At 36.6% G+C, this 57,671-nt stretch carries 61 protein-coding genes and 1 rRNA gene (1 of these 62 running past the window's edge); 21 read left to right on the forward strand and 41 right to left on the reverse strand.

The features are described from left to right. Both DS745_RS07820 and DS745_RS07825 read right to left on the reverse strand, forming a co-directional pair. A 16S ribosomal RNA gene (locus DS745_RS07820) occupies positions 1-118 on the reverse strand; the annotation flags it as partial. Between the two features lie 300 nt (positions 119-418). Then, positions 419-985, reverse strand: coding sequence for an LOG family protein (locus DS745_RS07825; protein ID WP_129077721.1), 567 nt, complete (start codon positions 983-985; stop codon positions 419-421). Positions 986-1,194: 209 nt separating this feature from the next. Here DS745_RS07825 and DS745_RS24540 point away from each other — a divergent pair, with 209 nt between their 5' ends. Then, positions 1,195-1,341: a hypothetical protein gene (locus DS745_RS24540; protein ID WP_161568210.1), complete on the forward strand. Its 147-nt coding sequence runs from the start codon at positions 1,195-1,197 to the stop codon at positions 1,339-1,341. A 34-nt stretch (positions 1,342-1,375) separates the two neighbouring features. Here the strand turns inward: DS745_RS24540 and DS745_RS07830 are convergent, their stop codons facing one another. The 5 genes from DS745_RS07830 to DS745_RS07850 all read right to left on the reverse strand — a co-directional run bounded on the left by DS745_RS07830 (position 1,376) and on the right by DS745_RS07850 (position 5,880). After that, positions 1,376-1,501: a DUF4023 domain-containing protein gene (locus DS745_RS07830; RefSeq protein WP_129077829.1), complete on the reverse strand. Its 126-nt coding sequence runs from the start codon at positions 1,499-1,501 to the stop codon at positions 1,376-1,378. Between the two features lie 70 nt (positions 1,502-1,571). After that, on the reverse strand, positions 1,572-2,519 hold the full coding sequence (locus tag DS745_RS07835) for a DMT family transporter (RefSeq protein WP_129077722.1): 948 nt from the start codon (positions 2,517-2,519) through the stop codon (positions 1,572-1,574). A gap of 101 nt (positions 2,520-2,620) precedes the next feature. Continuing rightward, positions 2,621-4,624, reverse strand: a complete 2,004-nt coding sequence (locus tag DS745_RS07840) for a multidrug ABC transporter permease (protein WP_129077723.1) — start codon at positions 4,622-4,624, stop codon at positions 2,621-2,623. Further along, on the reverse strand, positions 4,599-5,498 hold the full coding sequence (locus DS745_RS07845; RefSeq protein WP_129077724.1) for an ABC transporter ATP-binding protein: 900 nt from the start codon (positions 5,496-5,498) through the stop codon (positions 4,599-4,601). The genes DS745_RS07840 and DS745_RS07845 overlap by 26 nt, the downstream gene beginning before the upstream one ends. After that, complete coding sequence (locus DS745_RS07850; RefSeq protein ID WP_129077725.1) at positions 5,482-5,880, reverse strand: GntR family transcriptional regulator; 399 nt, start codon at positions 5,878-5,880, stop codon at positions 5,482-5,484. Before DS745_RS07850 ends, DS745_RS07845 begins: the two co-directional genes overlap by 17 nt. Positions 5,881-6,092: 212 nt before the next feature. Here DS745_RS07850 and DS745_RS07855 point away from each other — a divergent pair, with 212 nt between their 5' ends. Next, positions 6,093-6,515: a ferritin-like domain-containing protein gene (locus tag DS745_RS07855; RefSeq protein ID WP_129077726.1), complete on the forward strand. Its 423-nt coding sequence runs from the start codon at positions 6,093-6,095 to the stop codon at positions 6,513-6,515. 61 nt (positions 6,516-6,576) lie between these two features. Here the strand turns inward: DS745_RS07855 and abc-f are convergent, their stop codons facing one another. Further along, positions 6,577-8,280: a ribosomal protection-like ABC-F family protein gene (abc-f, locus tag DS745_RS07860; RefSeq protein ID WP_129077727.1), complete on the reverse strand. Its 1,704-nt coding sequence runs from the start codon at positions 8,278-8,280 to the stop codon at positions 6,577-6,579. Between the two features lie 514 nt (positions 8,281-8,794). Next, complete coding sequence (locus DS745_RS07865; protein ID WP_129077728.1) at positions 8,795-9,259, reverse strand: hypothetical protein; 465 nt, start codon at positions 9,257-9,259, stop codon at positions 8,795-8,797. Between the two features lie 364 nt (positions 9,260-9,623). On the opposite strand from DS745_RS07865, the gene DS745_RS07870 reads away from it, so the two are divergent. The 5 genes from DS745_RS07870 (at position 9,624) to DS745_RS07890 (ending at position 14,218) form a co-directional block, all read left to right on the forward strand. Further along, entirely contained in the window at positions 9,624-10,445 is an 822-nt protein-coding gene (locus DS745_RS07870) for an alpha/beta hydrolase family protein (protein ID WP_129077729.1), read from the forward strand. Between the two features lie 62 nt (positions 10,446-10,507). Continuing rightward, positions 10,508-11,338, forward strand: a complete 831-nt coding sequence (locus tag DS745_RS07875; RefSeq protein WP_129077730.1) for a hypothetical protein — start codon at positions 10,508-10,510, stop codon at positions 11,336-11,338. 277 nt (positions 11,339-11,615) lie between these two features. After that, a complete protein-coding gene (locus DS745_RS07880) occupies positions 11,616-12,608 on the forward strand; it encodes an ABC transporter ATP-binding protein (protein ID WP_129077731.1) in 993 nt (330 codons plus the stop codon). 1 nt (position 12,609) lies between these two features. Continuing rightward, a complete protein-coding gene (locus DS745_RS07885) occupies positions 12,610-13,398 on the forward strand; it encodes an ABC transporter permease (RefSeq protein ID WP_129077732.1) in 789 nt (262 codons plus the stop codon). 40 nt (positions 13,399-13,438) lie between these two features. Then, positions 13,439-14,218, forward strand: coding sequence for an ABC transporter permease (locus DS745_RS07890; RefSeq protein WP_129077830.1), 780 nt, complete (start codon positions 13,439-13,441; stop codon positions 14,216-14,218). A 13-nt stretch (positions 14,219-14,231) separates the two neighbouring features. On the opposite strand, the gene DS745_RS07895 is transcribed toward DS745_RS07890, so the two are convergent. After that, positions 14,232-14,504 (reverse strand): hypothetical protein, encoded by a 273-nt coding sequence (locus DS745_RS07895; protein ID WP_129077733.1) that lies wholly within the window; start codon positions 14,502-14,504, stop codon positions 14,232-14,234. Between the two features lie 130 nt (positions 14,505-14,634). Between DS745_RS07895 and DS745_RS07900 the strand changes: the two genes are divergently transcribed. Together DS745_RS07900 and DS745_RS07905 are read left to right on the forward strand one after the other, a co-directional pair. Then, entirely contained in the window at positions 14,635-15,096 is a 462-nt protein-coding gene (locus DS745_RS07900; protein ID WP_129077734.1) for a hypothetical protein, read from the forward strand. Between the two features lie 100 nt (positions 15,097-15,196). Then, a complete protein-coding gene (locus DS745_RS07905) occupies positions 15,197-15,721 on the forward strand; it encodes a CBO0543 family protein (RefSeq protein ID WP_129077735.1) in 525 nt (174 codons plus the stop codon). A 140-nt stretch (positions 15,722-15,861) separates the two neighbouring features. Here DS745_RS07905 and DS745_RS07910 read toward each other — a convergent pair whose 3' ends face one another. Further along, positions 15,862-16,725 carry a site-2 protease family protein gene (locus tag DS745_RS07910; RefSeq protein ID WP_129077736.1) on the reverse strand — a complete coding sequence of 288 codons (864 nt, stop codon included), beginning with the start codon at positions 16,723-16,725 and terminating at the stop codon, positions 15,862-15,864. 160 nt (positions 16,726-16,885) lie between these two features. Between DS745_RS07910 and DS745_RS07915 the strand changes: the two genes are divergently transcribed. Then, positions 16,886-16,993 carry a YjcZ family sporulation protein gene (locus DS745_RS07915; RefSeq protein ID WP_129077737.1) on the forward strand — a complete coding sequence of 36 codons (108 nt, stop codon included), beginning with the start codon at positions 16,886-16,888 and terminating at the stop codon, positions 16,991-16,993. 101 nt (positions 16,994-17,094) lie between these two features. Here DS745_RS07915 and DS745_RS07920 read toward each other — a convergent pair whose 3' ends face one another. Next, positions 17,095-17,394, reverse strand: a complete 300-nt coding sequence (locus tag DS745_RS07920) for a hypothetical protein (RefSeq protein WP_129077738.1) — start codon at positions 17,392-17,394, stop codon at positions 17,095-17,097. A 201-nt stretch (positions 17,395-17,595) separates the two neighbouring features. On the opposite strand from DS745_RS07920, the gene DS745_RS07925 reads away from it, so the two are divergent. After that, the gene (locus tag DS745_RS07925; RefSeq protein WP_129077739.1) at positions 17,596-17,955 is read left to right on the forward strand and encodes a YppG family protein; all 360 of its coding nucleotides are present in this window, start codon (positions 17,596-17,598) and stop codon (positions 17,953-17,955) included. A gap of 328 nt (positions 17,956-18,283) precedes the next feature. On the opposite strand, the gene cysC is transcribed toward DS745_RS07925, so the two are convergent. The 4 genes from cysC to DS745_RS07945 are packed head-to-tail and all read right to left on the reverse strand — an operon-like array spanning position 18,284 to position 21,944. Beyond that, positions 18,284-18,880, reverse strand: a complete 597-nt coding sequence (cysC, locus tag DS745_RS07930; RefSeq protein ID WP_129077740.1) for an adenylyl-sulfate kinase — start codon at positions 18,878-18,880, stop codon at positions 18,284-18,286. 31 nt (positions 18,881-18,911) lie between these two features. After that, the gene (locus DS745_RS07935; protein ID WP_129077741.1) at positions 18,912-19,991 is read right to left on the reverse strand and encodes an inorganic phosphate transporter; all 1,080 of its coding nucleotides are present in this window, start codon (positions 19,989-19,991) and stop codon (positions 18,912-18,914) included. 30 nt (positions 19,992-20,021) lie between these two features. Continuing rightward, complete coding sequence (gene sat / locus DS745_RS07940) at positions 20,022-21,179, reverse strand: sulfate adenylyltransferase (protein WP_129077742.1); 1,158 nt, start codon at positions 21,177-21,179, stop codon at positions 20,022-20,024. Between the two features lie 54 nt (positions 21,180-21,233). Continuing rightward, a complete protein-coding gene (locus DS745_RS07945; RefSeq protein WP_277750907.1) occupies positions 21,234-21,944 on the reverse strand; it encodes a phosphoadenylyl-sulfate reductase in 711 nt (236 codons plus the stop codon). 656 nt (positions 21,945-22,600) lie between these two features. On the opposite strand from DS745_RS07945, the gene DS745_RS07950 reads away from it, so the two are divergent. Next, positions 22,601-23,458, forward strand: coding sequence for a vanadium-dependent haloperoxidase (locus DS745_RS07950; protein WP_129077744.1), 858 nt, complete (start codon positions 22,601-22,603; stop codon positions 23,456-23,458). Positions 23,459-23,524: 66 nt separating this feature from the next. Here DS745_RS07950 and DS745_RS25500 read toward each other — a convergent pair whose 3' ends face one another. The 3 genes from DS745_RS25500 to DS745_RS07965 form a co-directional block, all read right to left on the reverse strand. Next, entirely contained in the window at positions 23,525-23,833 is a 309-nt protein-coding gene (locus DS745_RS25500) for a redoxin domain-containing protein (RefSeq protein WP_129077831.1), read from the reverse strand. Between the two features lie 9 nt (positions 23,834-23,842). Beyond that, positions 23,843-24,055 carry a hypothetical protein gene (locus tag DS745_RS07960; RefSeq protein ID WP_129077745.1) on the reverse strand — a complete coding sequence of 71 codons (213 nt, stop codon included), beginning with the start codon at positions 24,053-24,055 and terminating at the stop codon, positions 23,843-23,845. 108 nt (positions 24,056-24,163) lie between these two features. Beyond that, a complete protein-coding gene (locus tag DS745_RS07965; protein WP_129077746.1) occupies positions 24,164-24,691 on the reverse strand; it encodes a P-loop NTPase family protein in 528 nt (175 codons plus the stop codon). A 210-nt stretch (positions 24,692-24,901) separates the two neighbouring features. Here DS745_RS07965 and DS745_RS07970 point away from each other — a divergent pair, with 210 nt between their 5' ends. Continuing rightward, positions 24,902-25,885, forward strand: a complete 984-nt coding sequence (locus tag DS745_RS07970) for a Gfo/Idh/MocA family protein (RefSeq protein WP_129077747.1) — start codon at positions 24,902-24,904, stop codon at positions 25,883-25,885. Between the two features lie 40 nt (positions 25,886-25,925). Here the strand turns inward: DS745_RS07970 and DS745_RS07975 are convergent, their stop codons facing one another. Then, complete coding sequence (locus DS745_RS07975) at positions 25,926-26,702, reverse strand: Cof-type HAD-IIB family hydrolase (protein WP_129077748.1); 777 nt, start codon at positions 26,700-26,702, stop codon at positions 25,926-25,928. 143 nt (positions 26,703-26,845) lie between these two features. On the opposite strand from DS745_RS07975, the gene DS745_RS07980 reads away from it, so the two are divergent. Beyond that, complete coding sequence (locus DS745_RS07980; RefSeq protein WP_129077832.1) at positions 26,846-28,372, forward strand: FAD-dependent oxidoreductase; 1,527 nt, start codon at positions 26,846-26,848, stop codon at positions 28,370-28,372. Between the two features lie 96 nt (positions 28,373-28,468). On the opposite strand, the gene DS745_RS07985 is transcribed toward DS745_RS07980, so the two are convergent. Then, a complete protein-coding gene (locus tag DS745_RS07985) occupies positions 28,469-29,698 on the reverse strand; it encodes a cell wall-binding repeat-containing protein (RefSeq protein WP_129077749.1) in 1,230 nt (409 codons plus the stop codon). A 189-nt stretch (positions 29,699-29,887) separates the two neighbouring features. On the opposite strand from DS745_RS07985, the gene DS745_RS07990 reads away from it, so the two are divergent. Then, on the forward strand, positions 29,888-31,246 hold the full coding sequence (locus tag DS745_RS07990) for a sodium-dependent transporter (protein ID WP_129077750.1): 1,359 nt from the start codon (positions 29,888-29,890) through the stop codon (positions 31,244-31,246). Between the two features lie 31 nt (positions 31,247-31,277). Here the strand turns inward: DS745_RS07990 and DS745_RS07995 are convergent, their stop codons facing one another. The 8 genes from DS745_RS07995 to gnd form a co-directional block, all read right to left on the reverse strand. Then, positions 31,278-32,234 (reverse strand): isopenicillin N synthase family dioxygenase, encoded by a 957-nt coding sequence (locus DS745_RS07995; RefSeq protein ID WP_129077751.1) that lies wholly within the window; start codon positions 32,232-32,234, stop codon positions 31,278-31,280. Between the two features lie 136 nt (positions 32,235-32,370). After that, entirely contained in the window at positions 32,371-33,354 is a 984-nt protein-coding gene (locus DS745_RS08000; RefSeq protein WP_129077752.1) for a C-terminal binding protein, read from the reverse strand. Between the two features lie 12 nt (positions 33,355-33,366). After that, positions 33,367-34,263 (reverse strand): AEC family transporter, encoded by an 897-nt coding sequence (locus DS745_RS08005; RefSeq protein WP_129077753.1) that lies wholly within the window; start codon positions 34,261-34,263, stop codon positions 33,367-33,369. Between the two features lie 159 nt (positions 34,264-34,422). Then, positions 34,423-34,683 carry an HPr family phosphocarrier protein gene (locus DS745_RS08010; RefSeq protein ID WP_129077754.1) on the reverse strand — a complete coding sequence of 87 codons (261 nt, stop codon included), beginning with the start codon at positions 34,681-34,683 and terminating at the stop codon, positions 34,423-34,425. 30 nt (positions 34,684-34,713) lie between these two features. Further along, positions 34,714-35,982 (reverse strand): TRAP transporter large permease, encoded by a 1,269-nt coding sequence (locus tag DS745_RS08015; protein WP_129077755.1) that lies wholly within the window; start codon positions 35,980-35,982, stop codon positions 34,714-34,716. Positions 35,983-35,993: 11 nt separating this feature from the next. Beyond that, positions 35,994-36,518 (reverse strand): TRAP transporter small permease, encoded by a 525-nt coding sequence (locus DS745_RS08020; RefSeq protein ID WP_129077756.1) that lies wholly within the window; start codon positions 36,516-36,518, stop codon positions 35,994-35,996. Positions 36,519-36,671: 153 nt separating this feature from the next. Then, complete coding sequence (locus DS745_RS08025; RefSeq protein ID WP_129077757.1) at positions 36,672-37,733, reverse strand: TRAP transporter substrate-binding protein; 1,062 nt, start codon at positions 37,731-37,733, stop codon at positions 36,672-36,674. A 100-nt stretch (positions 37,734-37,833) separates the two neighbouring features. Further along, on the reverse strand, positions 37,834-38,730 hold the full coding sequence (gene gnd, locus DS745_RS08030; protein WP_129077758.1) for a phosphogluconate dehydrogenase (NAD(+)-dependent, decarboxylating): 897 nt from the start codon (positions 38,728-38,730) through the stop codon (positions 37,834-37,836). 259 nt (positions 38,731-38,989) lie between these two features. Here gnd and DS745_RS08035 point away from each other — a divergent pair, with 259 nt between their 5' ends. Together DS745_RS08035 and DS745_RS08040 are read left to right on the forward strand one after the other, a co-directional pair. Next, a complete protein-coding gene (locus tag DS745_RS08035; protein WP_196121224.1) occupies positions 38,990-39,841 on the forward strand; it encodes a MurR/RpiR family transcriptional regulator in 852 nt (283 codons plus the stop codon). A gap of 18 nt (positions 39,842-39,859) precedes the next feature. Further along, positions 39,860-41,386, forward strand: a complete 1,527-nt coding sequence (locus DS745_RS08040) for a gluconokinase (protein WP_129077759.1) — start codon at positions 39,860-39,862, stop codon at positions 41,384-41,386. A 304-nt stretch (positions 41,387-41,690) separates the two neighbouring features. On the opposite strand, the gene DS745_RS08045 is transcribed toward DS745_RS08040, so the two are convergent. From DS745_RS08045 to DS745_RS08055, 3 genes are all read right to left on the reverse strand, one after another. Further along, the gene (locus DS745_RS08045; RefSeq protein ID WP_196121225.1) at positions 41,691-42,167 is read right to left on the reverse strand and encodes a GNAT family N-acetyltransferase; all 477 of its coding nucleotides are present in this window, start codon (positions 42,165-42,167) and stop codon (positions 41,691-41,693) included. A 97-nt stretch (positions 42,168-42,264) separates the two neighbouring features. After that, positions 42,265-43,899: a dihydroxy-acid dehydratase gene (ilvD, locus tag DS745_RS08050; protein ID WP_129077760.1), complete on the reverse strand. Its 1,635-nt coding sequence runs from the start codon at positions 43,897-43,899 to the stop codon at positions 42,265-42,267. Between the two features lie 17 nt (positions 43,900-43,916). Next, entirely contained in the window at positions 43,917-44,798 is an 882-nt protein-coding gene (locus DS745_RS08055) for a dihydrodipicolinate synthase family protein (protein ID WP_129077761.1), read from the reverse strand. Positions 44,799-45,002: 204 nt separating this feature from the next. Here DS745_RS08055 and DS745_RS08060 point away from each other — a divergent pair, with 204 nt between their 5' ends. From DS745_RS08060 to DS745_RS08070, 3 genes are all read left to right on the forward strand, one after another. Then, on the forward strand, positions 45,003-46,097 hold the full coding sequence (locus DS745_RS08060; protein ID WP_129077762.1) for a type III polyketide synthase: 1,095 nt from the start codon (positions 45,003-45,005) through the stop codon (positions 46,095-46,097). A gap of 2 nt (positions 46,098-46,099) precedes the next feature. Then, entirely contained in the window at positions 46,100-46,660 is a 561-nt protein-coding gene (locus tag DS745_RS08065) for an isoprenylcysteine carboxyl methyltransferase family protein (RefSeq protein ID WP_129077763.1), read from the forward strand. A 113-nt stretch (positions 46,661-46,773) separates the two neighbouring features. After that, positions 46,774-47,250, forward strand: coding sequence for a hypothetical protein (locus DS745_RS08070; RefSeq protein WP_241657759.1), 477 nt, complete (start codon positions 46,774-46,776; stop codon positions 47,248-47,250). 77 nt (positions 47,251-47,327) lie between these two features. Here DS745_RS08070 and DS745_RS08075 read toward each other — a convergent pair whose 3' ends face one another. The 9 genes from DS745_RS08075 to DS745_RS08110 all read right to left on the reverse strand — a co-directional run bounded on the left by DS745_RS08075 (position 47,328) and on the right by DS745_RS08110 (position 56,558). After that, the gene (locus tag DS745_RS08075) at positions 47,328-48,062 is read right to left on the reverse strand and encodes a BsuPI-related putative proteinase inhibitor (RefSeq protein WP_129077764.1); all 735 of its coding nucleotides are present in this window, start codon (positions 48,060-48,062) and stop codon (positions 47,328-47,330) included. Positions 48,063-48,245: 183 nt separating this feature from the next. After that, on the reverse strand, positions 48,246-49,322 hold the full coding sequence (locus tag DS745_RS08080; RefSeq protein WP_129077765.1) for a hypothetical protein: 1,077 nt from the start codon (positions 49,320-49,322) through the stop codon (positions 48,246-48,248). A gap of 229 nt (positions 49,323-49,551) precedes the next feature. Further along, the gene (locus DS745_RS08085) at positions 49,552-50,379 is read right to left on the reverse strand and encodes a PRD domain-containing protein (protein ID WP_129077766.1); all 828 of its coding nucleotides are present in this window, start codon (positions 50,377-50,379) and stop codon (positions 49,552-49,554) included. Between the two features lie 72 nt (positions 50,380-50,451). Further along, positions 50,452-50,952, reverse strand: a complete 501-nt coding sequence (locus DS745_RS08090) for a PTS sugar transporter subunit IIA (protein ID WP_129077767.1) — start codon at positions 50,950-50,952, stop codon at positions 50,452-50,454. Position 50,953: 1 nt separating this feature from the next. After that, entirely contained in the window at positions 50,954-52,675 is a 1,722-nt protein-coding gene (gene ptsP / locus DS745_RS08095; RefSeq protein WP_129077768.1) for a phosphoenolpyruvate--protein phosphotransferase, read from the reverse strand. Next, positions 52,675-52,938, reverse strand: coding sequence for a phosphocarrier protein HPr (locus DS745_RS08100; RefSeq protein WP_129077836.1), 264 nt, complete (start codon positions 52,936-52,938; stop codon positions 52,675-52,677). The genes ptsP and DS745_RS08100 overlap by 1 nt, the downstream gene beginning before the upstream one ends. Before the next feature lie 280 nt (positions 52,939-53,218). Then, a complete protein-coding gene (locus DS745_RS08105; protein ID WP_129077769.1) occupies positions 53,219-54,073 on the reverse strand; it encodes a polysaccharide deacetylase family protein in 855 nt (284 codons plus the stop codon). Between the two features lie 95 nt (positions 54,074-54,168). After that, positions 54,169-54,345 (reverse strand): hypothetical protein, encoded by a 177-nt coding sequence (locus tag DS745_RS24545; protein WP_161568211.1) that lies wholly within the window; start codon positions 54,343-54,345, stop codon positions 54,169-54,171. 380 nt (positions 54,346-54,725) lie between these two features. Next, complete coding sequence (locus DS745_RS08110) at positions 54,726-56,558, reverse strand: UbiD family decarboxylase (protein WP_129077770.1); 1,833 nt, start codon at positions 56,556-56,558, stop codon at positions 54,726-54,728. A gap of 169 nt (positions 56,559-56,727) precedes the next feature. Here DS745_RS08110 and DS745_RS08115 point away from each other — a divergent pair, with 169 nt between their 5' ends. Beyond that, positions 56,728-57,671 carry the 5' portion of a GTP-binding protein gene (locus DS745_RS08115; protein WP_129077771.1) on the forward strand. 244 nt of this gene lie beyond the right edge of the window, so only the first 944 of its 1,188 coding nucleotides appear in the window; it begins with the start codon at positions 56,728-56,730; the stop codon falls past the right edge of the window.

Consider the following 57,671-nt stretch of genomic DNA (forward strand, 5'->3'; position numbering starts at 1 on the left):
TGTTACTCACCCGTCCGCCGCTAAGAATGAAAAGCAAGCTTTTCATTCTCCGCTCGACTTGCATGTATTAGGCACGCCGCCAGCGTTCGTCCTGAGCCAGGATCAAACTCTCCATAAAAGTGTTTGACAAAAGCTCAAAAATAATAATTCATTGACGAGATATTTACTATCTCTTTAATTCGCTTGGCTGTGTGTTCAGTTTTCAAAGAACAATGTTTGTTTTGTCGTTTCTCAGCGACAAGAATTTAATTATATCACGATAACTTATCGCTTGCAACAACTTTTTTAAAAAAATTTCGTGCAATCAATTTGTTATTGGCAACAGAAACTATAATACCATCTTAAAAAGATAAAAGCAAGTATTTCTTACGCAGTAATTTCACAGTATCACCGATGTTTATACATAAGCGGGAAACTCTCATTCCCACTTATGTATGTATGCTGGTTTATAACTTTTTAACTTACCAATTAGCACGGACGGATCTTCTTCCATTATTATAAGCTTCCTATATTCTTCTTTAACAAAGCCTTGTTCAATCATATGATCAAATAAGCTCAGTAATGGCGTATAGTAGTTACTTACATTTAAAAGGCTACAAGGTTTTTGATGGTAACCTATTTGCGCCCAAGTCAGAACCTCAAAAAATTCCTCTAAAGTTCCAGACCCACCTGGCAGTGTAATAAAGCCGTCAGCCAATTCTGCCATCATCGCTTTACGTTCATGCATCGTCTCTACAATATGAAGCTCAGTTAGGTTGCCATGGGCAATTTCCACTCTCATTAATTTTTTCGGTATAACACCAATTGCCCTACCTCCATGTTCTATAACCGAATCTGCCACAGCACCCATGCATCCCACTTGAGCACCTCCATAGACAAGTTGAATACCTTCTTCAGCTAATTTCTTCCCTAATTCTCTGGCAGCATCTAAATATGAAGGATCATTCCCATCACTCGAACCACAAAACACTGCAATACTTTTCAAATCAACCACTCCTTTACGTAATCTTTTCCATTTTAATATATCATGAATTTGATAATTCATTAGTATCGCCATTAGGATACTAAATGTAGTTGCGCTAAAACATTCGCAACTACATTTAGTTTAATATGGCTTCATTAAAGTAATTATGAAATTCATATAAATAATTTTTAGCAAATCTAAACATACTAAACTAAAAAGTGGTGATCTATATGTTTAATTACGGGGTAAAACGTTTATTAATTAGTAGTACAATTCTTTCTGCAAGTCTAAGTTTGATTATTATAGTGATGACCATCATTCACCATTCCAAAATGCAGGAATCAATGAATGATATTCAGAGAAATGGTTTCATCTAAGTAAAAAAGATCGCCTATTGGCGATCTTTTTTACTTAGTGTTGTTTATTAGGAAGCTTTTTTTCCGGATGACCTTTACCTTGTCGCTTTTTATTTCTCTCTGCTTTTTCTTTATTTTCATGTAATTTCTCTACGAACTCATGAGTACTTTCGTTGTTCATCAAACGTGACTCCTCCTTGTGTTTAGTTTCTTCTCAGTTACTTTAACCACAGGGAATTAAAAAATGCACATCAACTTGCTGACTTTTTTTGGATTGAGGTAACCTCAAGCTTCTTTCGATTTACAATTATTATTCCAGAAGTAACAAATAATAGGCCAAGTATAATAAAGATGTGGATCACTTCTCCTAATAAAAATGAAGAAGAAATTACTCCGAAAACAGGTATTAAAAACAAATACATAGAAACTTGACCAACATAGTTATACTTCATTACATTATTCCAAATAACAAATCCCACAGATGATAATAAAGACAAATATAGTAAAAGTCCAAATGCATAGAGAGTAAATGTGAATGGCATAAATCCAACGAATAAACTACCAACCAGTACTAAACCAATACCTCCAAACAACATTTGATACGCTGTCAAATACATTACATTCATTTTTGCAGAGCCGTTCCGAGCAAGGATATTTCCATAAGCACAGGAGATCATTGCAACAGTCAAACAAAGCTCACCAATTCCAAATTGAAATTCAAATGTTCCTCTAGTTATGTTGACGAGAATGACACCCGTAAATCCTACAAAGAGTCCCAATGTTTTACGCATCGAAATCTTATCGTTTTCGTACATGAAGTGTGCGAAAATAATTTGAAAAAAGGATATCGTCCCAGCGATAATCGCACCCTGTATTCCAGTACTGTAACTTAAACCAATGTAAAACAATATGTATTGAAAGAATGTTTGAAAGAAACCAATCGTTAACAAGGGTTTAAACGTAGCTTTCTGATAACGAATGTTCCTTTTAAAGGTAATCATAAATAATAGAATGAATAATGCCGCTAGAAAAAAACGATAGCCTGCAAATAGAATTTGTTGAGCAATTTCACCTTGCTGAATCTGCAGTGCATCATAGCTCAGCTTTATCGCTGGAAACGCACTTCCCCATAAAGCCGTACAAACAACAGCTGCTATGATTACCCCATATTTATTTTTATAAAATTGTTCCGCTGTCAAGATTTCAGATCCTTCCTACTCTTTAATTCATTTTTAACTGAAGTAATAATAGCATACTTGACTGAAAAAAGACGCTAGATTTTTTTCTAGCGTCCCAAATGTTAGTTTAACTTGTCTTTTATAAAAAACGGTGCATCTTTCAAAGAAATCGTTTCAAAGATTGGTGAAGTATAATCTTTTGTAGAATAGTAGGCTATAACATATTCACCACGGTCATCCCAGTTAGAAACTTGTAAGCAAACTTCGATTTCTTCATTATTATCAATTTTTATTGCATCCGGTCTTTTTTCAAAGTCTCTCATTTCTTCCTCGTAGCGCATGTACTCATGGAGATATTCTTTGTCTTTTTTTATGATAACTGCATAAGCAATATCCTCTGCAGTTAATCGAGCCTTGCTAACCAAATCTCTTTCGGCCAACCATGCTTCAATTAACTCATGGTGTTTATTCCAAGATGTAGTAGCTCGTTGATTGTCTTTCATTAGATATTCAACAGTTGCCCAATAACCACTTTTTGAAGTAATTTCGTCAATCGTTTCTTCTCTAAGCTCAGCTTGGAATGTTTCATGAAAACTGATAATATCGTCACGATCTGTAATTGTAAGTTGATTATTCCCCCGAGTTGAGATAATTGAGATTTTGTCAATCTTGGTTGCATCCTCAATTCGTAGTAATCCGTGAACGTTCCTTTTATGCTCCTGAGATTCAACTAGCGAACTATACAATTCATTCGGTTCTAAGTAGAAATTTTCAGGAACGCGATAATGTCTAACAATTTTCTTTCCACTCGTTAACTCATAACCAATAACGACTTGACGGTAATAACCTGACAATTGACCAAACCTACTAGAATTTTTGATAATATCTTTATGAATTTCGCGAATGTTCTCGATATTGGTTTGATCTTTATAATAATAGCGTGGACCGTACTCTCTCTCTAAATCCGTATAATAAAAATGATTTTCATCCATCAAATATATGCTTTCTCCAAAATACACACGTTCGATATTATCAATAGTTGGGAGGCGATTTTCATACCCAGTGATATCAAACTTGATTAGTAACGCTAGAACTACCATTACTGCTACGAAAATACCATAGCCTTTCCACTTCGTAAGAACACGCCAAGATTTCTCCAATATCATTAGAGCAATAAAATAACCAATAATTGAGGCGGCTACATAACCAAAGATTTGCCATCCAAGTGTTCCTTGCGTTTCGCCAAAATACATTCCGCCTAAAAGCATCGCACAAGCTGTAACGCCGTATAAAAACACTGGTTGTAATGATCGAAAAGCAATAGCCTGTGTCGCAGTCTCAACTTTTCGTTTTTGATATGCAATATATCCAATTGCAAGTGCAATAACGGTTATCAGTAGGAAGAAAACCACTTCATTTGTCGTTAGACCCTGACGCACTAGATTCGAAGCTCTAATAAATGGGATTAGTTTTTCTACTTGTTTATCTAGGTAATAATCGACAGCAAAACCATGTAATAAGTATTTCACATTCATGAAGAATAGAATCGTTATTCCAGCAGGAAAAATAAATAAAATATAAGTTAAAACACCATGAAAAACAGATATTCCTGTGAACATCCCTACAAATACTGCCACTGCAAATACAAAGACAATAAGTAATAGTGTTGTTCCAATCCATTCGGTTATAGCTGAAACAGTTAGTATCGTTGGCGCGTCTACAAAACCGCTTATCACAAATAAACTTAAGCCCGTAATAATAACAGGTACTGCTAATACAATCGTACCAAATAATACATTCTGGAAAAATAATGCTCCACGTTTGATCGGAAGGCTATGAATGTAATCAGCAGAAAGTTTCACATGCATATAACGGAATAAGAAAATAGCAAGTAAAATTGGTACTGTAAACATTAGTAAATATTGAAAGCCATCCATAAAGCTGAATAGACTTCCTGATGTAAATGCATAGTGTTGCCTATACTCTCTATAACTGCTTGATATCATTAGAATTTGTAATGGGACCGCGAACCACAAGCATAAAAGATAGAGGATGCCGATCCAGCCAACATTCTTTAAATTCTGTATATATATACCACGATTAAACAATAACGTTTTCAATTGCATAGCCAACATCCCTCATTTCATAAATGAAAATTTCCTCTAATGTAAGTGGCAAGATGTCAAATAAGACTGGTTTGTTATTATGAACCTGGGAGGAGATTTCATCTTCTTTCCCTCTAACGATATACATCCGTACACTTCCCCGTTCTTCCTTATATAACACTTCAATACCTTGTAAAAACGTAGTCGGAACTTCGCCTTTAAATGCTACTTGGATCTTATGGACATCAGACTTTAAATCATCTAAGTCTTTTTGGATCATGATTTCGCCGTAATGGAGAATTCCGATGTGGTCACACAAATCCTCAACTTCCCTAAGGTTATGAGAGGAAATCAAGATGGTTAGTTCTCGTTCTGCCACATCTTGGACTAGCAGGTTTTTTACTTTCTGCCTCATGACTGCATCTAATCCATCAAATGGTTCATCTAAAATAAGTAGTTCTGGCATCGTTGATAAAGATAGCCAAAATGCCACTTGGCGTTGCATCCCTTTTGACATACGGTGGATTTTTTTATTTACTTGAATCGGGAAAACACTAGCTAATTCTTGAAAGCGCTCCTCGTTCCATTGCGGATAAACACTCTGATAGAAGTTTGCCATTTGCCTTACTGTTGATTGTGGAAAAAAGTACAGAGAGTCTGTTAAAACAATCGTTTTACTTTTCAAGTCAGTATTTTCAAAGATTACTTCACCATTTACGAATACATCCCCACTATCTTGTTTGTAAATGCCACCGATCATTTTTAGAAGTGTCGTTTTTCCAGCACCGTTTGAACCAAGCAACCCGTAAATTGAACCTTTATCGACTGTTAAACTTAAGCTTTTAACAGCTTCCATTCCATCAAACAATTTTTTGACGTTACGAACCTGAATCATTACTTTCCCCTCCTTTCACACTTTGTTCAGCTTCAGTAATAATTGATAAGATTTCTTCTTTTTCTATCCCTAAATATAAAGCTTCAGAAATAAGCTTAATTAAGTCTTTTTTCATCTTCTTCACCTTTTCATTATTTGTTGCATGCGCTTGGGGCGAGACAAATTTCCCTTTGCCCGGGACCGAATAAATATAACCTTGGTGCTCTAATTCACGATAGGCCTTTTGAATTGTATTTGGATTAATCGTTAGATCAGCTGCCAATGCCCTCACTGATGGAAGTTGCTCATCTTTTTGAAAGACTTCATGGATAATGAGCTCTTTCAATTTCTCTACTAACTGTTCATAAATGGGAACTCTACTACGTAAGTCTAATTGGAACATCGTTGTCCTCCTTTCGTACCTTTGTGTCTTAATGTTGTAAGCTTATAACCCTACGTGTCATGTGTATTATGTGTATTACTATTAATAGTACAGTTTTATTATAACTCGTTTGGAAAATTTGGCAAGTGTTTTATGAAAAATAATTGTAAAAAGCAAAGTTGGTTATGATAAGAGCGTTTAACGGGACAAAATATAATAAAGGTGGTGAAACTATGTCTAACACAGTAGTTAACGAGCTAAATGAGTTTCTGAAAGGTCAATACATGGGAATCCATTCGTATGAACATTACATTCAAAAACTACAAGATGAACAAATTAAAGAAGAGTTTCAAAAAATTCAGGAGGGGCATAAACTCCATGCGATGAGAGTTGCAAGCCGGATCCAGGACCTCGGTGGAAAACCAGTGGATGATGAAGGATTGGTAGGGTCGATCCAAGGTTTCTTTAGTCAGTTAAACCTTCCTGATACGACCAACGGTTTAATTCAATGCGCACTAAAAGGAGAAGCTATGGGGATTGAAGCATCCGAAAAAATTGTCAGGGGCGATTTAGATCCTGATAGTCGCAAAATAATTGAAGAAATTTTAGACCATGACCGGCAGCATATTTTTCGCTTAAACCAATTGCTTCATTAAATTTTATTCAGAGCAAGCATTGAATCAAAGAGCCGCTTGAAAACCAAGCGGCCAAAATATGTTACAAACGTCTTTTTCTTTCAAGCAAGCATTGAAACCGTTCCTCAAGGTGTAGGTATTCCTTTTCTCCTGGGTTGTATTTACTTAGTTCGCCAAGCACATACGCAATTTCGTTTTCAATCATCATTTTTTGCTCCGCATCGTGATGATCTTTTTGCTTATTCATCAATCTAGTTAATCCATATTCTACTTTTCGGATTGCCCCATCTTTAAAGAGCAAGAGACGATCACAAGTCCTTTCGAGTAAATATCGGTCATGAGTTATTAACAATAGCGTCCGGTTATATTGTGATAGGGCTTCTTCTAGCTGTTCACGTGCATGAAGATCTAGGTGATTGGTTGGTTCATCTAAGATTAGTAAGTCATAATTACCCAGCAATAACCTAGCAATCTTCACTTTCGTTCGTTCCCCTAGACTGAGAAAGCCTATTTTCTTTCTTACTAATTTGTCATCTAAACCTAAATTCGCCAACATTGTTCGAATTGCACCTTCTTCTGTTCGATTATTTATCTCGAATAGATCTAAAACAGGGCAGTCTTCATTTAAATCAAAGACATCTTGACTAAGATAACCAATTTTGACAGAAGGGGTTAGATACAATAAACCTTCCAATGATAGTTCACCTAACACTCCTTTTATGAAAGTCGATTTCCCTGTCCCATTATTTCCAAACAAGCCAATTCGTTCACCTCTTTGGATGGTAAAAGAACTATCTTTAAAAAGAGTTCGTTTACCAAAGCTCTTTTGTAAGTCCTTAACCTCTAAGATTATTTTGCCCTTCTTTTCACTTTCTTGAAAGAGAAAGTGGATAGTTTCCTCTGCTTTAGGTTTCTTGACACCTTTAACATCAATTTTTTCAAGTCGCTTAATCCTAGATTTAATCTGCTGATCTTTCTTCTTTGCCTTTACTCGAAAGTACTCTTTGGCTCCTATTTTGGTTCCTGACTTCAATCCTTTTGTTGTCGATTCCCGGTGAGCTTTATCAGACCAGTTTTTTAATTGTTTTATTTGGCTGTTAATACGTTCTTTCGTTTTTTGTTGTTCTTCGTATGCATGCATCTGACTTGCGTATCTTCGCTGCTTTTCATCTCGATAAAAACTATAATTCCCTTTATATTCTTGTATTTCGCCATCTTCAATTTCTAAAATTTTGGTTACAGTTTGATCTAGAAAATAACGATCATGAGATATAATCATGATTGTTCCAGGATAACTATCAATTTTTTCAATCAGCCATTGTGTTCCTTCATAATCCATGTGGTTAGTTGGTTCATCTAAGATTAAAAATGTAGAAAACTCTGACCACACATTGGCTAACGCTAGTTTTGTCTTTTCTCCACCACTTAAACTGTCTAGTCGTTCAATCTCCCACTCATTTACCTTTTTAACACCTAACATGCTACTTGTTTCAAGGAAATCCTGCAGCTCTATCTGCCTTTGGAGCAATTCGTTAAATGTTACTGAAGAGTAGTTGACCGATTGCTCCTGGTAACCGATCTTCACGTCTTTTTGGTACCAAGTGATGTTCCCGCCATCTGGATTTAGCGAGCCATTAAGTAAATTTACCAACGTAGATTTCCCAGAACCATTTTTACCAACAAGACCAATTCTTTCGCCTACTCCTATATCAAACGTTATATTTTTCAAGATCATTTGATCCATATATTCTTTGCTAACTTTTTTACAACTGACTAATACTGTCATACGATCACCTCTATTAATCTAATCCTGTCAAAAAATGACTCATATCTTAAATTACAACGCACAAAAAAGCCGTTTATGAACACGAACATCCATTAACGACCTTTTCCCAGATATGGATAAGGGTAACCAAAATAAACGCATCGCGTTTACTCTGTTAGGCGTTAAATTCTGTTCTTAGCTATTGCACGAGGGTAACTTAAAGAAGACACTAACCTGATAGTTTTCAGGTCGCGTTACAAAACACTCTGCAATTTCATGTTTTCGCTAAGAACTTATTTACGCATCGGCTTACTCCTTATAACTTTTAGATTAATTTACAACAAAATTATAGCAGTTGAGAAAATAGTTTACAATACTTTTTCAAATTTTTGTCATTTGTCAAAATAAGAATTGGTCAAGCATATAAATACATACCCTTTAAAGAGGTGATAAACATGCTTAGGATTATCTTAATGCTTTACATACTTAGAAAGTTAAAAGTAGTAAAGCAAAAGTTCGTGTTTTTTATCAATATTTAACGTAAAAAGATGATCTTCCGAACGCCAAAACCGACCAACAGTCCAGGAATTAAGAATAACATTGGTAAAAATACTGGCCCTATAAGTACGCCAAAAAAAGTTATTCTGGCTGAGTAAATGAGACCAATCGTTACAAAAAAAGCACCAAAAGCATATGGTAAATAAAGATAAGGACTAATGTTTGTGTTTGAATCACGGAACGCATCCCATAATGAATACATATAAAGGCATGGGTAAAACATTAACCACTGATAGTTAGTGATAGCTATTGCACTCTGAATATTCCCATTAAAAGAGGCAACAATTGCTAAATTAAAATTACTCATTACATTTACGACGAATTCTAAAAAAATAAAAATAGCGCCTTTAAATAACTTCTTATTTACAAATTGGCCAAAACCGGGGAGAGCAATGCTCCAAAATAATGCCTCATACTTGTATTTAGTTTTCGTTTCCTCCATAAAAACTCCCCTTTATTCACTTTCTATAGTAGGAGTATAAATTGCACAAGCATTATTCATTGGGAGTTTTCCATTTCCCTCTATTATTACCCACTTGAAACCCATAAATAATCCCCTGCTTTCCTACATTTATTTTCTGTTAAATTCAAAATGTTCATGACAACTATTTAAAGGAAAAGCACTACCCATGGGTAATGCAATAACTACATCAATAATTGACCTTAGATTTAGCGATACTTTACTCTCTAGCTGTACGAGTCGATACCCTTAGTATCCTTAATTGGTAAAATAATAAACCTATATGTAAAATAATAATTACAATTTTTTACTTTGATAATTGATGAAAAAAAAAAGGAGTATTCAAATGATATTTAAAATAACATACATAGCTGAAGACTTACAGGTTAAGGCGTATTTAGGATTCCCAAATAATATAAATATCACATCCGCTAATTTAAAGGATTTTATTCCTAACATTGATGTAGATGCAGAGGTAGTATCCTCAATCATACCTAAGGTTTATGAAGTAGAAAATATACAACTTCCAGCTTTCATTTACTGTCGCGGAGGTATCGGTCACTTTGGTCGTGTCAAACCTAGCTGGGTGGAGGCATTTGCAAACCAGGGATATGTCGTTCTTGCCCCTTGCTATCGTGGTCATGAGGGCGGTGAAGGTAGAGACGAGTTTGGGGGGGCTGATGAAGAAGACGTACATGCCGCATTTCGCTTGTTACAGTCATTACCGTTTGTTCAATCGGAAAAGATTTCAATTATGGGGTTTTCACGCGGTTCAATAAATGCCACAAAGACAGCGATCAAATTCCCAACCACTCATAAGTTAATTCTCTGGGGCGGTGTTTCCAGTCTTATTCAAACCTATGAGGAACGTGTGGACTTACGCAGAATGCTAAAACGAGTGATTGGTAATCCAAACAAGGTTCCAGAAGCTTATTACAAGCGGTCTCCAATCAAACAGGTGCATAATATCACTTGCCCTGTACTAATCATGCATGGATCGGTTGATCATCAAGTAGATGTAAGTCATGGAGTAAACTTATATAGAGAGCTTAAATCACAGTCGAAGAAGACAACTCTCCACCTATTTGAAAATTACGGACACCATTTACCGCTCACTTTCCACCAGGATGCAATTGAGAATATGTTCGAATGGATTAAAAATGACTAATAAGTTTTATGATAAAAACGAATAATACTTCTTAGAAATCTTTTTAAGAGGGATTGTTGCTCGTGCGAAAAAAAACATTAAAAGGGTTACCTTTTATTTTTTTATTGGTCATTCATATTAGCTTACTTACTTATACTTTTTACAAAAAGGAAAACCGTAAAAAAGTCCTTATCATGCTTTTAAATAATATCGGCTTTGCCTATTTTTTCGAGTATATTATTTTCACTATTTTCAACTCATACAGTTATCAACCACGGATAGTAAAGAATAAAAGCTTTGATAATACAATAGGGGCAATCATGTCACAAGCTGTTTTCGTCCCTATGACAGCTGTTTTCATAACTAGCTTTCAATTAGGATGGAAGGTAAAAATGATTTTTTCTCTTTATTTTTTCTTAATTGAGAGACTGTTTATTAAATTATCTATCTTTAAGACAAACTGGTGGCGTTCCTTGTACACAGCAACACTTATTCCCATTTACTTCGCAATCTGCACCTTTTGGCAGAAAAAATTAAATCGTCAAGAACCCGTTGTTTTATTTACAACACTAGTTAACAGTCTCATTGTCATAAACGCAAATATTATTTATCTGTTAGCTTTTTTTCGAAAAATAAAGTTTGGCAAAGGACATGTTCGTTCGTGGAATGAACATTTTGTCATCTCTCCTCTTTACACATTTTGCATTTCTCTTTTAACAGTGATAGCTGTGAGGAAGAATTCTTTTAAAACACAGCTAATGGGTGTATTAGGTATTCATTATCTGCTTGGCAAACTAAATATTATTAAAACTTCATTTCCATTTGTTCTCTGGACTACAAGTCAAATATTAATGTTTTATATTGGAGTGTTCTTTAAGAAAATCGCCTATGAGATTGGCAACTCAAAAAAATAGTATTTACAAAATAATTAGTAATGGTTATAATTTCCTAAACAACCATATTTTAAATGAAAAGGAGCTGAACGAAATGAGAAAATTTACTTACTTATCCAAATTAAATACATTACAATTCGTTCAGTTTACGTAGGAATAAAATTCTTCCTTTAATTTATTCATGCCACAGACGAGCGTATTGTCTGTGGCATTTTTATTAAGTATCTTTTATGTGCCATAGGTATTTTTCCTATGGTATTTTTTTTGGGAAAATTTAATGGTGAGAGGAAAATAAAAAATGATCCATGTAAAAGCTTTATCAAAAAATTATCAAATTGTTCAGCGTGACCCCGGATTAAAAGGAGCAATGAAAGCGTTGCTAAAGCGAAAATATATGACAAAGCATGCCGTCAAGAACGTTAATTTCGAAATACAACAGGGTGAAATGGTGGGCTACATTGGAGCAAACGGGGCAGGAAAATCAACAACCATAAAAATGTTATGTGGGATTTTAACACCTACTAGCGGTGAAATAACAGTGAGTGGTATTGTTCCTTACAAAAATAGACATAACAACGCCAAAAATATTGGAGCTGTTTTTGGGCAACGGACTCAATTGTTTTGGGATATTCCAGTACGAGAATCTTATGATCTACTTCGTCATATTTACGAGGTACCTGAACAACAATACAAAGAAACTTTAGCATTGTTTACTGAAGTACTAAATCTAGAGCCATTGCTCCCAATTCCAGTACGACAACTTTCATTAGGTCAAAAGATGCGTTGCGAACTAGCTGCTGCCTTTCTTCACCGCCCAAAAGTAGTCTATTTAGATGAACCTACGATTGGATTGGATGTAGCTGTAAAAGTGAAAATCCGTCAGTTTATTAAACAAATGAACAAAATGTGGGGAACAACCGTTATTTTAACTACACATGACATGCAAGATATTGAAGAGATTTGTACTCGAATTATTATCATTAATGAAGGTACGATTATTTATGATGGGAATATACAATCAATTCAAGATCAATTTGGACATAAGAGACTCATTCATTTTGACTTAGAAAAAGATGAAAATATGAAACTCCCAGAGAAGTTACTAGGTTTTGCTGAGATTCTTAGTCATGATCCTGAACACAGAAAAGTAACTTTATCAATTACAAGTAAAGAAATGTCCACTGCTTCAATAATTGCAACAATGATGAATGACTACGAAATTCGCGATCTAACGATTGCCGACCCGAAGATTGAAACACTTGTTGAAGAAATTTTTAATCGGGGGCTATAACATGCGTAAATATGTAGAATTTATGAAAGTGATGATGAAGGTAGAGACCGCTTATGCCGCATGGTATTGGGCGGGAACCTTTGCTACTATCGTACAGCTATTAATCTTGTATTATTTTTGGCATGCAGTCTATGAAAATCGTACAACAATTGCAGATATGCCCCTTGAAATGATGCTTACTTATATGGTAATTGCCATGCTTATGTCTGAGTATGTATCAGGCGTTGGAAATCAACTTGCCGAGGACATTCGCGAGGGAAATATTGCTATTGAGCTTATGCGACCCTATCACTTGCTTAATAAACTTGTAGCCATGGACTTGGGATTTAAGTTATCAAGCTCGATTCGAAGTGCTCTTCCTATGTTTATCCTGGCGATATTTTTCATTGGTATTTATTTACCTACTACTCTAGAAAATTGGATTTTATTTATTATTAGTGCAATCCTCGGAGTTTTACTAGGTGCTCAAATTGATTTAATCGTTGGGGTAATAGCTTTTTGGACGATTAATATCTGGGGCTTACGTGTTTTTAAGGAAGCAATCATTCGTTTTTTTTCTGGTGCATTAGTTCCAATTTCTTTATTTCCGCTTTGGTTTCAAACATTAAGTCAATACTTGCCGTTCCAATCAATGGTTTTCGTTCCAGTCTCTATTTACACGGGCACAATTACAGGAATAGATGCCTATATTGCAATCACTATACAGCTAGGTTGGCTTATTGCCATCTTTACGATCGTGCGAATTATTTGGGCAGTTGCTGTTAGAAAGGTGACAATTTTTGGCGGCTAGACTATTTTAAAGAGGAAGTGATCTTTTGCTTACTAGATATATGAAACTTTATTGGCTTTATTTTAAAAATCACGTCAAGGTAATGATGGAATATCGCGGCGATTTCTTTATTGGAATGGGGTCAGTCATCTTACAACAGTTTACGGCAATCTTCTTTGTTGGTGTCGTATTTCAACACATAGATGACATTAATGGTTGGGGTTTCTATGAGATTTTATTTATCTACGGCATTGCAATGACGGGTCGGTCTATCCATCATATCTTCTTTGATAATTTATGGACACTAGGCTGGCAATATATTAAAAACGGAAATTTCGATCGGCTTTTAATTAGACCAGTAAATCCATTATTTCAAGTATGTGCAGAAAGAGTTCAACAAGATGGCTTTGGTCAGCTTGTGATTGGGCTTATTGTTCTAAGTACTTCTATCACGCAACTTGGATTGCAGTGGTCATTGTTAGATGTGTTTGTAATAGCTATACTAATCATTTCTAGCGGTTTTATTTTCGTAGCTGTTAATCTATTTTTTATTACCTTTTCTTTTTGGATGGTAGATAGCTTACCAATCGTATGGGCTACATTTAATTTAAGTGAATTTACCCGTTATCCGCTGACTATTTACCATAAAAGTATTGCCTTTTTATTAACTTGGATTATCCCATATGGCTTTACAGCATTTTATCCAGCTACGTACTTCATTGAACATTCTGGTTATAAGGCTTTTGCCCTTTGGACACCTATTGTTGCCTTACTATCATGTGCGATTGCTTACGCCTTCTGGAACAGAGGTATACGTGCATTTACAAGTACGGGGAGTTAGTTTAGGATAACTGCTATCTTACTTTTTTCCTTAGTTCCTTTAGAAGCTGCTGGGCAGAAGGCAAAACAAAAAATGAGAGTTCTCTTCCACGAAAAAACTCATTTCTTTGAATGAACCCTTTTTGCTCAAGCAGCTTCATTTTTTCAGTTTCAAACCGACAAAGAACATAACCATCTTTACTAGTATGCTGAATTAATCTCCATAATGTTCTCTTCTCTTCTAGAGATAGCTGAGTTAATTTCTCGTAAGTTTTTTGATCAATATCCGGCAAAAACTCAATATTCATCTCTCGTTTCATCCTTTACTATCAATCACTTTAATTCCATTGTATCTCCAATAATTACCCATGAGCAAATTGATTTAAAAAATGGTATCCTATCTTAATAGAAGCTATATTACGAAGAAAGGTTGATTATATGAAAGAAGATTATCGTGTTTGGCTAAAGATTGGCGTGACTTATTTTGTTATTTTGACAATGCTCTATATACCAATTGTGCTATTTAACCTTTTCCCAAGTAATTATACATATAAAGAAGCTGGCGATTCCGTGATAATTGAACATGGAATTTTCCAGAAGGAAACAATGGAAATAACAGTAACAGAAGAAAACATCCAAGAAGTTACAGGGTTACTATATCATATCCGCTCTATTCATAGCCTAACAGTTCTAGGTGTACCTCTACTTTCATTTATCTGCGTTGGTTTTTTATTTCAATTTTCAAAAGGGTTTAAAGCAATGAAAGGAATTGCAGCTACTAGAAAAAGGGCAGTTGCTTGGGCATTAATTACAACTGTCATACTGTTGTGGTTAATTGGAGAGTTTCTATTTCGACGTGAAAATATCGTTCATAGTCTTACGCGTTTATTAGAGGGTTAGTATAGGTACTTAGTACTAAATTGTTAATTAGGTCAATATTTATCATGAAACGGGCAATCTAATCTCAGTATGAATTTTTTTTATGCTGGGAGGACTTAGATTGTTTCATTCTGCATTAACTTTGGGGTTTCTACTTGGAGTATTCATCACTCGCAAATGGCATAGATGGAAAGACTCCTTTATTCCATTTCTTCTTTTTGCTATCTTTAACCTTTATTATCATTATCTCTGTCACAGTACTGACCGATGGCTATGGGAGCTTTCTAAGCCTATAGTTAATGAATTCATTACAGAAACAATTTATACTTTTATCATCTTTCCATGTTGGACAATCCTATTTATAAGTTTTTTCCCACCTGAAAAAAAAGTCTCGTATATCCTTAAATGGAGTGTTGCTTCTGTACTCATTGAATGGGTAGCAAGTGAGATGGAATATTTCAACTATACAAACGGCTGGCATATTGGTTGGACCTTCTTTTTCTATCTAACAATGTATCCAGTCTTAAAGATAGCTCAAACTAAGCAAATTCAAGCACTATTGATTTCATTTATTATCATTATTTTTTATTTATGGATCTTTGACTATTTTCCGTTAATTTTATCGATAAATCTAATAGATAAGTAAGCCCCAAATTCACGGGGCTTACAACTACTTGATGATTAACCTATCGTTTTCATCGAACTCCAACTTTTTTACGTAAGCCACTTCCCAGTAAAATCCGTCTCGATCCACTAAAACATTGTTTTCTGGACTACCTCCTTAATTTACGCCCTTTTTAGCTTTGCAATCCGGTTTGAAATAAAGATATACACATTGATAACAAATACAATGAACAAACTCGTCCATAGAAAAATTTCTGTATTTGACATCCCATAACTTAGCCTTAAGTAACTAGTATCCTCTATAAATTGGAACGTGTTTGAGGTAATGATTTGTAAGGCGATTAGGCCCATTAAAAGCACCCATGAAAAATAATAGAGAGGATTTGTGACATTTTCTATTTTTTCTTTCGAGACACCTATCTTAAGCAAAAAGTGTTCGACAGATGTAATAACCAATCGTCCCCCATCCAAAGCTGGAATAGGTAAGATGTTAATAAAAATTAAAGTAATGTTAATAACTGCAAGCATCATCCAAAAGTCAACACTATTTCCTAGCTGTTGAACTACTTCCATCTGTGAGTCAACACTCCCTTGACTAGAAAACATCAGATCAATCCTCAATGAACGAAAGATTTCACCTATATTACCCACGATATAAACAAATCCTTCATGAGCATTTACTAATCCATTGATGAAGCTTTTCCCTTGACTAATACTCGCAAAGCCAAAACTCACAAGATACAATACATAATTCATTAAAATTCCGGCTGAAAGATAAAACATTTTTTGAAGATAGTTATAGCTACGGTAATCCTTCTCGTTTGCTTCAACATACCCTCCAAGTGGTAAAAGTCTTACAGATACTGTACTTTGTCCAACTTTCTTTCGTAAAAGTGTAGGGCCAAACCCAATCGCGATCTCTTCTACCCTACCGTCAAAAAGACGAAAAGCAACAAAATGACCAATCTCATGAATAATGATTGAAACTAATAGAGCTATGCCAAATAATATGAGCGTATTTTCCATCCTTTTCCCTCCGTGTAATATTTACTTATTACTACTAAATTTTTATGCCTTGCTTGGACTATTCATGCTTAGGTTGGTGCCTATTTTCGCTCGTAGTATTAACATAATTTCAATAGGTGCATAAGTTAAACTGTACCAAAAATTAAAGGAGGTTTTCTTCATGGCAGGTTGTGTAACAGGTGCACCAACTACTGGATTTGCTGGAGGCTTTGCGTTAATCCTTGTTCTATTTATCTTATTGGTGATTATCGGAGCTTCTTGGCTTTAATAAACAATAAACGTAAATGGGGTACGTCAGAAATGACGTACCCTTTTATTGCTAGTCGTACTAAAAGAGGAACTGCCTCTTTAGAGACAATTCCTCGCTTTTTACCAGAAAAACGCTGCACCAAGTGCTAAACCGCCAACCGCGGCAAGTGCGACTGGAACAAAATAAGGATTTCCACCGTATCCATAGCCTGCACCATAGGCTCCATACCCCTTATGACCATAGCCGCCGTAACCAGGATATCCGTATCTAAAACCACTTGGGCCTCCACCTACTCTTGGATCAATATACACGTACTCTGTATCAACATCTACAATTTTCCCATAGTGTACTTTTCCGCTCTTTTCATAAATATGAACAACCTTGCCTCTATGTTGGCAACAAAGGTGATAGTTACTCATCGAAAAACCTCCTTTTCATTACTTAGTGTATGAAAGGAATGATAGTTTGATTGGACATATACTAGCTTGTGGTAAAAAAGGCTACTAACCAGGTGAAAAGCCGGATTCTCACAATCTATGGTTAGAGACCGTGCCATTGTTTCTACCTTTTCATAGGCTAGAATAGACAGTAAAGCCCTTACTAGAAAGGAGGTTTATGGAATGTTTCCACAGAGAAATAGAACAATGCAACATCCCTATTCTTATTACCACCAAATGTCTCAACAACAACAAGTTGCTGGTATGCAACCACAACGAAGAGGAATGTTTGGTGCTAGACAAACGAGTCATCAAGGAATGTACCCACAACAAATGCCTATGCAGTATTATCAGCAGCCACAACAACGAATGTACGTTACTCAACAGCAACAAATGCCTGTCCAACAACCTAAGCAATCATTTTTCAGGAATGAACAAGGACAAATAGACTTTCAAAAAATTGGTGGTGGTGTCCAAACCGTCATGGGATTGGTAAATCAAGTTAGCCCAATGATGAAGATGCTTGGTGGATTTATTAAATAATGAAGAATGAATAGCCAGAGACGATTCCTGCATAGAATGCCTCTGGCTTTCCGTTTAGACTAACGCTCATTATTCCAATAATAGATTTTAGGTAAATGAAGATACGTAATGTAATCATGTATTAGCGATACACCCACAAAGGCAATCATTTGCCAATCAAGGCTCTTTACCATACACTCACCTCAATGCTTTTTCTAAAACATATGGCCTTTGCAGTTTGTCTTATGACTACGAGGGTTTTTAATGAGAATTATGAATAAAACTGCCAATTTGTCCATTCCTTACGGACAATTTGGCAGTTTTGTTCTTTTGTGGTGCCTGACACCCATCAGATAATTTGTTTTTCTTCAAGGTAGCTGATAACTTTTGCGACACTCTCCTCGACTGATTGTTTGTCAGTATTGATTACTAACTCTGGAGCTTCTGGTTCTTCATAGGGTGAACTTATTCCTGTAAAGTTAGGTATAATTCCTGCCCTTGCTTTTCCGTAAAGGCCTTTCGGATCGCGGCGTTCACATGTCTCAATTGATGCACTTACAAAGATCTCAATAAATTCATCAACCTCTACAAGAGATCTCACTAAGTTACGATCTTCACGAAACGGAGAAATAAATGCTGTCAACGTAATGACACCTGCATCCAAGAAAAGCTTAGCTACTTCTCCTATTCTACGAATGTTTTCCTTCCGATCTTCTTCCGTAAACCCAAGTCCTTTATTTAAGCCGTGACGTACGTTATCACCATCTAATACGTAACTATGAACATTTCGTTGATACAATTCTTTCTCAACGGCATTGGCTAACGTAGACTTTCCAGAACCTGAAAGACCAGTAAACCATAAGATACAACTTTTGTGTCCCTTCTTACTTTGCCTATCAGCTTTTGAAATTGTTGTTTCGTGCCAAACAATATTTTCACTAGCCATTAAAAATCCCCACTTTTCTGTTTAGTAAATTCTATATTCCTCCACCTTGGTCATGAATAGCGCTTCGCTCTCTCCTCGCGGCTTGAGCTAATCTCACTGAACCGATGGTCGCAATAAATACACTAATTATCACGAAGCTTGTGTAAAAATCAGCTTTTAGAAATAAGGTTATTAAGCCGTAACAAAGAACTAATGAAAATACAGGTGAGACAATCCAAACCATTGCAATCTTTTTAATAATGTCTTTTTGCAATACTTTAAAACCAGTGTTAACAGTACCAATACCTACAATGGCAGAAGTTGTTACTTGTGTTAACGGGACTGGTAATCCAAAAATTGAAGCGATGATAACAAGTGTTCCGCCGGTAATCGAAACAGCACTCCCTTGTAGAAGTGAGATCCGAGTTATTTTTTTGCCATTAGTCTCAAGAACTTTCCCACCTAGCAAAACTGCTCCTAATGATACGAACAAGCCCCCGACAATAACAGCTGTACTAATCTCAATTAGCCCAGCACCAACTAAAGGGCCAACGGCATTTGCAACATTATTCATTCCGGCAGCGTAAGCTTCAAGTCCACCAGATAAAATCAAAAGGATGACTAGCCACTTATGCCATTTGCCATTGTCTTTTAGTGCTGGATATTTCTTTTCTAAAAGACGGATCAGTTTTCCCGCTAAAACAGCTAATACAAAAGCAACAATTGGAACAATGACCCAAAAGGATATAATCATAAGTAACCGCTCAAAGTAAACTGCTTGGAAAGCAATCCCTGCACCTACAAGTGATCCTACGACAACTTCACTCGTGGATAGAGGAATTCCCAAAAGATTAGCAATGAACAACGTTAAGCATGCTGCTGCTAAAATAATCACTGTTACTTCTACGTTAATAATCTCAGCAGGAATAATTCCCCCACCAATAGTACGAACTACTTCGCCACCAGCCAAAGCTCCTAAAAAAGCAAATACCGCTACTATGAACATTGCGTGCTTTTTCTTTTTTATTGCTCCACTACCATACGCAGGTCCCATAGCTGCTGCTGTACCACTTGCTCCTATGTTCATAGCAAAAAAGAAAGCAATTATAAACGCGATGACGATTAATACCATCTTTTTCTCCCTCTCCTTATGGGACTCGCACTAATTTTTGGATAGTAACGCTTCCTTTTTGGCTAACCCACTGATTAAAACTTCAACAACTTCTTTTCTACTAAATTCGGCTGGTGGAATAACACCATCTTTTAGCATTTCACGTACTTTTGTTCCTGATAGGATGACGTGGTCTTCTTTTGAGTGAGGGCATGTTTTCGTACTAGCCATGTTTTCACATTTTTTGCAGTAAAAGCTGTGCTCAAAAAAGAGTGGGGTAATCCCTAGTTCTTTCTCAGAGAAATTTGTAAAAATCAACTGAGCATCATACGTTCCGTAATAATCCCCTACACCAGCATGGTCACGCCCCACAATAAAATGTGTGCAACCATAATTTTTTCGAACCATTGCATGAAAAATAGCTTCTCGTGGACCCGCATAGCGCATTGCTGCAGGGAATACCGCTAAGAATACTCGGTTTTTAGGGTAATAGTTATCTAATAAAACTTGATAACTCTCCATACGAACATCTGCTGGAATGTCATCTGATTTCGTTTCACCAACTAAAGGATTTAAAAATAATCCATCGACAATTTCCAATGCTGATTTTTGAATATATTCATGTGCTCGATGAACTGGGTTTCTCGTTTGAAACCCAACGACTTTTTTCCAGCCTAAACTTTTAAATTTCTCTCTTGTTTCTGTTGGGTCTAGATAAAACTCTTGAAAACGATCAGACTCAATTTTTTTAACTAAAATGATAGAACCCGCAACATAAACATTGGGGCGTTCAAATAGTTTTTTAACCCCTGGATGTGCCAAGTCTGTGGTACCGTAGACCTTTTCAGCTTCCTTCAGTTTATCTGGTACAAATACTTCTTGAAGATCCAATACGCCATAGACCTTCTGATTTGCTACTAGCTTCACTTTATTTCCTACTATTAATTCCTGAGCCACTTCTTCTGTTACAGGCAACGTAATTGGAATACTCCAAACCGTCCCATCAGCTAATCGCATCTCATCAACAACAGACTCATAATCTTCTTTTCCAAGAAATCCTGTTAATGGACTAAAAGCTCCATTCGCAATCAATTTTAAATCTGATAAAGCAAAATCATCTAGTTCAATCTCTTTGTTTATATGTGAAATATCATAATTTTCATTGAAACGATCTACTAATGCTCCACCATGTGGAATACTTAAACTCATTTTAACCCCTCCAAAGAATTTGTATCTAGCATTCATAATTCATAATTCATAATTCTACTGATGAAGTCCACATTCAGTTTTTGTTGTATTTGCCCAACGACCTTTACGCGAATCCTCACCTTCAGCTACTGGTAATGTACAGTTCTCACAACCAATGCTTGGATACCCTTGATCATGGAGGTCATTGTATGGCAGCTTGTGTAGTTTCACATAAAGCCAAATTTCTTCTGACGTCCAGTGAATAAGCGGACAAACCTTGATGGATTGAAATCGCTTATCTTTATTTACAAATTGAACATTCGCTCTCGTAACGGATTGTTCTCTTCTCAATCCCGATATCCACGCTTGGTATTTATTTAATTCCGTTTCTAGCGGTTTTAATTTACGGATTTTACAGCATTGATCAGGAGCTGACTTCCATAATTCATTCCCATACAGTTCATTTTGTTCAGTAACCGTTACTTCAGGCTTAATTAGTTGAATGTTTAGTTTGGGATACTTCGTTTTTACTTTTTCAATTAACTCATAAGTTTGTTTAAAATGTAGACCAGTATCAAGAAAAACAATGGATGCATCGTTTTTCACTTTACTAATAAGATCAATTAAGACGATCCCTTCTATACCAAAGCTACAAGCGTAAACAATGTCATCTTGGTATTGATGATACGCCCACTTTAATACGTCAATTGCATCTTTTTTGGCAAGGTCCAGATTGAGAGTAGTAATCTCTTCATCTAGGATATTTTGATACGATAATTCACCCACGTTATTCATCCCCTTCTATTGGCAACTCATATAGCTCAGTCAGGCATTTATATTTTTTCTTAAGGCTCTTTTCGTAAACATTGTGGCTTTTTATCCTAAAATAATCGAAAAAATACCCTATATGAAGATATCAGCCAATAGATTATGTAAGAAAAGAGCAGTACTTACATAATTAGAAGTAAATTCTTAGTAATTTGTGTAAAAATCCGGCTTTTGGGATTTTTACGAAAGCAACAAACTTTGCGAAAACAGCCCTTCTTAATGAATAAAAAAAGGGCAACACAAGCTCCGTATTTCAGAAACTTTCTGTTGCCTCTAGTTTTTCTAGTCAGCTATCCCTATTAAATTAGTAAGAATTTATTTCCGAGTAAATACATAAGTTTTATATGATTATTTTAAATTTTATTAAATGTTTATTTTTTTGTCAAGGGGAATGAGGAAGAAACAAAAAAAATATTCGTAACTAAGATTGTCGTTATCGAATATAGTGAATGAATGTATTTTAAGAAATTGCTCTCCTAACTTTTTTCAAAACTTATAAATCTTTCATCACCTATACGGTTAGTCACTCATAATTTAATAAAAAAAGCTTCTTTCACTCTCTTTGTCTTAGAACAATTTTTTGAAAAAAGCATAAAAAGAGGAGATTTTTAAAAATGAACAACCAACGTCGCTACAAAATACCTAGATGGTCCAAATACAATGCAGGTTCTCTAAATCCAGTTGAACCTAACGGTGGCTCTTGGCCTTTGCATTTCTTTAATCGCAACTGGAAAAATCAATGGACTGATTTAGACGGGGAATTAGTATCCTTTAAAATTCGTAATCCGGGTACAATTGATTTTATGGGAGAACAATTAGAAACTGTGAAAAATACACAAAAAAATTTAACTGATGAGCAAAAGGAAATTGCCAACTACTTTGGCTTTGGACCTCCAACAAAGCAATGGACACCTGTCATCGATCGCCTTATCGACACGTACAATGTTAACCCTAACCGTGCTGCAAGAATACTGGCAGCAACTAATGCAGCGATTAATGACGCAATGGTGATTGCATGGCAAATTAAATATGTAACTGATGTAGCAAGACCTAACCAAATAGATCCAGAACTCGAAACAGTGCTTCCTACACCACACTTCCCTGCCTATCCTTCAGGTCATGCAGTAGTAAGTGGCTGTGTTGAGGTAGTATTAGGTTACTTCTTCCCAGCGGAACGAGCCAGATTACGAGAAATTGCTGAACAAAATGCATTATCTCGTTTATATGCATGTGTTCATTTCCCTATAGATAATAATGAGGGGCTACGATTAGGAAGACAAATCGGTCAACACATAGTAAAAGAATTAAAGCAAGATCGAGATAAGAATAGGAAAATTGTTGATCAACCATATACAGAAGGAAAAGATGCCGTATTGCCACCACCGCCTTGGGATCAGGCAATCCCATTTCCACCTAACCAAGAACAAGCAGAACCACAACAACCAGCTAGAAGACCATTTTTCTTCTTTTAAAAGAAGAGCTATAGTCTACACCTGTGGCTAATGAAAAACTCACCAATTTCTGGTGAGTTTTTCAACCTATAAATCTTCCATGACTTTGATTACTGTCTTGATGTTTTCCCCAAGAAGATAATCAACTTCTACAATCATATTTGTTGTTACTGGATTAACTCCTAAGTACCCTCGGTAAATTTTATTTTCTGCTAGGTCAATAAAACCAAAAGTTTCTCCAAATTGACCTTGGACATCTGTTAAAAACTCAAAATGATCTAGCTTATATGTTTCTTTTACAAGTAAATGTTCCTCTGGTGAGTCTAGACTTATGGCATATACTTTTACATCTGGAAGTTTATCTAGATTATTATGCAGCTCAACTAGCTGGCTAATACAAACCTGTCAGCCAATCCCCGTAAAGTAAGCGTAGATTGTTTTCCCCTCAGGCGTAACATTTACATAAGACCCTGCTAAGTTTGGCATTTCCATATCGAAGTCTGCCTGGTTAAAGGTGATTGCTCCATTTCCATTCACTTGTGGTTGCTCTTCATCTGTAGCACAACCAACTAAACTAATGAAAGAAGCAAGTAGTGCAATAGCAAATATTTTCCGCATGTTCATAGTCCTCTCTAAACTTATCGTTAAATTTGAAATCCTCTATAAGCACTATAGCCGTTTTTTCTTTTATAGACAAGAAAGTTACTCTAATCTTCATATGTAAATTTAATGAACAGTTTGTTTGTTAAGAGACTGAATAAAATTGTTAACTTGTTCTTTACTCGATAAGATATAAACTCGTTTCCCTGCATTTTTAAAGGCTTCTAACCTTTTAGCCATTGCTTTTTTTCTTGGATAATATGTAGTAGCTATAAACTTAATAAACTGCCAATCTAATTTCTCTGAACAACCCTCCGCCATGTCTTGACGAGTTTTCCCGAGATTCGTAAGCCAACGCTTGACAACCCGATAGAAGCATACATAAATAGGATGCTCAATATAAACGATCGTATCAGCTTTGTCTGAACGGATCCGGAAAGTACTTGTATAATTACCTTCAATTATCCAGCTTTCACGGTTAACAATCTTAGCTTGCGCTTCGCTAAATTCTTCAAAAGGTGCCTCGACCCAACCAGCCCTCCAGTACAGCTGATCCAAATGATAAACATCTATCTTTAGTTCATCAGCCATCTTCTTTGCTAAAGTTGACTTACCCACACCTGCTGAAACACCAATAACCATAATCTTCTTCATTTTAAGACCCCCTTCCAAACTGATCGAATAAATAGTTTACCTTATTCCATTGTAAATGTCTCCTACTTTTTTGGAACTATTTGTTAAAAATAATAATGGAACTATACTAAGAAAACAGAGATAGAGTTTACTAAAAACAAAACGAACTACTTTACTAGTAAAACATTCTCGAAAAGGATAAAATGAACATGAAAAAGGGGTGACTATCACATGGAAAATAATGTAATACATATTGGTATTATTGGTTTAGGGGCGATCGGTGAACGTCTGATGAATTTATTTCAAACTAGAGAGGATATCGTCGTATCAGCTATTTGTGATACTTCTAAAGCACGCTTACAAGAAGTCGCTGAAACGTTCACTATTACAAACAAATTTACAAATTATCAGGATTTACTGGATCGAACAGAAATAGATGCAGTTTATGTAGCAGTGCCCCCGAAGTTTCATGAAGCAATCGTTTTAGCTGCAATCAGCGCAGGTAAGCACATTTTATGTGAGAAACCTTTAGCTAACTCCGTAGAAGAAGCAGAACGAATGGTAGATGCAATTACAAAAACAAATCTTGTTCATGCGATGCATTTCCCATTAAATTATCAAGCAAGTCTACAACAGTTTGAGCAACTATTCAAAGACGGTTACATTGGAGAGCTACGCAGAATAAATTTAAAGATGCATTTCTCACACTGGCCGCGACTCTGGCAACAAAGTGATTGGGTAGCCGGACGTGAACAAGGTGGTTACGTTCTAGAAGTAGGCGTTCATTGGATCCAAGCGATACAACGTATTTTTGGAAAGATTACGGAAGTACGCTCTCAATTACATTTTCCTGAAGATCCTTCTCTTTGTGAAAATGCAATCATTGCGGAAATGAAGTTGGAAAATGGTACATCCGTTTTAATTGACGGTCTAAGCAATATCGGTGGCGAAGAACAGCTAGAATTTGCAGCCTACGGTACCGACGGAACCATTATGCTACGAAACTGGAGACAACTTTTAGCTGCTAAAAGTGGTGAAGCCTTACAAGAGTTAGAGATCTCTTTCGGAAATGGCAACAATTTAATTTCAGAGTTTGTCAAAGCCATCCACGGAGAAAAGGCAGAGCTTTATGACTTCCAAAACGGATACGATGCTCAAGTCGTATTAGAAGCCTTGCGCCACCCTATCAATAATGACTGGCAGAAATTAAACTAGGTAAAAAGCTTGGAACCCCGTGTTCCAAGCTTTTTACTTCTTACTTTAATAAACCTACTAAATGTAAACCATGTAAGATCCCATCTTCAGCCACATGCTTTGTCACATGTTTAGACACTCGTTTGGCTTCTTCATGGGCGTTACCCATCGCTACGCTATTACCAACAAATGAGAGCATCTCAACATCGTTTAGGCCATCACCAAAAGCATACACTTGGTCTGGTAGAACATTAAAATGCTGTAGCATCTTTGCGATTCCTATAGCTTTCGACCCACCTACCGGTAAAATATCCGTCGATACTGGGTGCCAACGCACAAAGGTAAAGCTATCCTGATAAGTAACAATATAGTCATGTTCAACATCGTCCTTACAAAAAAGGAGTGACTGATATATCTCCCTATCCTCACAGTAACTGATGTCATGCTTTGGATGAGCAAATTTCAAAGTTCCGATACTTTCCTCAATATAAGGATCAAACTCAATACTCGCTCTCATATCTTCATGATCCATAAATACAAGCCCATGCTGTTTAGCTTCTGCAAATTCAACTAACGATTTAAGCGTTTCTTTATGAAGCGGATTTTTATAGATGACTTCACCATTAGCCACCACATATTGACCATTAAATGACACATATGTATCAATCTTTAACTCTTCACGTAGATCTTTAAACATAAATGGTGCACGTCCAGTCGCAATAGCCACTTGATGACCTTTTTCCTTTAATTCTTTTATCGCTAATTTCGTTGTTTTCGGTAATTCTTTTTCTTCTGTTAATAACGTTCCATCTATATCAAAAAATATCATTGTGTACATTCTCCTCGTTATTTTAATTCTCTTTAAAATAGGTCCAAAAAGCATTAGTCTATTTTACTTCTATCTATAAAATAAATCCAATCATAAAATTTTTAGTTTATGGAAAAAATAGGGGGGTATTTCATGAATTGGAGGAATAAATGATGACAACTAATCAATGGCCACAGTTTCCCGAACCATATTGGCGAAAGAATATGCAATTCCCATCTTTTCCAAGTCTAGAGGAGGATATCACAACTGACGTTACAATTGTAGGTGGTGGCATTAGTGGAATTACTGCAGGGTATCTACTTTCTCTCAGTGGTGTTAAGGTTACCATTATCGAAGCTGGTAGCATTTTAAACGGTACAACTGGGCATACGACCGCCAAAGTTACAGCCCAGCACGGAATTATTTATGATGAGTTTATTAACCATTTTGGTGAGGAAAAGGCGAAGTTGTATTATAGCGCATCAGATAGCGCCCGTGCTTTCGTTAAAGAAACGGTTCAGGAACTAAATATTGACTGTGATTTTGAGGAACATGATGCTTACATATACACAAATTCAGAAAAAGAATTATCTAAATTAGAAAAAGAAGCAAAGGCTTATGAAAAGCTTGGAATTCCAGGTAACTTGGTAGATTCAATGCCATTAACCAAATTACCAATGATCAAAGCCTTAGTTATGAAAGGGCAAGCACAATTTCACCCTTTAAAGTATTTGTTACCACTTACTGAAAGTATTGCCAAACATGGTGGTCAAATTTATGAAAATACGACAGCTGTAAAAATTGAAGAAGGTAACAAACCGAGAGTCCTTACTAGAAATGGGAAAACAATTACTAGTAATCAGGTGATTTGTTGTTCACATTACCCATTTCATGATACTGCGGGCTTTTACTTTGCTAGAATGTACCAAGAAAAATCTTATATTGTTGCAGTAAAAAGTGACGAGCCCTATCCAGGTGGTATGTACATAAGTGCAGAAACACCTACTCGATCTATTAGAACGACTCCGGTTGGGAATGATAATCTCTTATTATTAAGTGGAGAAGGTCATAAGACAGGACATGATATTAATACGATGAAACACTATGAAGCATTAGCTACCTTTGGAAAAGAAGTCCTTGGCGTCACTGACATCCAGTATCGTTGGTCAGCGCAAGATATCTACACATTAGACAAAATGCCTTACATTGGTCACTATACATCAGGCTCAGATAACATTTATCTTGCTACTGGTTATCGAAAATGGGGCATGACGAATGGGACTGTAGCAGGAATGATTTTATCCGATCTCATTACAAAAGGCTCCAATCCGTATGCTGATCTATTTAGCCCATCACGTTTTCATGCAGACCCTGATATTAAAAAATTTGTAGAACATAACGCCGACGTTGCCTATCAGCTCGTTAAAGGCAAAATTGGTATGAACTTAAAACAACCGGAAGATATTGCTGTAGGTGAAGGTGCTCATGTAAAAATTAATGGTGAGAAATGTGGTGCTTACCGTGATGAAAATGGCCAATTACATGTTGTGAATAGTACGTGTACACATATGGGCTGTGAGGTTGAATGGAATAACGGCGATAAATCATGGGATTGCCCTTGTCACGGTTCTCGTTTCTCTATTAACGGTGATGTCATTGAAGGACCAACTGAATTGCCTTTGAAAAAAATAGATTATTAAGAACCGTTAGCCCGTAATAAAGACTTTCACTTTAACCCTCATGAAAAATCAAGGAAAAAAGGATGATTCAAATTCGAATCATCCTTTCATCTTTTTTTAATGACTGTGACTTCCGTGGCCGTGATGCCCACCACCATGGGCTGGAACAATTTCTAACATTTCGTCAATGTATCCTTGAATTCTAAAGGAAACTAGTTCTTCGCCACCAATCAGATAGGCGTGGTTATAAGGACCTTCTGTTGGCTCATAGTCAAACGTTGGCTTTAACTCTGCTAAATAGTTATGCATATCTTCAGAGAAGTTTCCGTCTGTTAACCATACCATTGGTGCATGTTTCCCTAGATGGGCAAACGGAGCTGCTGTAATCGCTAATTCTGGGGTTTCTGTACTTACCATGACTAAGCCATGACCTGGACCGACTACCTCCCAGCCAAAATTTGTCTTTGGGTCTCTATATTTTGCAAAAGCAATCGAGACTAATTCTGGAGTTTCACCATCAATTCTTATAACATTCCCGTACTGTTCCAATTGCTGTAAAACGTCATTTGAGATTATTTGCTCGGGTCCAACTACATAGATATTTGCCTGGCCATTTCGTTTTTGTAGCGCAGCAATTGTCGCTTCAGGAACCTCTCTCTCACTAACATACAATATTGGCTCGTCCATGTGCGTAATCCAGCTACCTGCTGGGATTGAAAATAGTTTCGCCTTCTCTTCCATTGATCCTATGATAACACTAGTAGGAATATTATTTGTTAACTCACTATACAATTTGTCAATTTCTGCGGCAAAAAGCGCCGGCTCATCTTCCTCAATCGTATCAACAACATACTGATTTAGCTTCTCAATTTCACCTTCATTTAACGTTCCTAACACCATAATTTGAGTGCCATTAACATTTCCTTTCGGCTGCAACCTCTCAATTTCGGCTACGATAACCTCTGAAATTTCACCACCCTTTGTAAATAATAGCGGACCGTCATTCGGATGATGAACCAAGTTTAAACTAGCTAACGCTAACTGCCAATTTTCAACTGGAGCTAACATAATGGTTCCAGGTTGATTTGCCTCATGTGTAGCTGGCCATATCATCTGTGAAGTCATGATCGAAATTTCCAAGCTATTAGTGCTATTTAATCTAGTAACATTTTTCGTATTTAAGTGTAATAATCCACTTGTTATCACTTCACTAGATGAATGATGTCCCTCATGTTGATTGCCATCCTCATGTTTTATTGCTTCTTTCCCATGGTCACCATGATCAGTACACCCCGTCACAAAGATAACTGATAGAGCTAATATAAAGAATACAAATAATTTTTTCATATGTTTACCTCCTTTGTATCATCATTATAGTTTGTATTTTTGAAGAAAGTCTGAAGAAAGATAGGATTTATGAAACATAAATGTTTTTTAAATATTTTCAAAATTGAAAAATAAATATAGAAGTTTCTGAATATTATGATATAGTAATATTATTAATTCACAAAAAAGACATTAAAGGAGGTCATTACAATGAATCAATTAGATCCAAATCGCGAACAGTGGGGGTCTCGTTTAGGCTTTATTTTAGCAGCAATGGGCTCTGCTGTAGGGTTAGGTAACATCTGGAGGTTTTCTTATGTTACAGGTGATAATGGTGGAGCTGCATTTTTACTAGTGTATCTTCTATGTATTATTGCCATTGGTATTCCTATTATTATGGCTGAGTTTACAATTGGACGTAAAGCACAAAGTGATGCCGTTGGTTCTTTTGAAAAAATTGCGCCTGGTAAGCCTTGGATTTTAGCTGGTATTATGGGAGTTATTTCTGCATTTATTATTTTATCTTTCTATGGTGTTATCGCAGGTTGGACAGTTAAATACTTCTTTAGCTATTTAACTGGTGGATTTAATGTACAAAACGATGGCGAATATGTTGATGTATTTGTAGGGTTTATTACTAGTCCTTGGGAACCACTCTTCTGGCAATTCCTATTTATGGCATTTACAGTTGGTATTGTTTATGCCGGAGTTAAAAAAGGAATTGAAGCCTCTAACAAAATTTTAATGCCAGCTTTAGCACTTTTAGTTATTATTCTTGCAGGCTATAGTTTAACTTTAGGTGGCGCAAGCGAGGCTTTATCATTCTTATTCACGCCAGACTGGAGTGCACTTGCTGATCCTAAGGTTTATTTAGCGGCACTTGGGCAAGCGTTCTTCTCGTTAAGTCTTGGAATGGGTGCATTAATCACTTATGGTTCTTATTTATCTAATAAAGAGAAATTACCAGGAGCGGCTGTAAGTGTTGCTGCGTTAGACACTGGTTTCGCTTTACTTGCTGGATTAATGATTTTCCCAGCCGTATTTGCTTTCGGTATTGAGCCTGGCGCTGGCCCTGGACTTGTGTTTATTACATTACCAGGAATTTTTGATAGTATTTCTTTCGGAACTATTTTTGGTCTACTTTTCTTCTTCTTATTAGCAGCTGCAGCTCTATCTTCAGCTGTATCATTACTAGAGGTTGCTGTTGCGTACTTCATGAGGAAGTTTAAATGGACGAGAAAAAAGACAGCTTTAATTATCGGTGGTATTATCTTCCTAATTGGTATTCCATCGTCGTTAGGTCAAGGCATCTTGTCAGATGTTAAAATCATCGGTGGCAATGATATCCTAGATAGTATGGACTTTATCGCTTCTAACATCCTACTTCCTCTTGGTGGGTTAATCATTGCTCTATTCATGGGGTGGGGTTGGAAGAAAACAGATGCGCTTAAAGACTCTGATTTTGGCGAATCTGCATTGGGGAATGCATGGATCTTCACGTTACGTTTTATTGCTCCAATTGCAATCTTCTTAATCTTCCTAGCATCAACAGGAATTCTTAAACTATAAGGAAAAGCCGGTCATAATGACCGGCTTTTTTTTATTTTTTAATTAATCCTAATTCAACTAATCTTTCATATAAGAAATCACCAGCAGTAATTGCAGGATATTTTTGTGGATTTTCTTCACTAACACACGAAGGAATTGTTTCTAATAAGTAATTGCTATATGGATGAACGAAAAATGGCATAGAGAAACGTGATGTATTCTCACCTTCTGGATTGACTACACGGTGTGTCGTTGCTGGAATTACTTCGTTCGCAATTCTTGAAAGCATATCGCCTGCATCAACAATAATTTGACCTTTTTCAGCTTTCACATCGATCCATTCACCTTCACGTGTTAATAACTGTAACCCTGAAGCTGTTGACTCAACCAATAATGTGATTAGGTTAATATCTTCATGCTCAGCAGCACGGATTGCTGTTGGATCCATCCAATCTTCTAACGCAGGATAATGTATCGTACGAAGAACACTATTACCATCAGTAATCATGTCCGAGAAGAAGTTAGGGCGTAAATCCATGCTTAAAGCTAATGCTTCTAACATATTGCGTGCAACACGCTCTAATTCACGGTAAAATCCAACTGCATATTTCTTTAGTTCTGGTAATTCTTCTGGCCAAACATTTGCAGCATACTCGCTAGTAAGAGGATGACCAACTGGAAGCTCTTGTCCAACATGATAGAATTCTTTTAGATCTCCAACCGTCCTATTTTTTGCATGCTCTTTTCCAAAACCAGTGTAACCTCTTGCTCCACCTTTAACACCTTCATACTTCTTTTTGGTCTCTTCTTCTAAACCAAAAAATTGTTGCCATAACTCATAGTTTTTATCTATTAAATTAGTGTCTACTCCATGTCCTTCTAAAATAATAAAACCAGTTTCTTTAAGCCCAGATATAAACTGTTCAGCGAATTGCGCACGTTGTTCTGTTTTTCCATAAGTAAAATCCATTAAGTTTAGCGTTTTAACAGTAACTTTTGTTTGTGACATTATTATTCCTCCATGTGTGTAAGCGCTTTTTTAACCAAACAATATTATAACTATGAATATAGTGGAAAAGCAACTACTTTTTTCATAGATTGGTAACTATTATCGTAAAAAAATAAACCGATCAGTGTTTGATCGGTTATTGCTCTTTTAAATGGAGTACTTGCTTTAAAGATGAATTCACGAAATACTTTGGGAAAAAACCACTCAACACGTCAGCAACATTTTGAGCTGTCTTTCTCTTCAACTCTTCTTGAGCTTCTTCTGAATACCATGCAACATGAGGATTAAGAATAACATTTTCCATTTTTAGTAATGGATTATCAATAGGAATTGGTTCTTCCTCTAATACATCCAATGCTGCACCAGCAATTGTTCCTGACTGTAAGGCCCTAATGAGCGATTTCTCATCAATAACTGGCCCTCTTGCAGTATTTATGATAAAAGTTTCGGTTTTCATTAGCGAAAACTCCGCATCGCTTAACAACCCTTGTGTCTGTTCATTTAGTGGGGCGTGTACCGAAATAAAATCAGCATTCTTACATAACTCTTCTAATGTCACTAACTGGACATTTAACTGGCTTGCTATTTCTTCTCGGACAAAGGGATCAAATGCGACAACCTCTATCCCAAATCCCTGTGCTTTCTTAGCTAACGCTTGAGGAATTTGTCCGAAGCCAACTAAACCTAATACTCTCCCACGTAACCGAAAAATTGGCACACCAATATTAAAATCCCATGTTCCTTTTTTAACTGAATTATTTAATGCTACAACTTTCCTAGCTGCACTCATTAAGAGTGCAAAGGCATGATCAGAAACCTCATCAATACAATAGTCCGTTACATTGCTAACAATGATCCCTTTTTCAGTTGCTGCATCAACATCAATTGTGTTTACACCGACACCATAACGGGCAATTACCTTACAATTTTTAAGATTTTCGATTACCCTACGAGTAATCGGTGCATATTGATTTAGAATACCATCTGCATCAGAACATGCTTCTATAACTTCTTCTTCCGTCTTACATTGAGCTGTTATCAATTCTATTCCAACTGTTTTTAACACGTCCTGTTCAGTAGTTAGACTTTTGTATTCGTAATCTGTAATAACTACTTTCAAAACATTTCACTCCTATCCTAGTATGGCAAGCAAGATTGTGATTGTAAAAATACTAATGATTGTCGTCACTAACGTAATCGCTGAGACTAGTTTTGGTTTTGCGTCAAACTGAACTGCATACATCACAATCGTTGCTGCAGAAGGCATTGCTGCTGATACAATTAATACTTTTGCCAGTAGTGGATCAAACGGGAACAATAAGGTTATTAAATAAGCAATGATTGGTGAGATAATTAACCTAACAATAACACCAAAGGTAATATGCCCCCACTCAAATTTTGTCCATTGTATGTTTGCTAACTGCATCCCGAGAATAACCATTACTGTTGGTATTGTGGCATCTGCAATAATATCAATGGTCTGAAATAAGTTATTGGGAATTTCTAATTGCAGCCCTTTTAGCAAAAGAGCAACAATTACCGCATATGTAGCTGGCATCTCGAACACTGATTTAATAGCAACCTTGATCGTAGTTTTTCCCCTAGCTGCATAATACACTCCAAAAAAATTCATAATAATTGCTTGTAACACTAAGAATGATACTGAATAAGCAAAACCTATATCTCCGTAGGCAAATAAAATAATCGGAGCGCCATAATTGCCTGAATTCATAAAAGCTGTCGATAAGATTAATCCACTTTCAAGAGATTGTGGATACTTACGAATTCTTGCATAGATAATATTTATTACAATAATTGCTACTAACAAAATAGCTGAGAAAATAACCATATATAAGTACTGCATATCTAAATCAGCAGTGTAGAAGACTCGAAAAACTAAGCATGGGGTCATGACATATATTGCGACGGTTGAAATAGCTTTAATATCTAACCGTTTCCATATTTGCACTAGGTAACCGATTAAGAATACTAATATGACAGGTAAAACTACTTGAAAAAATATCGTCATAGTGATCGAACCATCTCATCTTCATTTTGAATTAAGCTACAAATTACACCTTCCATACATTACCTTCCCCCTAGCGACGATAAATTCTCTCTAATTATAAATTCAAATTTAATAAAGTGGAAGAAAAGCGGTTGGTTTCCCGACCGCTTTTCAACATACTTATGTTAAATAATTTTCAATTGCTTGTACTGCTTCTTCGCAGTCTTCACCGATGGCACGAATTAGAAGTTTATCACCGTTTCTTAGTTGCAAGGTAATTAAACCAAGAAAGCTTTTTAAGTTTACTTCAACAATCATTCCTCTGACCATCTTTTTTAAGAAAATCTCTGACTGAAGTGGCTGTATTGACTTACTTAAATCGGTAATTGTTTGATCTTCTGAAATATTAACAACAATCTCTTTTAGACATTCATTTGCCAATTCGCACCAATCCTTTTCTCTTTGTATTTATTATAAGAATAGCAATGAGATTTGTGGAATAAATACCACTAGCAATAGCGTAAACAACATAACAAAGAAGAACGGAACAATTGCTTTTGATAAAGCTTCAATTGAAAGTCCCGATATACCAGAACCAACAAACAAATTAACACCCAGTGGTGGTGTAATAAAACCAATTGCTAAGTTTAACACCATGATAATTCCAAAGTGAACCGGATCATATCCAATATTCACGGCGATTGGCAAAAGGATTGGTGTTAGAATAATGATTGCTGCTAAAGTATCCATAAAGCAACCAACTATTAGTAAAAGTAGTGTAATCAATAAGATAATTACAATTGGACTTTCAGAAACTGACAGCATCGCTTGTGCGACTTGATTTGGGATTTGTTGTATTGTTAACAATCGACCAAATGCCGTTGCAGTACCAACGATGATTAAAATCGTTGCTGTAGTTAGTGCTGAGTTAGCGAAAACACTAGGAAGGTCTTTTATTTTCAATTCTCGGTATAAAAGTAATCCTGCAACTAGTCCATAAACCACAGCAATTACCGCTGCTTCTGTGGGTGTAAATATTCCTCCATAAATTCCACCTAAAATGATAATTGGAATTAATAATGCCCATTTTGCATCCCAAACCGCTCTTCCGATATTAGCCAAAGATGTTTTTTCATCTAACCCTGTATAGCCCATCTTTTTTGAATAAAAGTATGCATAGACAATTAATGCTATTCCAACTAAAATTCCCGGTAAAATACCTGCAATAAACATATTGGCAATTGATACGTTCCCTACCACACCATAGATTACCATTGGAATACTCGGTGGGATAATAACTCCTAAAGAACCAGCCGCACAAACAACTGCAGTAGCAAACCTCTTGTCATACCCCTGGCGAACCATCGCTGGGATCATAATTCCACCAATGGCAGCTACTGTAGCAGGACCTGAACCTGAGATTGCAGCAAAAAACATACAAGTAATAATTGTAGCAATTGCAAAACCACCAGTTTTATTACCTACCAGTGAGTTTGCAACACGGAAAAGGCGTTCAGAGATACCACCTTTCCCCATAATTTCACCCGCTAAAATAAAGAACGGGACGGCCATTAACGGGAACGAGTCTACCGAGGTAATTAACTCTTTAGCTAAAAACTGTAGATTAAGATTTCCGGAATAAATGATCGTAACAAATGTTGATAATCCTAAGGCAATTCCAATTGGAACACTTAGAAGTAGAAATAAGGCAAACGATATAAATAAAACTGCTGCAACCATTTTCTTGCCTCCTAATCTTCCTGAAGTTTTTCTTGGGTAGTCTTTATTTCTAATTCACCAAACCCAAATAATGCTCTAAATTGTTTAATTAAATTTTGTAACAATCGAATAGCAGTTAAGCCCATCCCTATCGGGGCTGCTAAATAGATAATTCCCATTGGAATTTGATTAGCTGGAGATTTCTGTCCCCATTCAAGAATTTGCATTGCAATTCCCGATCCATATTGGATGACGAATAAGGCAAAGAATAAAAATAGTAAGTTTGAAATGATTGTCAGGATAAGTCTTCCTCTTTCTTTAAAAAGTAATAACAATACATCTACTTTAATATGGCGCTGTTTCTTTACTCCATAACTAATACCAATATATACAAGCCAGATAAAGCAGTAACGAGCTAGTTCCTCTGACCACGAAAGAGATGCATCGAACACATAGCGCATAATTACTTGTAAAAAGATAACTGCAACCATTACGACCGAAAAAATAACAAGAAAAACTTCTTCAATATGGTCATCTAACCACTTTAATACCCTCATCTATGTCCTCTCCTTTTGTAAAGTTATATTCTCTGTTGGTTAGGAAGGAAAGCAAAACTGTTTACCTTTCATAGATAAACACTTGTGCTTTCCTTTCTTTAATATAGTAAGAGAAGGTGTATCCACCCTCTCTTACCGGTATTTATGTTTTAATTATTGTTGTGCATCGGCAACTGCTTGATAAACAGCGTCTACAACTTCTCTACCAATTTGATCAGCAAAGCGCTCAATTACTGGTTGAACTAGGTCGACCATTTCTTGACGAGCTTCAGGAGTGATTTCTGTAAACGTCATTCCTTCTGCTTGGAGGTTTGCAAGATACTCAGCTGCTGCTTCACGGTTCATATTACGTTGGAATGCACCCGCTTCATAAGCAGCATTTGTAACGATTTCTTGTTGCTCAGGAGTTAAACCATCAAAGAAAGATTTAGATACTAAGAATACCCAAGGGCTATAGATATGGTGTGTGTTAGAAACATGATCCTGTACTTCAAAGAACTTTTGTAGGTAAATTGTTGCATAAGGATTTTCTTGCCCATCAACCGTACCTTGTTGCATTGCCGCGAACAATTCTGTAAATGCCATTGGCGTTGGGTTTGCACCTAGTGCACGGAATGCTTCTAAGTGTAATTGGTTTTCCATTGTACGAATTTTTAATCCTTTAAAGTCTGCTGCAGTTGCAACAGGACGAACACTGTTTGTTAAGTCACGGAATCCATTTTCCCAGTAACCTAAACCAACTAAGTTTTGAGTTGCTAGTCTACTTAATAACTCTTCACCAACATCTCCACCTAATACAGCATCGGCTACTTGTTCGTTAGGGAATAAGAACGGAATATCAAACACACTGAACTCTGGAAGGAAGTTCGCGATTACTGCTGTAGAAGGTACTGTAATTTCCTGTGTACCTAATTGCAACGCTTCCGTCATTGTACGGTCATCACCAAGTTGACCACTGTGATACGTTTCAATAACGATCGCACCATTTGTTTGCTCTTCTACAAGTTCTTTGAATTTTAATAAACCTTTGTATTGAGGATGTTGATCGTTTAGACCGATCCCTGCGCGCATTGTTTTTACTTCAGTCGGTGCTTCTGTTGTTGTATCTCCACCTGTTTGAGGTGTTTCTGGAGTAGCCGTACCACCGCCACCACAGCCTACTAAACCAAGTGCTAATATAGCTGTGCTAAAAAGTAAGCCTAATTTCTTTTTCATTTTTGTTTGCCCCCTTAAAGAATGTTTTATTATTTATTACACTGAAATATTTTTCAGTTATAACCATGTTAACGTTTACAATTCATTCCAAAAGTAGTTATTACTTTCTAACTACTTCGTGACCACCAAATTCATTTCTTAACGCAGCAACTACTTTTCCAGTAAATGTATCATCTTCTAATGAGCGATATCGCATCAGTAATGACATCGTGATAACTGGCGCAGCTACTTGTAAATCAAGAGCTTCTTCTATCGTCCACTTACCTTCCCCAGAAGAATTCATTATTCCACGAATGCCTTCAAGTTTCGGATCTTTTGAGAATGCATTTTCGGTTAATTCCATTAACCATGAACGAATGACAGAGCCATTGTTCCAAACTCTAGCAACTGCTTCAAAGTCATAATCGAATTCACTTTTCTCCAAGATGTCAAAGCCCTCAGCGATCGCTGCCATCATTCCATACTCAATACCGTTATGAATCATTTTTAGGTAGTGTCCGCTTCCCATCGGTCCAGCATATAGATAGCCGTTTTGAATTGAAACATCCTTAAATAATGGTTCAATTGTTTTAAAGACTTCAGGATCTCCACCAATCATAGTACAAGCATCTTTTCTTGCTCCACTTGTTCCACCACTTGTTCCAACATCAAAGAAATAAATTCCTTTTTCATCAAGTAGCTTTCCTCTGGCTATTGACTTTTTATAATGGGAATTCCCTCCATCTATCACAATATCCCCAGCTGATAAAAGACCTGAAAGCTTATGTATTACATTTTCAGTAATTTCGCCTGCAGGAACCATTACCCATACAACTCTTGGTGACTCAAGCTTTTCAACTAACTCTTCAATTGAAAAAGCTCCCTCGGCACCGTCTCGAATAATATTATTCACTTGCTCAGCATTAACATCTGTGCCTACAACTGAATGACCATTATCCATTATGTTCAATACTAAGTTGTAGCCCATTTTACCAAGGCCGATCATTCCTAGTTTCATTGTTGCCTCCTTAGTTCCTAACCGTAAATTTTCTTTCAAAAAACCTGCACTAAATTATTTTCTGCATTATTTAGTTTCCTATGACAAATTATTCGTGAAAGTTTTTTTCACCAATTGATCCAATGAAAGAAAATTCCTTACAAAATTAATTATATGATAAATTATTTCTTTTTCAAGGCTTTTTTTGAAAAAATATTTTTTTATCAAGCGTTTTCATATACTATAGACTTAACGAATTCAATTTTAAGGGAGTGTCACTATGATTCAAACACATTGTCTCGCACGTATTAGATCTTCATATGAAGATTTTAGTGATAAAGAAAAAGCTATTGCCGATTATGTGATAAGTAACCCGAAACAAATTATTCATTCAACGATCAGTCAAGTCGCAGAAGATTTGGGTGTTGCTGAAGCGACAGTGTTTCGCTTTTGTAAACGTATTGGATTTAAAGGCTATCAAGCAATGAAAATTGCCTTAGCTTCTGAAGTCTCTCATGATGAGATGGATGATATTCATGAAGAAATTCAGGTTGGTGATACAGAAAAGGAAGTAGCGGAAAAGGTTTTTCGTTCAAATATTCGTACGCTAGAGGAAACTCTAAGAATTATCGAACAAGACAACTTTAAAGCTGCGGTTCAAGCAATATTACATGCGAAAAAAATAGAGTTTTATGGAAATGGTGGGTCAGGTTCTGTTGCGGAAGATGCTCACCATAAGTTTCTACGTACGGGGTTCCAAAGTGTCGCCTACCGGGATTCCCATTTACAAATCATGGCTGCTTCATTGTTAAGCAAAGGTGATGTAGCAGTGGTGATTTCTCATTCTGGATCAAATAAAGACATGCTTCAAGCTCTTGAGGTTGCAAAGGATGCGGGCGCAGTAACAATTGCCATAACAACTTTAGCTAAATCACCTCTTAGTCAGGGCGCGGACATTACACTTTATACAGTAAGTGACGAGACCGAGTACCGTTCAGAAGCACTTTCTTCAAGGCTTGCCCAATTAAGTATTATTGATGCCTTGTATGTAAACATTAGTATTGCTAGAAAAGATCTGATGCAGCAATCATTACAAAAAATACGAAATGCAATTTCGTTAAAACGCCTATAGATTAAGGATGTGTTTGGTATGAACAAGTATGTTATTGGTTTAGATATCGGAACTACGAGTGCAAAGGCAGTATTATTTCAAAAGAGTGGTCTCGTGATGGCTGAAAGTGAAAGTCTTTACCCTGTTCATCACCCCGAACCTTCTTGGGCTGAGCAGGATCCTATTGTAATTGAAAAAGCAGCCATTGAAGCCATCAGTTCAGTAATCAAAAAGGCAACAATCCAAAAGGATCAGGTTGTAGCTATCGGACTTTCTTCAGCGATGCATTCACTTATTTGTATTGATCAAAACAACGAGCCACTCTCTCCATCGATTATTTGGGCAGATGGTCGAAGTGTTGAACAAGCTAAAAAGCTTCGCCTTCAAACAGAGATTTACTTAAAAACTGGAACACCCATTCATCCGATGTCACCTTTATGCAAGCTAGTGTGGATGAAAGAAAATAATTATCAACCTTATCTAGAAGCCTCAATGTTTGTTTCAATCAAAGAATTCCTTCTACTGAGATGGTTTGGTGAGGCCGTTGTTGATTACTCCGTCGCTTCGGCTACTGGTTTATTTAATATCCATACGTTTGAATGGGACCAAGATGTTCTTACTATTGCCGGCATACAACAAAATCAGTTATCTAGGCCAGTGTCACCAACAACGATGTGCCAAGGCTTACATAAAGAACTTGCTAATCAAATGGGTATTCACCCTGATACTCCGTTTGTACTCGGCGGAAGCGATGGTCCTTTAGCAAATTTAGGTATTGGTGCAATTAAACCTGGCGATGTTGCCATTACAGTAGGCACTAGTGGAGCAATCAGACAAATGGCTTCAAATCCTAGAACGGATGAACTCCAAGAAATATTCTGTTACGCGGTCACTGCTGATCGTTGGATCATGGGGGGACCAACAAATAACGGGGGAATTGTCTTTCAATGGCTTCGAGACGTGTTGGGGCAAAAGGAAATCGAACTTGCAACCACACAAGGAGGCAATGCTTACGATTTACTAACTAAGCTGGCTTCATCGGTTACACCGGGTGCTAATGGATTGTTATTCTTACCGTTTCTAAACGGTGAACGTGCACCATATTGGGATGCTAATGCCCGCGGTACCCTAATTGGATTAACGTTATCCCATAAGAAAGAACATATGATTAGAGCAGGGCTTGAGGGTGTTGTCTATAGTTTATATAGTGTTGGTGAAGCATTGGAGCGTCTAGCCGGGGAGCCTGTTCAACTTTTTGCAAGTGGTGGTTTTGCTCGATCTCCACTTTGGTTACAAATCGTTGCAGATATATTCGGGCATCCAGTTCAAGTACCAGAAAGTCATCAAAGTTCAGCTTGGGGAGCTGCTTGGTTTGCCTTGCTTGCCGTCGGAGAAGCTTCCTCTTTAGAGGGGATAAAAGAGTCTATTCCTATGAAGCAAACCTTTGAGCCTAATCAACAGTCAAACAAGGTTTACCGGGAATTATATGTAACTTATCGAGAGTTGTACATGGCTTTAAAACCACATTTTCATTCTCTTGCTGAGTTTCAACGTAATCATAAGTAGTCTAAAAATCAAAATTTACTAAGAAAAGCGCAAGGCGCCCGCCTATCGGCGACAAGCAAATGTTCTGACCGATAACAAGTGTGCTCTCTCACTTTTAATCAAGGGAAAAAGGAAGTTCACTTTTTCCTCGGTCAGGTTATTTGACCTCGAGCCAAGAACATCTTTGAATTACCTCTCGGTTCTTTGCGACGAGTAACCACAGGAGCAGATGGCGCCTGGAGCTAGACAATTTTTAAGTTGAAAATTATATACTTTCTTATATTACAAAGAAAGCCTATCAAACCAAAGTTTGATAGGCTCTTTGTTAACTTGAAAAAACTTGTGTATACCTTCCATTTTCATACCGTTCTGTATATTTACCTTTTGTATACTTGTCGATAACATTTCTCCAAAAGTGTTGTGCTGGTTGGTTTTTTTCAAGTTGAAAGACTTCCCAGTTCCCTCGATGTAAATGAAACATTTCTGTAGCCACTTGTTTACCAATCCCAAATCGACGGTATTTTTTCATGATAAAAAATTCAGCAATAGAGTAATAGCCCTTTTCTTCTTCTTCAATCAACCTCACTAGGGAAAATCCTGCATACCTTCCGTCAATCTCTACTAGATATGGGAATTTCGTTTGCTCAATCCAATAATGATCTAAATTTGGATATTCTCCAAACCTACCATCTTCTTCTAAATGGGCTTCAACAAACTCTGAGAAGTCATAAAAATAGTATTGCATCAAGTTTTTGACAATCTCTTTTTCAGCTAAGCTTGCCTTACGGATGATAACGTCCAATTCAAAATCTCCTTCTGAATATTCTTGTTTTTATGGTTAGTATAATGGAGTTTTGAAAGGAATGGTAGATTCCTTTGTAAATATAGTAACAAAAGATTTATAGTTTTCTAATCCCACCAGTAGCAGCGGAAGATGCATGATTTGCGTACATGCGTAAATATTTACTTGCTTCACGTTTTACTATTTCTAAATGGTGAGCACGTTCTACCAACTCTTCATCTGAAACAACTAAATGGATAGAACGATTTGGTATATCAATTTCGATCATATCGTCATCTCTTACTAACGCCAACGTACCACCTTCAGCTGCTTCGGGGCTAGCATAACCGATGGAAAGGCCAGCACTCGCTCCTGAAAATCGTCCATCAGTAATTAATGCCACACGCTCAAACTTCCCTAACACTTCTGTACAGCGATGCAACTCTCTCATCCCTGGTCCGCCTTTTGGACCTTCATAACGAATAACAACCGCATCCCCTTCAGAAATTTGATCAGCTTCATACGCAGCAATAAACTCTTCTTCTGAGTTAAAAACTCGAGCTGGACCTCTAAACGTTAATAACTCTTTTGAAACAGCGGATTGTTTAATTAATGCTCCATCTTCTACTAGATTACCTTTTAAAACGGCAATACCGCCTTCTTTGTCAATTGGCTTTTCAAGAGTGTATATAATTTCACGATCTAAAACGTCATGTCCTTCAATATTTTCTCCAATTGTCTTCCCATTAACTGTTAAAACATCTAAATGTAATAAAGAGCGTAGTTCTTGCATTAACGCTGGCATTCCACCCGCTCTTTGTAAATCGTTCGTTGTGTATTCATTATTATTTGGTGTTACTCCTGCTAAAAAAGGTACCTTGCGACTAATTCGATCAAATAAATCAAAAGGTAGTTCAAGACCTAATTCATGAGCGATTGCTGGTAGATGTAAACAAGCATTTAGAGACCCACCCATTGCTAAGAGTACGGAAATTGCGTTTTCAAATGCCTCAGGTGTCATAATATCTTTAGGTGTAATTCCTGCTTTAACTAAGGCAACCGCTTGGCGACCAGCTTCCTCAGCAGCATCTAGCTGTTCATCAGATAACGCTTGCATCCACGAAGTCTTTGGCAGAGCCATTCCTAACGCCTCTGATAATCCTTGCATTGTATTCGCTGTCCCTAAAAACGGACAAGCACCTGCACTAGGATAATATTGATTAGTAATCTTGACTAACCCTTCCTCGTCAAGCTTTCCTGCTAAAAAGTCTTTTCTAGCAGCTTTTGATTCATAAGGTTTAATATGATTAGGCATAACTCCCCCTAACACTACCAAACTAGGGAGATTTAAACGTGCTGCAGCCATCATCATCCCAGGAACAATTTTGTCACATGAGCTTAACACGACCATACCATCAAACATCCCGTGACCGTTCACCATTATCTCAACACTATCAGCTATAGTTTCGCGACTTGGCAACGAATATTTCATGCCATCGTGCCCTTGGGCAATTCCGTCACAAACAGCAATTGTATTAAATTCTAACGGCAGTCCTCCCGCTTCGCGAACCCCTTTTTTTACTCTCTCTGCTAACTCGCGCAAATGCACGTGACCAGGTACAATTTCATTCCAAGAGTTAGCGATTGCAATTACTGGTTTATCCATATTTTTATAATCAACACCACATGAGCATAAATGTGCTTTTAAGATCGCCCTAGTAAAGGGTGCAATTTCTTCTAGTTTGTTCCCCATGATCGTTCATCCCCCTCTTAAAGTAAGTTAAGTTCTTGTAACCCTTGTTTTAATTTTTCTTTTTCTAGTTCGGTTAAGGCACGTAGTGGCAATTTCACTTTTCCTACATCAACACCACGTAATTTTAAAGCCTCATAATAGGGAGTGATGTAAGAACCTAATTTTAAAACATCACGAACCTCATTGGCACGATATTGTAGCTCCTTTGTTTTTGAAAATTCCCCTGAAATAAAGGCCTCATATAGTTCAACCATTACTTCCGGAAAACAATTTCCAACTGCTGAAACAACCCCAGTAGCTCCCATTTCTAGTGCTGGGTACACTAAGGCGTCTGTTCCCACGACTACATCATAGCCTTCTCCAAGTACCGATAAATAGTCTTTCAAACGGGACAAGTCCTTTGAACTATCTTTAATTCCAACAATATTTCCATGTTTTTCAGCCAAACGACCTACAAGTTTTGGCGTCAACTCATTTTTCGCATTACCCGGTATGTTATATAAATACATTGGTAAACTTGGAATGGCTTCTGCTACCGCAGTAAAATGTAATTCCAAGGAGGTATCATCAAGAGGAAAATACCACGGAGTGACTACTGCACAAGCATCCGTCCCAACCTCATGAGCATATTCTGTTACTTCAATTGTTTCCTGAGTAGAAATAGCCCCTGTATGAACGATTACTGGTACTCTCTTTTTCGTTTCATCGACAACAATTGAAATAACCTTTTTGCGATCAGCTACTGACATTAATGGTCCGCAACCATTCGTTCCTAATGGAAATAAACCGTGTACACCTTTACTAATTAAGAAATTGATATAATCACGCAACGCTTTCTCATTGATTTCTCCTCTTTCTGTAAAAGGAGTAAGGACTGCGGGAATAACTCCATGGATCATCTTGTTTCCCCCTCTTAGTGAATATTTTTTCTCTACGGATTAATTATACGAAATTTTTTTTCGTATTTCATCAAAATTCATTTCATATATATAGACATTTTGTGAAATTAATTTTCTTCTTTTCAGTCAAATTTCAACTAATTATTGAATTATTTATCAAATATTGGTAATGATAACGTCATTACTCTAAGAATAGGTGAGAACATGCCAATTATAGCTTCAGTTAGCACGTATAAACCGCCATATACACTCAAACAAGAGGTCACAACTGAATTTGCTAGAGAATTATTTAGTGATAACTTTCACGATATTGAACGTTTACTACCCGTGTTTTCCAATGGACAAATTGAAGAACGTCAGTTTTCGGTTCCTTTAGATTGGTTCCGGGAAGACCATTCATTTCAAGAACGAAATGATCTTTACATTGATTTAGCGACGAAATATGGAGCAGAAGCAATAAAGGCTTGCTTAAATAACAATGTTTTTCTAGAAGAGAAAATAGCAGAACAATCTATAGATTCAATTATTATGGTCTCAAGTTCTGGAGTGTCAACACCTAGTCTTGACGCTCGGATAATGAATACTTTGCCTTTCAATTCGCGCACAAAGCGAATTCCATTATGGGGACTAGGTTGTGCTGGAGGGGCAAGTGGTATTGCTAGAGGATTAGATTACTGTAAGGCATATCCTAACGCGAATGTTTTAGTTGTTTGTGTTGAGTTATGTAGCCTTACATTTCAGAAAAATGATCGTTCGAAAAGTAACCTTATCGGTACCTCTTTATTTGCTGATGGAGTCGCTTGTGCTTTACTTATGGGTGATGAGTCAGCCTACCTCGAGAAGGTAAAGCAAACAATTAGGCCAAGTATTTTAGCATCCGAGTCAACTCTCATGGCTAACTCCGAAAATGTGATGGGTTGGGATGTCAAAAATACAGGCTTACACGTAGTATTTTCTAGGGATATTCCTACTATCATAAAAAAATGGCTACAACCAAACGTAGAATCTTTTCTAAATAGCCACCGATTAACATTGGACCATCTAGTAGAATTTATCGCCCACCCTGGCGGAAAAAAGGTTCTTGATGCCTATGTTGAATGCCTTAAGATTGATCCCGAACTAACACGTGTGAGTCAAAGCATTTTACAAAAGCATGGTAACATGTCATCGCCTACTGTTTTATATGTCTTAGAGAAAATTATGGAGAAGGAACATCAAGACGGGGATTATGGACTAATGGCAGCACTTGGACCAGGTTTTTCATCAGAGCTAGTACTAATCCAGTGGAAAGGAGTGTAGAAATGATTGGCGTCTATATTTTTATAAGTCTTGTCATCTTACAAAGGATTGTAGAGGTAATAATTGCAAATCGGAATGCGAAATGGATAAAAAGACAAGGTGGCTACGAGGTTGGTCGTGACCACTATAAGTATATCGTCTTGTTACATACATTTTTTTTCATTTCTCTACTAACAGAAGTGAGTCTTTCAAGGCCATCATTTACGAGTTGGGTTATTGCTCCGTTTGTCATCTTTCTACTTGCACAAATTTGTAGGGTATGGGCATTATCTTCATTAGGTCCTTTTTGGAATACAAGGATTATGGTTCTTCCTGGTGCTAAGGTCATTGCAAAGGGACCTTACCGATATTTGCGACATCCAAATTACGTGATTGTTTCAATTGAAATTTTACTACTGCCTGTTATTTTTCAAGCTTATTGGACAGCCTTTATTTTTTCTGTCTTAAACGTACTTATCTTGAGTTTGCGTATAAAGATTGAAGAACAGGCACTACTAGAAACCACCAATTACGAAGAAACATTTGATGCAGTAAGTAGATTTGTTCCTCGATATGAAAAGTAGATTCTTGTAATCGTGGTGAATCCTTAGTAACCTGTGTAATAATCCGGCTTTTGGGATTTTACCAAAGCAACAAACTTTGCGAAAACAGCCATTTTTAAATAGGGGGATGTTCAGTGGATAACAGCATTGGAATTGATCAAGAAACACACAAGAAACTGGCTGTAAATTTATTTAACCGAACGTGGGATTTAATAGAAAAAGTTAATAAGAGCGAAGACGAAAAGGATGAAATGATGTACTCCGCTATCGCCTCAAGGTTCCATTGGGGCTTTGTCGGGACACCTCTACAGTTCGCTAGAGGAGAATGGCAAATTTCAAGAGTATATTCTTTACTAGGAAGACATGAACCAGCATTTCATCATGCAAGGAAATCGCTAGAATTTTGTATTGAAAATAACCTTGGCGATTTTGATTTAGGGTTTGCTTATGAAGCATTAGCTAGATCCTATGCTCTAATTGAGGTTGAAGAAGAAAGCAGGAGATATATACAATTAGCACAGGAAGCAGCAACTAAAATAAGTAATGTAGAAAACAGAGAGTGGTTAGAAAAGAATATTCACTCTGTAGAAACCAACTCAATACCTCTATAGCAATACTTTTGGTGCCTGGCACCATAAAAAGACAAAAAATCACATTGTCCGTGCCTCATGGACAATGTGATTTTCTTTTAGTCTACGATGATACTTGTAATTATAAATTGACCGTTTTCTTCGTAGAAATTAATTGTTACTGGCTCGTTTTCAGGAACTACTTCTAAATATGCTTTTACATCTTCAGTTAGTCGATACACTTTTACATTCCCTGAACTATCTTTCATTTCAATTGAATTGCTGTCTACAATACCTACTAATGAAGCTAATTCTGATGTTGAACCACTACTTACGTCATTACTTACGGTCAATTCAATCTCTGTTCGGAAACCGTCACTTTCTCTAGCTGATGACCAAATTTCTAGTGAATATATACCACTATCTAATGTAGGAATTACTTCCGTTAAATCAATTTCCATGATAATTGAGTCTTTAGCTGCAATTGTTTTCTCAACGAATGCTTCACCAAACATGCGGTCATCTGAATATTGGTATACCTTACTTCCTGTTTGATCTTTAATGATAAAGTCATATTCTTGAAGATTTGCAAAAGTAAGTGTAATGTCTTTATCAGTGGTATTAACTAATTTAAATTGATATAGTTTATCTACGTTTTCCTTTGCCACCAATTCTACTTGAATAGCATCTTCTTCAATTAAAAGCAGTTCTGGTGTCTCTTCAGTAGGTTCTTCATAACCTGTATCAGGACTTCCTCCTACAACCTCTTTTTGCTTAGTATCAACTGTGCCGCAAGCAGCCATGATCATTGCTGCCAGTGTAATACTTGATAATACTTTCCAATACTTTTTCATCTTATTTCCTCCAACATTTTTTATTTTAGTTTTTTATTTTATTTTGGTGCTTTCACATTCTTAGTCGCCATTATAAAACAAAGGTTACAAATAAATTTCAATTTTATTACAAGCATATGTCAGATTCTAGAAAGAATAGATGTCAAATAAAAAAAACTAAGTCCCAATGGGAATCTTAGTTTTTCAATAAGGTATCTGAATTAGTTGCCATCTACCAGTTGGAGATACTCTTTCGACTTTAAAAACAAAGGTTTGTTCTTGCTCAGCCTTTCCTTTTTCCTTTATTTTATAAGTAACCGGCATTTCAAATTCTAGGACGGTATTAATGGTTGGGTTGTGATCTTTATTGACAATCCGTACGCTTTCAACGGCAGTTAAGAACGTAGACTTACCTTTGTAGATAAGCGTAAGTAAATCAAGATCATTTTGATTTAACGCAACAAAAAATAATTCTATAACCTCTTGAGGCGTAAATTGGCTTACGTACTCGTCCAGAAGCCCTCCAGCTTTATATACCATAACTTGATGAGATAGGTCAGTATTTCTTGTTTTATGAGTTATACTCCCCTTAAAATGAATGCAAAAGTGTCCCGGAAAGCCATTTGCTAAAGCTCCATTCCCATGCGGCATACCATGCATTGAAGCTGCGAAGATTTGTTCATTTAGTTCAACAAGGATCCCACGTCTTTTCCAGCTCCACTCGCCACCATATATTCTTTTCATGATTTCTGTATCTTTTCTTGTTACTGGTTGTACATCAGCATGATTTTTCCCAGCTCTTCTTTGGGCATGAAAGCTCAAACCAGTTTCTATATCCGTAATTTTAACAATTGAGTACTTCGGTATCTGCTCATTAACAACTTCCCAAGCCATTACATTTCCAAAGTGCTTCGAGCCCAACAATTTAAAGTACATTTGAATCTTTTGATGGGTTCTAGGATCCAAGGCAATCTTTGTTCTTTTATTGGAATTATATAAAATTCCGCTTGAATCCATTACAAGTACCTGAATTTCTCCTCTGTCTTCAAATAAAATAAAATTGTTACAATGCGGAATTTCTGATACTTGCTGGCGTGTGCTACTCCTCAATAGTGATTGAAATAACTCATCCGATTCTATTGTCAACTCTGTTTGGAACAAAGATTGACTAGAAGACTTTACTAAAAATGTAACTTTCGCTTCCGAATGACTGGCATATGTGTTTGAACCATTTACTATTAGTAAAAATAACAAACTTACAATGAAATAAAAGTGTCTCATCCTATTCCTCCCTACAATTAAATATTTGCTTTTTTGCTCAATCATAGACAGGAAAAAATTATCAGGCTGACAACAATGTTAAAATAGCTTAAACCAATTGTCCACACATTGTGAATAACCATGTTAACAACTCTTATTTCGGTGTTAATAACTATCTATTACTTGTTAATAATCTGTGGATAATAATTACAAATCATCATTTCCAGTGGATGAGTGATTAGTCTGGTGACTATTTTGCATTAAACATATTTTGTATATGTAGTGAAATATAAGCTAGTTCTGATTCTGGAAAAACCAAGTCATATTCTTCCTTTAAATGATTTTTTATCTTGATTGCACATCGATAAGAATCACTATATTTTGTTTTTATTAGCTCATGCATTTCAGCATCTAATGTATGTAATGGGTCGCCTGTTTCCAAAGCCTGAAGAGCAAATCGTATGTGAGCAATTAAGCGCTGATACGATACGGATTCATATGATACTGAAGAATTCAGATGACTTTCAATGATTTCTATCATCTCTTTAACAATCGCCGCTTGTTTCATTGTGCTTTCCATTGAGTTTGTTTGCTCTTTTGCCGTATGAATGTGAATTGCAATATAACCAATTTCATCATCAGGGATGGTGACATTTAGACGCTCTTGGATCAATTCTTTCGCCCATAAGCCTATTTCATATTCTTTCCTATATAATGTTTTGATCTCATTTAGCAATTTGTTCTCAATGACCAATCCTTTTTGTAACCTTTCAATCGCAAATGAAAGATGATCTGTTAGGGCAATATGGATATGCGTATTAAGCGGAACATTTAATGTTCGTTCTGCATAGCTGATAATTTCCTCCGCTACTTCAACATGGCTTACTGGTAGCGTTTTCAACAATTCCTGAAAACGTTCATTTTCATCTGCCATCACAAATATTTTTTCGGCATCAGACCTCAATATAACGTCTCCTTTTCGCTTGTTAAAACCAATCCCAGAACCCATGCAAATCCTTTCAATACCATCCTCTTCTACGACAACCGTATTGTTGTTTAATACCTTCTTTATCTTCACCTCATTCACACCTCAAACCCTTTCTAATAAAGCTGACTCTGCCTAAAATAATAAGCAGAGTCCATTGTTATCTTATGATTTAACCTTTGTTTGAAGAATAGGTGATTGGCCTTTTTCACTTTGTTCGACTTCTAGCTTTATCATTTCCTCTAACACATCACCATTTGTAATAACAATAGGGGTTATTGTGCTTGCAGCTTTTTCCCTAATTAAGTCTAAATCAAAGGTAATAAGTGTATCGCCAACCTTAACCTTATCTCCTTCTTCAACATGACCAGTAAATCCTTCACCATTCATTGTGACCGTTTCTAAGCCTACATGAATTAAGATCTCAAGGCCAGTTTTCGAGCGAATTCCAATAGCATGTTTTGTATGAAAAAACTGAATAATTTCGCCGTCAACTGGTGAGACTACTTTTCCTTCACTAGGGTCAATAGCAACCCCATCCCCCATCATTTTTTGGGAGAACACTGGATCTGGTACATCCTCTAACCTTTTAACAGTTCCAGTTAGAGGAGCTACAATGGTTTCATCTGTTTGTTTTTCTTTTAAGCCAAACAGTTTCTTCAACATATTAAAACATCTCCTTCACTAATGCTACGACTTCTTCGGCTGTACCCATTGCCAATGCTTTTTGAGCCAACTGAGAAGCTTCCGATTTTGTAAGTTGTGTGAGCTGACTCCTTGATGGTAAGATACTAGTTGCACTCATACTAAATTCATCTAGCCCTAATCCTAGAAGAAGTGGGATAGCGATCTCATCTCCCGCCATTTCTCCGCACATACCAACCCATTTCCCTTCGTTATGGGCTGCTTTAATGACCATATTAATCAATCTCAGGATTGCTGGATTATACGGCTGGTACAAGTAGCTAACTTTTTCATTCATGCGATCGGCTGCCATCGTATATTGAATTAAGTCATTAGTACCAATACTGAAAAAGTCCACTTCTTTAGCAAATACATCTGAGATGATCGCTGTTGATGGAATTTCTACCATAATCCCAATTTCAATCGTTTCAAGTACTTCCGTTCCTTCGGCTAACAGCTTCTTTTTCTCATCAAGTAATACCGCCTTTGCTTCTCGAAATTCATCAAGGGTAGCAATCATCGGGAACATTATTTTTAAATTCCCGTACTTACTAGCCCTTAACAACGCTCGAAGTTGTGTGCGGAAAATTTCTGTTTTCTCAAGGCAAAGCCTAATGGCTCGGAAACCTAAAAATGGATTTAACTCATGAGGTAATTTAAGATATGGAAGTTCTTTATCCCCACCAATATCTAGGGTTCTAACGACAACCGGTTTCCCTTCCATCTTTTCTAAAACTGTTTTATATGCCTCATATTGCTCGTCTTCCGTTGGCAAATCGGTTCTTCCCATATAAAGAAATTCAGTGCGATATAACCCTACACCCTCAGCTCCGTTTTCTAGAACTCCTCTTACATCTGCTGGTGTACCGATGTTTGCAGCAAGTTCGACATGATGGCCATCTTTTGATACTGTTTTTTCATTCACTAGCTTTGCCCATTCTACTTTTTGCAGTTCGAATTGACGCTTTTTATTTTCGTATTCATTTATGGTCTCCTGATCAGGATTAATAATAGCTTTTCCTTCTATTCCATCAATAATTAGAAACTCACCATGTAAGACATTAGCCATGATTTCTTTCGTTCCTACAACTGCTGGAATTTCCATCGACCGTGCCATAATTGCTGAGTGTGAAGTCCTACCACCAATATCTGTAACAAAACCTTTTACAAAATTACGATTTAATTGTGCTGTGTCGGATGGGGTTAAATCTTCTGCGACAATTATTACTTCTTCATTTATTTGACTTGGGTTAGTTATTTCAACTCCAAGCAAATGGGAAAGAACTCGTTGTACAACATCACGGATATCTGCTGCCCGCTCTTTCATGTATTCGTTTTCCATCTGTTCAAACATCGTAATGAACATTTGACTTACATCGTGGAGAGCAAACTCGGCATTTATAGTTTCACTTATAATTCGATCCTTAATCGGATTAAGAAGCTCCGGATCACTTAAAACTAGTATATGGGCTGCAAAAATAGCTGCTTTATCATCACCGAGCTCTCTTTGTGCATGTTCTTTAATGATTGTTAGTTCTTTTTTTGCTGTTTCAACTGCTTTTTCAAAGCGCATTACTTCTGACTGAGAGTCAGTAATATTCCTTCTCTCTACATTTAGCTCCACAGCTTCTAGGCGAAATACTTTCCCGCTGGCAAATCCGCTCGAGGCTGCAATACCTTCTATGACTATTGTTCTCTTTTCCATTATTCAGCCAAACCTTCTTTTTTCAGAACTTCATCAATTTTTGTTATCGCCTTTTGTGCATCGGCACCATTAGCCGTAATTTTGATGTCTGAACCTTCTGGAATACCTAAGGACATTACTCCCATAATTGACTTTAGGTTAACAGACTTCCCGTGGTACTCCAACTGAATATCTGCTTCAAATCCCCCCGCTGCATGTACAAGCAATGTTGCGGGTCTTGCGTGAAGTCCTGAATTACTAATTACCTTATAGTTTTTTTCCATCATTTCAATTTAGCTCCTTTGTATTCAATTAGTTTAATATTCTTAATAGCACGTCTAAAAAACAGAAAAAGGCACGAGAGAAATATGTAGTTTGTAAAAAATAGGCATAGGTACCCTATTACAAACTAACACTATTTCACTCATGCCTGATCGAGTCAGTAACACGTGACATATGAGTTAATATAGTATTATTCTAACGATTGCGCCTAAAAAAACAAGGAATAACGCTTTTCTTCTCAAAACTGTCACATATTAGAGACTGTAAACTTTTACTGTGATACTATTTCTGGTATGGAATATTTAATAATGTAGGAACTGTTACAAACTCATAGCCCTGTTGTTTAAGACTTGGAATAATCTCACGCAATGACTCAATTGTATTGGTTCGATCTGCATCCCAGTCCCCACCATCATGCATTAAGATGATTGCCCCCGGCTGAACATTATCCAATACGTTTTGAGCAATAACAGTTGGGGGATCTTCCTGCCAATCCAAAGAATCAACAGACCAAACAATAATTGAATAATTCAGTTCAGCGATTTTTTCAACTAGCTCATTATACAAAAATCCATATGGGGCGCGAAATAATTTAGTACGATAACCAATAATATCGTTTAATGTGTCTTCAGTCCTATTAACTTCTCTCTCTAAAGTAGCCAAGTCCCCTTCTTTAACTAAATTCGGGTGAAAATACGTATGATTTCCAATAATATGACCGTCAGAAACCATTCTTTGGACAATCTCTGGATAAGCAATTGCCCTTGATCCCATTACAAAAAAAGTTGCTGGGACATTGTTCTCAGCCAATATGTCTAGAACTTGTTCTGTAAAACGTGGATCAGGACCATCATCAAAAGTTAATGCAATTCTGTTGGCAGTGGCTGGTCCCTGTAATACAACTGTCTCTGGGTATCTCTGTTGAAGAATGATATTAGAAATAGGCTGTTGACGACTTCGCTCAGGATTTTCTGATCCACCGCCTAACCTAGGTAATTCTTCATCTTGATTTCGATCTTTCTTCCACCAAAAGTTTTGTTCAATATCAGCATTAGCTTTTACTGCAGTAATTCCTGTGAATGGGATGGTAGATACTAACAACAAGAACAATAATACCTTTAACCACTCTACTTTCATCGTTTCATCTCCTTAATAGTTCAGTACAAACATATTTTCTTCTCGAATAGGAGATATATTCATCAAGATTTGAAAATTTAAACAAGCAGAGTTTTTTAATATACAACACCCTTAAATTGTAATTGAATGTTTGATAGTGTCTCAGTTTCAATCTTATCTTTCATTTCTTTCGCCTTTACTAACGCTTCCATCATTCCTGCTGCTTCAACCATATATTCTTGATATTGATCATTAGATTTACTTATACGGTAGAAAAATATATACTTCTTCATTTTATTAATTCCCCCTTAATTATTAGGAATAGTATTCTCAAAATGTAGCTATCTAATACTCTTGCAACTTATCAGTATATTACCTCCTTTCGTTTTCCATTTGGTTTGTTTGGTCAGAAAGTATATCAAACAAAAAAACACTTCATCACTCAGGTAAGCTGATTGATGAAGTGTTTTGTTTTATATTGGCGCTTTTCGTAAACAATGTTGCTTTTTGCCTTAAAATTTTACGGAAAAATACCCTAGATGGAGATATCACCCAATATATTAAGTAAGAAAAGAGCAATACTTACTAAATTAGTGGTGGATTCTTACTATATTGTGTAAAAATCCGGCTTTTGGGATTTTTACGAAAGCAACAAAATTTGCGAAAACAGCCTTTATATTTTTACCCCGCTCAAACTTGCTCCTTTTGCAAAGAGTCGTTCAATGTTCTTCTCAACTTGCGGGTCTTGAATTAATGGTGGTGCATGGTGAGGTTTGATTCGTACATCAAGAATTAAATTATCACAGCCCCAATGCTTGTGCTCATATGAACCGTTTACTCCGTGTATATCATGTGAGGGGTTACTTCTTGTAAAAGCTATCCAAAGGAAGTTACTAACCGTTTTGCTAATAAACTCACTATCGTCACAAACGATAATCATCGGGCACGATGGCATTGCGCCCTTCATTTGAACAGCTTCGCTTAGCTTTTCCATCTCTTTTTGTGCATTCTCATGAGTTGTAAAATTAGAAGCCTCAATTGCTACTACTCCCGGCATAACAAGGCGAGGGTTCTTAAATTCTCTTAAATCCTTTAGATTATCAGGTATTTCTCTACATAATTCTCTTTTTTGATCGCCATAGGCTGCAATTACTACCTTACTTCCTGTATTCAAGCCTGTCCCAGAGTAATCTAACGTATCAATCGTTGTATTTGTCTGGAAATGTATATCACGGTGAAGATCAATTCTTTCTAGAATATAGGTTAAGAACTCTACTTCTTTATGGGTATCTAACGGGTGCTTGTCCTCCGCTGTGATAAACAAGTATTTAGCTAAGCTTAATTGACCTGTACCTAAAATTCGATTGGCAATGGTAAGTAGCTCGGCTGGTTGTTTCACTTGTTGATAAGGTGTATAACGTTCACTTCCGATGGCAAAAAGCAGAGGATGAACTCCAGCCGCATCGACTGCATGGACCTCTTTTACACCTGGAAGTTCTTGTTGAATCGCATCTCCGGTAAGTTCATGAATGAGATCACCAAAGGCGGTATCCTCTTGAGGAGGACGACCTACGACAGTAAACGGCCAAATGGCATTTTTTTTCGCATAGACTTTGTTGACTCTAAATAATGGAAAATCATGAGTTAGACTGTAATAGCCTAAATGATCCCCAAATGGACCTTCTGGTTTCGTTTCATTAGGATAAATATCACCCGTTATAACGAAGTCAGCGTCATTACTGATGCAATAGCCATCAATATAACTGTAACGGAAGCGCCGTCCTGAAAGTAAACCAGCAAATGTCATTTCACTTAATCCTTCTGGAAGAGGCATCACTGCTGACAACGTATGAGCAGGAGGCCCGCCAACAAAAATACTTACCTTAAGTGGTTTACCTAATCGGTTCGCTTTCGCTTGATGAACTCCTATACCACGATGAATTTGATAGTGAAGCCCCAATTCTTTATTTAACTCAAAGTCATTACCGCTAAGTTGAACACGATACATTCCTAAATTGGCATTCATAATCCCTGGTTTATCTGGGTCTTCGCTAAAAACCTGAGGAAGTGTAATAAAAGCACCACCATCATCTGGCCAATGATGAATAAGTGGAAGGTCAGAAATTTTTATTTCTTCTGCACTAACTGGCAAACTGTTTGACTTTTTCATAGGCAATGCTTTTGATGCTGCTAAACCAGTCATCACATGATTAAACGGATTTTTCAAGGCTTTAATTGGATCATTTCTTAATGCAACAACGTTTTGTGCCCCATCCATAGTCTTTCGAAAGATAAACTTACTTCTTTCAATATTTCCAAATAAGTTTGAAACCGCTCGATACTTTGATCCCTTAACGTTTTCAAATAATAAAGCAGGCCCACCAACTTCGTAGACTCTCATGTGAATCGCTGCCATCTCTAAGTATGGATCAACTTCCTCACGAACACGAACTAGTTGACCGTTATTTTCCAAATCAAGAATACATTCTTCCAAAGTGCGATACATAATTCGTAGCTCCTATTTTATATATTTTATTTAATTATACCCATTCTATTGTGTAATGTCTTGTCTGCTAATTAAAAGTTAATTCTTGTTTTTACGGAAAAAGAAAGTTACAATATAAAACGTAATTATTACTATTTGTATGTTTTCATAGATGTTTAGGGGGATAAAGATGAGTAAAGTACCTGTTACAGTTTTAAGTGGTTATCTAGGTTCTGGGAAAACAACATTATTAAATCATATATTAACCAATAACGATGGCTTAAGAGTTGCCGTTATTGTCAATGATATGAGCGAAATTAATATTGATGCGATGCTTGTAAAAAACAATGGTTTTTCTAAAACTGAGGAAAAATTAGTTGAATTACAAAACGGCTGTATTTGCTGTACCCTTCGCGAAGATCTAATGCAAGAGGTCTCAAAAATGGTGGATGCTGGTGGTATTGATTATATTGTCATCGAGTCTTCTGGCATAAGTGAACCAGTTCCGGTTGCCCAAACATTTACGTATGTTGATGAAGAAACAGGAATTGATTTAACAAAAAAATGCAGATTAGATACCATGGTGACTGTGGTTGACGCCAATAATTTCTGGGAGAACTATGCTTCTGGAGAATCTCTACTTGATCGAAAAGAAGGTACGGATGAAAACGATACAAGAGAGATTTCAGATTTACTTGTTGATCAAATTGAGTTTGCAGATGTGATTATACTTAATAAAATTGAAATGATTGAAGAGATTGATAAGATCGAACTACTTGCATTTATGAAAAAGCTAAATGCAGATGCAACTGTTATCTGTACTTCCCATAGTAAAGTAGATTTAGCTGCTGTTTTAAATACTAGAAAGTTTGATTTTGATAAAGTGAGTCAATCCGCAGGATGGATTAAAGAGTTAAACGAGGAACATACACCTGAAACAGAGGAATACGGCATCTCTTCTTTTGTTTATCGAGTGAGAAGACCCTTTCACCCTGAGCGTCTGATGAGTTGGATGGAAAATTGGCCTGCTGAAGTTGTGCGTGCTAAAGGGTTTATTTGGGTAGCTTCAAGAAACTCAATGGCTGGGTTAATTTCACAAACTGGCTCAACTGTCTCTATCCAAGGTGCAGGAGA

This window comes from Anaerobacillus alkaliphilus, from assembly GCF_004116265.1.
Lineage (GTDB): Bacteria > Bacillota > Bacilli > Bacillales > Anaerobacillaceae > Anaerobacillus > Anaerobacillus alkaliphilus.

What these genes read in the sequence shown, in the direction of transcription:
- DS745_RS24540 (WP_161568210.1), top strand. Translation starts at nt 1,195, where the DNA reads ATGTTTAATTACGGGGTAAAACGTTTATTAATTAGTAGTACAATTCTT.
- DS745_RS07830 (WP_129077829.1), bottom strand. Translation starts at nt 1,501, where the DNA reads ATGAACAACGAAAGTACTCATGAGTTCGTAGAGAAATTACATGAAAAT.
- DS745_RS07840 (WP_129077723.1), bottom strand. Translation starts at nt 4,624, where the DNA reads ATGCAATTGAAAACGTTATTGTTTAATCGTGGTATATATATACAGAAT.
- DS745_RS07845 (WP_129077724.1), bottom strand. Translation starts at nt 5,498, where the DNA reads ATGATTCAGGTTCGTAACGTCAAAAAATTGTTTGATGGAATGGAAGCT.
- DS745_RS07850 (WP_129077725.1), bottom strand. Translation starts at nt 5,880, where the DNA reads ATGTTCCAATTAGACTTACGTAGTAGAGTTCCCATTTATGAACAGTTA.
- DS745_RS07855 (WP_129077726.1), top strand. Translation starts at nt 6,093, where the DNA reads ATGTCTAACACAGTAGTTAACGAGCTAAATGAGTTTCTGAAAGGTCAA.
- abc-f (WP_129077727.1), bottom strand. Translation starts at nt 8,280, where the DNA reads ATGACAGTATTAGTCAGTTGTAAAAAAGTTAGCAAAGAATATATGGAT.
- DS745_RS07865 (WP_129077728.1), bottom strand. Translation starts at nt 9,259, where the DNA reads ATGGAGGAAACGAAAACTAAATACAAGTATGAGGCATTATTTTGGAGC.
- DS745_RS07870 (WP_129077729.1), top strand. Translation starts at nt 9,624, where the DNA reads ATGATATTTAAAATAACATACATAGCTGAAGACTTACAGGTTAAGGCG.
- DS745_RS07880 (WP_129077731.1), top strand. Translation starts at nt 11,616, where the DNA reads ATGATCCATGTAAAAGCTTTATCAAAAAATTATCAAATTGTTCAGCGT.
- DS745_RS07885 (WP_129077732.1), top strand. Translation starts at nt 12,610, where the DNA reads ATGCGTAAATATGTAGAATTTATGAAAGTGATGATGAAGGTAGAGACC.
- DS745_RS07890 (WP_129077830.1), top strand. Translation starts at nt 13,439, where the DNA reads ATGAAACTTTATTGGCTTTATTTTAAAAATCACGTCAAGGTAATGATG.
- DS745_RS07895 (WP_129077733.1), bottom strand. Translation starts at nt 14,504, where the DNA reads ATGAATATTGAGTTTTTGCCGGATATTGATCAAAAAACTTACGAGAAA.
- DS745_RS07900 (WP_129077734.1), top strand. Translation starts at nt 14,635, where the DNA reads ATGAAAGAAGATTATCGTGTTTGGCTAAAGATTGGCGTGACTTATTTT.
- DS745_RS07910 (WP_129077736.1), bottom strand. Translation starts at nt 16,725, where the DNA reads ATGGAAAATACGCTCATATTATTTGGCATAGCTCTATTAGTTTCAATC.
- DS745_RS07915 (WP_129077737.1), top strand. Translation starts at nt 16,886, where the DNA reads ATGGCAGGTTGTGTAACAGGTGCACCAACTACTGGATTTGCTGGAGGC.
- DS745_RS07920 (WP_129077738.1), bottom strand. Translation starts at nt 17,394, where the DNA reads ATGAGTAACTATCACCTTTGTTGCCAACATAGAGGCAAGGTTGTTCAT.
- DS745_RS07925 (WP_129077739.1), top strand. Translation starts at nt 17,596, where the DNA reads ATGTTTCCACAGAGAAATAGAACAATGCAACATCCCTATTCTTATTAC.
- cysC (WP_129077740.1), bottom strand. Translation starts at nt 18,880, where the DNA reads ATGGCTAGTGAAAATATTGTTTGGCACGAAACAACAATTTCAAAAGCT.
- DS745_RS07935 (WP_129077741.1), bottom strand. Translation starts at nt 19,991, where the DNA reads ATGGTATTAATCGTCATCGCGTTTATAATTGCTTTCTTTTTTGCTATG.
- sat (WP_129077742.1), bottom strand. Translation starts at nt 21,179, where the DNA reads ATGAGTTTAAGTATTCCACATGGTGGAGCATTAGTAGATCGTTTCAAT.
- DS745_RS07950 (WP_129077744.1), top strand. Translation starts at nt 22,601, where the DNA reads ATGAACAACCAACGTCGCTACAAAATACCTAGATGGTCCAAATACAAT.
- DS745_RS07960 (WP_129077745.1), bottom strand. Translation starts at nt 24,055, where the DNA reads ATGCGGAAAATATTTGCTATTGCACTACTTGCTTCTTTCATTAGTTTA.
- DS745_RS07965 (WP_129077746.1), bottom strand. Translation starts at nt 24,691, where the DNA reads ATGAAGAAGATTATGGTTATTGGTGTTTCAGCAGGTGTGGGTAAGTCA.
- DS745_RS07970 (WP_129077747.1), top strand. Translation starts at nt 24,902, where the DNA reads ATGGAAAATAATGTAATACATATTGGTATTATTGGTTTAGGGGCGATC.
- DS745_RS07975 (WP_129077748.1), bottom strand. Translation starts at nt 26,702, where the DNA reads ATGTACACAATGATATTTTTTGATATAGATGGAACGTTATTAACAGAA.
- DS745_RS07980 (WP_129077832.1), top strand. Translation starts at nt 26,846, where the DNA reads ATGACAACTAATCAATGGCCACAGTTTCCCGAACCATATTGGCGAAAG.
- DS745_RS07985 (WP_129077749.1), bottom strand. Translation starts at nt 29,698, where the DNA reads ATGAAAAAATTATTTGTATTCTTTATATTAGCTCTATCAGTTATCTTT.
- DS745_RS07990 (WP_129077750.1), top strand. Translation starts at nt 29,888, where the DNA reads ATGAATCAATTAGATCCAAATCGCGAACAGTGGGGGTCTCGTTTAGGC.
- DS745_RS07995 (WP_129077751.1), bottom strand. Translation starts at nt 32,234, where the DNA reads ATGTCACAAACAAAAGTTACTGTTAAAACGCTAAACTTAATGGATTTT.
- DS745_RS08005 (WP_129077753.1), bottom strand. Translation starts at nt 34,263, where the DNA reads ATGACGATATTTTTTCAAGTAGTTTTACCTGTCATATTAGTATTCTTA.
- DS745_RS08015 (WP_129077755.1), bottom strand. Translation starts at nt 35,982, where the DNA reads ATGGTTGCAGCAGTTTTATTTATATCGTTTGCCTTATTTCTACTTCTA.
- DS745_RS08020 (WP_129077756.1), bottom strand. Translation starts at nt 36,518, where the DNA reads ATGAGGGTATTAAAGTGGTTAGATGACCATATTGAAGAAGTTTTTCTT.
- DS745_RS08025 (WP_129077757.1), bottom strand. Translation starts at nt 37,733, where the DNA reads ATGAAAAAGAAATTAGGCTTACTTTTTAGCACAGCTATATTAGCACTT.
- gnd (WP_129077758.1), bottom strand. Translation starts at nt 38,730, where the DNA reads ATGAAACTAGGAATGATCGGCCTTGGTAAAATGGGCTACAACTTAGTA.
- DS745_RS08035 (WP_196121224.1), top strand. Translation starts at nt 38,990, where the DNA reads ATGATTCAAACACATTGTCTCGCACGTATTAGATCTTCATATGAAGAT.
- DS745_RS08040 (WP_129077759.1), top strand. Translation starts at nt 39,860, where the DNA reads ATGAACAAGTATGTTATTGGTTTAGATATCGGAACTACGAGTGCAAAG.
- ilvD (WP_129077760.1), bottom strand. Translation starts at nt 43,899, where the DNA reads ATGGGGAACAAACTAGAAGAAATTGCACCCTTTACTAGGGCGATCTTA.
- DS745_RS08055 (WP_129077761.1), bottom strand. Translation starts at nt 44,798, where the DNA reads ATGATCCATGGAGTTATTCCCGCAGTCCTTACTCCTTTTACAGAAAGA.
- DS745_RS08060 (WP_129077762.1), top strand. Translation starts at nt 45,003, where the DNA reads ATGCCAATTATAGCTTCAGTTAGCACGTATAAACCGCCATATACACTC.
- DS745_RS08065 (WP_129077763.1), top strand. Translation starts at nt 46,100, where the DNA reads ATGATTGGCGTCTATATTTTTATAAGTCTTGTCATCTTACAAAGGATT.
- DS745_RS08075 (WP_129077764.1), bottom strand. Translation starts at nt 48,062, where the DNA reads ATGAAAAAGTATTGGAAAGTATTATCAAGTATTACACTGGCAGCAATG.
- DS745_RS08080 (WP_129077765.1), bottom strand. Translation starts at nt 49,322, where the DNA reads ATGAGACACTTTTATTTCATTGTAAGTTTGTTATTTTTACTAATAGTA.
- DS745_RS08090 (WP_129077767.1), bottom strand. Translation starts at nt 50,952, where the DNA reads ATGTTGAAGAAACTGTTTGGCTTAAAAGAAAAACAAACAGATGAAACC.
- ptsP (WP_129077768.1), bottom strand. Translation starts at nt 52,675, where the DNA reads ATGGAAAAGAGAACAATAGTCATAGAAGGTATTGCAGCCTCGAGCGGA.
- DS745_RS08100 (WP_129077836.1), bottom strand. Translation starts at nt 52,938, where the DNA reads ATGGAAAAAAACTATAAGGTAATTAGTAATTCAGGACTTCACGCAAGA.
- DS745_RS08105 (WP_129077769.1), bottom strand. Translation starts at nt 54,073, where the DNA reads ATGAAAGTAGAGTGGTTAAAGGTATTATTGTTCTTGTTGTTAGTATCT.
- DS745_RS24545 (WP_161568211.1), bottom strand. Translation starts at nt 54,345, where the DNA reads ATGAAGAAGTATATATTTTTCTACCGTATAAGTAAATCTAATGATCAA.
- DS745_RS08110 (WP_129077770.1), bottom strand. Translation starts at nt 56,558, where the DNA reads ATGTATCGCACTTTGGAAGAATGTATTCTTGATTTGGAAAATAACGGT.